The organism is Azohydromonas sp., from assembly GCF_035325925.1.
Lineage (GTDB): Bacteria > Pseudomonadota > Gammaproteobacteria > Burkholderiales > Burkholderiaceae_C > Calidifontimicrobium.
The window spans coordinates 23,964-81,446 of record NZ_DAOKZA010000008.1; the positions used below are offsets into that span (position 1 = coordinate 23,964).

Below are 57,483 nucleotides of genomic sequence, written 5' to 3' on the forward strand. Positions count from 1 at the left end.
CGACGCGCCCGCGTGGGGGTCAGGCCGCCGCGCGGTAGCCGCGCGGGATGGCCGCCAGCAGCCGCCGCGTGTAGTCCTGCTTCGGCGCGGCCAGGATCTCGGCCGCGCTGGCCTGCTCGACGACGACGCCGTCCTTCATCACCAGCACCTCGTCGCTGATGAAACGCACCACCGCGAGGTCGTGGCTGATGAAGATGTAGGCCAGCCCCAGTTCGTCCTGCAGGTCCTTCAGCAGGTTCAGCACCTGCGCCTGCACGCTGACGTCGAGCGCGCTCACGGCCTCGTCGAGCACCAGCACCTCGGGGTTCAGCGTCAGGCAGCGCGCGATCGCGATGCGCTGGCGCTGGCCGCCGCTGAACTCGTGCGGGTACTTGTGGAAGGTGCGCCCCGACAGCCCGACCTTGTCGAGCAGCGCGCGCGCGCGCTGCTCGCGCTCGGCGGTGTCGCGGCCGATGCCGTGGATCGCCATCGGCTCGACCAGCGTCTGGCCGATCGTGAAGCGCGGGTTCAGGCTGGCGTACGGGTTCTGGAACACGATCTGGATGCGCCGGCGCATCGCCTGGCGCTCGCGGTCGGACAGCTCGAGCAGGTTCCTGCCGTCGAAGATCACCTCGCCGCCCGTGGGCTCGTGCAGCCGCAGCAGCGTCAGTCCCATCGTCGTCTTGCCCGACCCGGACTCGCCGACCACACCCAGCGTGTGGCCGCGGCGCAGCCGGAAGTTCACGTCCTGCACGGCCTTGAACTCACGCCTGCCGAACAGGCCCTCGCGCAGGAAGAAGCTCTTGGCCAGCGAGCGCACCTCGAGCACCACCGGCGCATGCGGGTCCTTCGGTGCGGCCGCGGGCGACGCGGGCCCGACCGTCTCGCTGCCGCCTTGGGCGGCCATGTGGTCGTCGATCACCATCAGCCGTGCCGGGTTGCCCTCGAGGCTGGGCCGGCAGGCGAGCAGCGCCTTCGTGTAGCCGTCGCGCGGTGCCTCGAAGATGCGCGCCACCGGCCCCTGCTCGCGCACCTGGCCGTGGCGCATCACGACGACGTGGTCGGCGATCTCGCCGACCACGCCGAGGTCGTGGCTGATGAACAGCACGCTCATGCGGTGCTTGTCCTTCAGTCTGGCCAGCAGTTCGAGGATCTGGCGCTGGATCGTCACGTCGAGCGCCGTCGTCGGCTCGTCGGCGATCAGCAGCCTGGGCTCGCAGGCCAGCGCCATCGCGATCATCACGCGCTGCTGCTGGCCACCCGACAGCTCGTGCGGGTAGGCGCCCAGCCGGCGCTTCGGCTCGGGGATGCCGACCTCGGCGAGCAGGCTCTCGGCGCGGGCCAGCGCGTCGCGGCGGCGCAGCCCCAGGTGCCTGACCAGCGGCTCGGTGAGCTGCTGGCCCACCGTGAACACCGGGTTCAGCGAGGTCATCGGGTCCTGGAACACGCAGGCGATCTCGCGCCCGCGGATCGACTGCAGTTCGCCCAGCGACGCGCGCAGCAGGTCGCGACCCTGCCAGTCGATGCGGCCCTCGCGGCGCGCGTTGTCGGGCAGCAGGTTGACGATCGACATCGCGGTCACGCTCTTGCCCGAGCCCGACTCGCCGACCAGCGCGACGGTGGTGTTCTCCGGCACGTCGAAGCTCACGCCGCGCACCGCGTCGGCCCACACCGGCTCGCCGGCGTGCTGGCCCATGCGGAACGACACCTTCAGGCCCTGGATCGATAGCAGCATGGGGTTCACTCCAGGCCCCGCAGCTTCGGATCGAGCGCGTCGCGCAGCGCGTCGGTCATCAGCGAGAACGCGGTGACGAACACCGCCATGAACAGCGTCGCGGCGGCGAGCTGCCACCAGTAGCCGAGGATCAGCTCGCTCTGCGCCTCGGCGAGCATCGTGCCCCAGCTCACCTGGTCGATCGGCACGCCCAGGCCGAGGTAGCTCAGGATCACCTCGGCCTTGATGAAGCCCACCGTGAGGATCGACAGCTGCACCAGGATCACGTGGCTGATGTTCGGCAGGATGTGGCGGAACATGCGGCTCGTCGCGCTGGCGCCGATGGCCTGCGCGGCGCGCACGTACTCGCGCACCGCGTGCTTCATGAACTCGGCGCGCACCAGGCGGTAGATGCCGGTCCAGCCGGTCAGCCCGAGGATCAGCACCACGGTGCCGATGCCGCGGCCGAACACCGCGGCGAAGGCGAAGATCAGCAGGATGCCCGGGATCGACGTGAACACGTTGTAGACCCACTCGAGCAGGTCGCCGACCTTGCCGCCGAAGAAGCCGGCGCAGGCGCCGAGCACGGTGCCGATCAGCGTGGCCACCACCGCGGCGGCGACGCCGACGAACACCGAGATCTCGGTGCCCTTGACCGCCTTGGCCAGCACGTCGCGGCCGAGCCGGTCGGCGCCGAAGGGCAGGGTCTCGCGCTTGGGGGCCTCCTCGGTGCGGTACTTGCGCGCGCGCTCCTCCCACTCGGCGTAGCGCGGCGCGAGCGGGTCGATGTCCGACAGGTCGACGTTCGGGCCCTCGGGCACGACGATCTCGCCCACCGCCTCGGGCGGGCGCGGCCCCAGCAGCGTCGGCGGCGCGCTGGGCACGCCGACCTCGCGCTGCCACTGCGACGCGACGAGCCCGGTGGCGGCCGCGACGATCAGCAGCAGGAACGCCGCGACGATCGCGAGCGAGACCATGCCCACGCGGTCGGCCCTGAAGCGCCGCCACGCCGCGTGCCAGACGCCTTCGGAGCGTTCCGCCTCGGGCGCGGCCGCGTAGGGAGCGACGATGCTGCTCATCGCAGCACCACGCGCGGGTCGACCAGCTTGTACAGCACGTCGGTCAGGAGGTTGATGAACATCGTCAGCACCGCCACGTACACCGTCACCGCCTGGATCACCGGGTAGTCGCTGCGGTTGACCGCCAGCAGCACCTCGCGACCCAGGCCGGGAATCGAGAAGAACACCTCGATCAGGAACGAGCCGACGAAGATGCCCGGCAGCGCCAGCGCGACGTTGGTCAGGATCGGGATCATCGCGTTGCGCAGCACGTGCTTGAGCAGCACGCTGCGCTCGGTCAGGCCCTTGGCGCGCGCGGTGCGCACGTAGTCCTGGCCGATCTCGTCGAGGAAGAAGGTGCGGTACAGCCGCGTCTGCGGCGCCAGCCCCACGGCCACCGCCAGCAGCACCGGCAGCGGCGTGTACACGCTCAGGTTGGTCCAGAAGCTGTCGCTCCAGCCCTGCACCGGGAACCAGCCGAGCTGGAAGCCGAACAGGTACTGGCCGACGATGATGTAGACGAGGAAGCTGATCGACAGCGCCACCGTGGTGACGACCATCACTGCGCGATCGGTCAGCGAGCCGCGCACGTAGGCCACCGCCATCGCGATCGGGATCGCCAGTGCGGTGTCGAGGATCAGGATCGGCACCATCACGGTCAGCGTCGCCGGCAGCCGCGTCGCGAACAGGTTGGCCACCGACTCGTTGGTGGCCCAGCTCTTGCCCCAGTCGAAGGTGACGATCTGCTTGACGAAGATGCCCAGCTGCACCCACCAGGGCTCGTTCAGGCCCAGTTGCTGGCGGATCGCGTTGACCTGCTCCTCGCTGGCGTTGAGGCCGCCGAGGATCTCGGCGGGGTCGCCGCCGAAGAACTTGAACAGCACGAACACCAGCAGCACGACGCCGGCCAGCGTCGGGATCATCTGCCACAGGCGCCGGATCAGGTAGGCCGCCATCGATGCACCACTCCATGTGGGCGCGCCGGCTCGTGGCCGGCGCGCCCCGTTCTCGGGATGCGCGAGTGTAGGGCCGCCGCCGCCCGGCCCCGGTGCGCGTTTGCCCGGCCATGCCGCCCGGCGGCGCAGCGGGCAATTCCGGGTGCGGGGGCGGCGCGCGCGCCGCTAGACTGCGCGCTTTTCGGCAGGCGACGCCGGCGATCCCGGCGCGTCGTGGGCGATGAGGCACGGGTTCGCAATACTGCTGGCGCTGATCACGAGTTGCGCGCTGGCGATGTCCGCAGCGTGGGCGCAGCCGGTCAAGGTGCTGCGCTACGCGTTTCCGATCGCCGAGACCAGCTTCGACCCGGCGCAGATCACCGACCTGTACTCGCGCACCGTCGTCTCGAGCATCTTCGAAGCGCCGCTGGAGTTCGAATTCCTCGCCAGCCCGGCGCGCATGCGGGCGAACACGCTGGCGACGATGCCCGAGGTCTCGGACGACTGGCGCACCTTCACCTTCCGCGTCAGGCCCGGCATCTTCTTCGCCGACGACCCGGCGTTCAGCGGCCGCCCGCGCGAGCTGACCGCGGCCGACTACGTCTACTCGCTCAAGCGCCACTACGACCCGCGCTGGAAGAGCGGCAACCTGTACCTGCTCGAGAACGACAGGATCCTCGGCCTGTCGGAGCTGCGCCGCGAGGCGCTCGACCAGCGGCAGCCGTTCGACTACGACCGCGAGGTCGAGGGCCTGCGCACGCTCGACCGTTACACCTTCCAGGTGCGGCTGGCCGAGCCCAAGCCGCGCTTCCTGTACCACTTCACCGACCCGTCGTTCACGGGCGCGCTGGCGCGCGAGGTGGTCGAGCACTACGGCGAGCGCATCGGCGAGCACCCGGTGGGCACCGGGCCGTTCCGCCTCGCGCAGTGGCGGCGCAGCTCGCTGATGGTGCTCGAGCGCAACCCCGGCTACCGCGAGGTGCGCTACGACGAACATCCCGGCGCCGACCAGCCGCGGCTCGTCGCGGTCGCGCGCGCGTTCGCCGGACGGCGGCTGCCGATGATCGACCGCGTCGAGATCTCGGTCATCGAGGAACCGCAGCCGCGCTGGCTGTCGTTCCTCAACGAGGAGCAGGACCTGCAGGAGCAGGTGCCGGCCGAGTTCGCGCACATCGCGCTGCCGAACAACCAGCTCGCGCCGAACCTGGCCAAGCGCGACATCACGATGGTGCGTTACCCGCGCGCCGACGTCGCGGTGTCGTACTTCGCGATGGAGCACCCGCTGGTCGGCGGCTACGAGCCGCGCCAGGTCGCGCTGCGCCGCGCGATCGCGCTGGCGGTCGACGTCGAGCGCGAGATCCGGCTGGTGCGCCGCGGTCAGGCGATTCCGGCGCAGTCGCCGATCGCGCCGCAGACCTGGGGCTACGACCCGGCGTTCAAGTCGGAGATGAGCGAGTACAACGTGGCGCGCGCGAAGGCGCTGCTCGATCTGCACGGGTACGTCGACCGCGACGGCGACGGCTGGCGCGAACAGCCCGACGGGCGGCCGCTCGTGCTCGAGTACGCGACGCAGCCCGACCAGCAGTCGCGCCAGCTGATCGAGCAGTGGCGGCGCAACATGAGCGCGATCGGCATCCGCATCGAGTTCGTCACCGCCAAGTGGCCCGAGAACCTGAAGGCCAGCCGCGCCGGCCAGCTGATGATGTGGGGCGTCGGCTGGAGCGCCGGCGCCCCCGACGGCGACACCTTCCTCGCGCTGGGCTACGGCCCGAACAAGGGCCAGGCCAACCACGCGCGCTTCGACCTGCGCGCGTTCAACGCGCTGTACGAGAAGCAGCGCGCGTTGCCCGACGGGCCCGAGCGGCTGGCGCTGATGAACGAGGCGAAGAAGCTGATGATCGCGTACATGCCGTACAAGGTGCACGCGCACCGCATCTTCACCGACCTGGCTCACCCGTGGGTCAAGGGCTACCACCGCAACATCTTCGTGCGCGACTTCTGGAAGTACGTCGACGTCGACATGGACGAGCGCGCGCGCAGGATGGGCCGGTGAAGATCCCCCCGAAGCGTCCTTCGGGCGCCTCCCCCCGGGGGGCGGCGCCGGCGGACCGGCGAAGCCGGATCCGCGGCGTCCGCCGCAGGGGGTTGCGGTCGGTCGGCCGAAATGGCTCGCTGGCGGAAGGGGTGTGATGGCGATGGCAGGGCGGGCGTGGGGTCGATGGTGCCGGGCGGCGGGCGTCGCGCTGCTGGCGCTGGCCATGGTGCTGGACGCGCAGGCGCAGGACGGCGCGCGGCCGAAGGTGCTGCGCGTCGCGTTCCCGGTGGCCGAGACCGGGTTCGACCCGGCGCGCATCGTCGACCTGTACTCGCGCACCGTCACGCCGCACATCTTCGAGGCGCTGTACGCCTACGACCACCTCGCGCGCCCGTTCCGCATCGTGCCGCTGACCGCCGCGGGCATGCCCGAGCACTCGCCCGACTTCCGCACCTGGACCGTGCGGCTGAGGCCCGGCATCTTCTTTGCCGATGACCCGGCGTTCAAGGGCCAGCGCCGCGAGCTGGTCGCCGCCGACTACGTCTACAGCTTCAAGCGCATCGTCGACCCGGCCAACAAGAGCCCGGTGGTGGCCGGCATCCTCGACCAGAAGTTCGTCGGCCTCAACGCGCTGCGCGACGACGCCGTGAAGCACAACAGGCCGTTCGACTACGACCGCCCGATCGAGGGCCTGAAGGCGCTCGACCGCTACACGATCCGCTTCGAGCTCGAGGAGCCGCGCCCGCGTTTCATCGAGGTGCTCGCCACCGGTGACCTGTTCGGCGCCGTCGCGCGCGAGGTCGTCGAGCACTACGGCGACGACATCCCGGCGCACCCGGTGGGCACCGGGCCGTTCCGGCTGGCGCAGTGGCGGCGCTCGTCGCTGATCGTGCTCGAGCGCAACCCGCAGTTCCGCGAGATGGTCTACGACGCCCGGCCCGCGCCCGACGACGCTGCGGGCCAGGCGCTGCTGGCGCGCTTCAAGGGCCGGCGCCTGCCGATGGTCGACCGCGTCGAGATCTCGATCATCGAGGAATCGCAGCCGCGCTGGCTGGCGTTCCTCAACGGCCAGATCGACCTGATCAGCGTGCCCGCCGAGTTCATCAACCAGGCGATGCCCGGCGGCCAGGTGGCGCCGAACCTGGCCAGGCAGGGCATCCGCGGGTACCGCACGGTCAACGCCGACAGCGCGTTCACCTACTTCAACATGGACGACCCGGTGCTCGGCGGCTACACGCCCGACCGCATCGCGCTGCGCCGCGCGATCGCGCTGGCGATCGACGTCGAGCGCGAGATCCGCCAGGTGCGCCGCGGCCAGGCGGTCGTCGCGCAGTCGCCGGTGGTGCCGCACACCAGCGGCTACGACCCGAAGTTCAAGAGCGAGAACGGCGACCACGACCCGGCGCGCGCCAAGGCGCTGCTCGACCTGTACGGCTACGTCGACCGCGACGGCGACGGCTGGCGCGACCTGCCCGACGGCCGGCCGCTGGTGCTCGAGATCGCGACGCAGCCCGACCAGCTCAGCCGCCAGTTCGACGAGCTGTGGAAGAAGAACATGGAGGCCGTGGGCATCCGCGTGAAGTTCTTCCCCGGCAAGTGGCCCGAGCAGCTGCGCGCCGCGCGCGCCGGCAAGCTGCAGCTGTGGACGCTGGGCAGCTCGGCCGCCGCGCCCGACGGCCAGGGCTCGCTGGCGCGGCTGTACGGGCCGCAGGCCGGTTCGCAGAACCTGGCACGTTTCAAGAACGACGCCTTCGATGCGATCTACGACCGCATGCAGGTGCTGCCCGACGGCCCCGAGCGAGACGCGCTGTTCCTCGAGGCCAAGCGCATCGCGGTGGCCTACATGCCGATGAAGTACACGGTGCACCGCATCAGCAACGACCTGACGCAGCCGCGCCTGGTCGGCTACCGCCGCCCGCTGTTCTGGCAGGAGTGGTGGCACATGGTCGACATCGACGAGGCGGCCGGCGCCGACCGCTGAGCCGCCGCACCGTGCGCGTGCCGGTTGAGGGTCCGCCACGGTGTGCGGCTTCGCGCGTCGCGGGCACACTGCGGGCATGACCCTGCCCGAACCCCGCATCCACACCTACCTGCGCTGGCTGCGCGAGCAGCGCGGCCTGCACTTCTCGGCCGACGACCCGGCGGCCTACGACACGCTGTGGCGCTGGTCGACGACCGACCTCGAGGCCTTTTGGCGCTCGATCTGGGACTACTTCGACCTGCGATCGGCCACCCCGTTCGAGCGCGTGCTCGCCGACGCGACGATGCCCGGCGCGCGCTGGTTCCCGGGCGCGACGCTCAACTACGCCGCGCAGGTGATGCGCCACGCCGACGCCGCGCACGCTGCCGGCCACCCGGCGATCGTGCACGCCGACGAGCACATGCTCGCCCGCGGCGAGATCGGCCACGTGCCGTGGCCCGGGCTGCGGCGGCAGGTCGCGTCGCTGGCCGGCCGCCTGCGCGCGATGGGCGTCGCCCCCGGCGACCGCGTCGTCGCCGTGCTGCCGAACGTGCCTGAGACGGTGGTCGCGTTCCTCGCGTGCGCCAGCATCGGCGCGGTGTGGTCGGTGTGCTCGCCCGACATGGGCCCGGTGGCGGTGCTCGACCGCTTCCGTCAGATCGAGCCCAAGGTGCTGATCGCCGGCGACGGCTACGTCTTCGGCGGCGTCGCGCACGACCGCCGCGCGCTGCTGCACCAGCTGCTGGCCGAGCTGCCCGGCGTCGCCGACGTGATCGTCTGGCCGCGGCTCGACGCCGGCACCGACCCCGCCGACTTCGCCGCCGCGCACCGTCGCGCGCACGACCTGCGCGCGCTGCTGGCCGACGACGCCGCCTTCGCCGCGCTGCCGCTGCCCTTCGACCACCCGCTGTGGATCGTCTACTCGAGCGGCACCACCGGGCTGCCGAAGGCCATCGTGCACGGCCACGGCGGCGTGGTGCTCGAGGCGCTCAAGCTGGGCGTGCTGCACAACGACCTCGGGTCGTCGGTCGACACCGGCGAGCGCTTCCACTGGTACAGCTCGACCGGCTGGATCATGTGGAACTGCCAGGTCGGCGGGCTGCTCGGCGGCAGCACGATCTGCCTGTTCGACGGCAGCCCGGCCGGCCCGGCGGGCCGCCCCGACTGGACCACGCTGTGGCGCTTCGCCGGGCTGGCCGGTGCGACCTTCTTCGGCGCCGGGGCGGCGTTCTACGCGTCGTGCCTGAAGGCCGACGTGCGCCCGCAGGACGTGGCCGACCTGCGCGCGCTGCGCGCGGTCGGCAGCACCGGCTCGCCGCTGGCCGTCGAGGGCTACCGCTGGATCTGGGACCGGCTGCCGAAGGTCGACGGCGAGCGCATCTGGCTGACGCCGATCTCCGGCGGCACCGACTTCGCCGGTGCCTTCATCGCCGGGCTGCGCACGCTGCCGGTGGTCGAGGGCGAGATGCAGTGCCGCTGCCTCGGCGCCGCGGTCGAGGCCTGGGACGAGCAAGGCCGCGCGCTGGTCGACGAGGTCGGCGAGCTGGTGTGCACGCGGCCGATGCCGTCGATGCCGCTGTACCTGTGGGGCGATGCCGACGGCGCGCGGCTGCGCGACAGCTACTTCGACGTGTACCCGGGCGTGTGGCGGCACGGCGACTGGATCCGCATCACGCCGCGCGGCGGCGCGGTCATCTACGGGCGCAGCGACGCGACGATCAACCGCCACGGCATCCGCATGGGCACCGCCGAGCTGTACCGCGCCGTCGAGGCGCTGCCCGAGGTCGTCGACAGCCTGGTCGTCGACCTCGAGTACCTCGGCCGCGAGAGCTACATGCCGCTGTTCGTCGTGCTGCGCGACGGCCTGGTGCTCGACGACGCGCTCGCGCAGCGCGTCAAGGCGGTGATCCGCGAGGCGCTGTCGCCGCGCCACGTGCCCAACGAGGTGTGGCAGGTGCGGGCCGTGCCGCGCACGCTGTCGGGCAAGAAGATGGAGCTGCCGGTGAAGAAGCTGCTGCTCGGCGCCGACGCGGCGCAGGTGATGAACCGCGACGCGATGGCCAACGCCGACTGCGTCGACTGGTTCGTCGAGTTCGCGCGGCGGCGCGCGCAGGCCGGCGGCTGAGCCGCCGGCGGCGCGCCGCTCAGCGATGCGCCAGCGCGACGATCGCCGCCGCCGGCACCGCGCCCGACTGGCGCGCCACCTCGCGTCCGCGCTGCAGCTTCACCAGCGTCGGGATGCTGCGGATGCCGAAGCGCGCCGCGGTGCGCTGCGCCTCGTCGCTGTTGACCTTCACCAGCAGCGCGCGGCCCTTGAGCTGGCGCGCGGCCTGTTCGAACTGCGGCGCCATCGTGCGGCACGGGCCGCACCAGGGGGCCCAGAAGTCGACCAGCACCGGCAGATCGGTGGCTCCGACGAACGCGTCGAAGCCGCGGTCGTCGAGCTCGACCGGGCGGCCGTCGAGCAGGGCGTGGCCGCATTTGCCGCACACCGGGTCTTCGCCCAGGCGCGGCGTGGGGATGCGGTTGGTCGCGCCGCAGCGGGCGCAGGCGACGTGGGCGGTGGGCTGGTCCATGCGAGGGCACATGGCGCCGGCGGTGGCGTTTGCAACCCCTCGCCTGCCTGGCGCCGCCGCGCGCGGCGGCGTGCATTCGTGCCTCGCCGCCCGGGCCGCGGCGGCGTAGGCTGCCGCGCGTTCGCGCCGATAGCCCGACATGCCGTTCACCGACACCGAACCCCAGCCGCTCGCACCGCCGGCGCCCCTTGCGCCCCTTGCGCCCCTTGCGCCGCCCGCGCCCGCCACGGCGCATCGCCCCGAGGCCGCCGCGGCGCCTGCCGCCGAGCTGCCGAGCACGCTCGACGCACTGTGGCAGCGGCTCAACGAACACCCGCTGCACCGCGCTCCGCACCTGGGGGAGGCGCTGGTCGAGCGCGGGCTGATCGGCCGCGACACGCTGGCTCGCGCGCTGCGCGAGCAGGCGCGCACGCGCCCGCACCGGCTGCTCGGCCAGTTGCTGGTCGACGCCGGCGCGCTGTCACCGTCGGCGCTGCACCTCGTGCTGGCGCAGTGGCTGGGCGTGCCGGTGGTCGACCCGCGGCGCCTCGCGCCGCAGCCCGAGGCGCTGGCGCGCATCCCCGCCGCCGAGGCCGAGCGCGAGGGGGTGCTGCCGCTGCTGCTGCGCGAGGACACGCTGGTCGTCGCGGTGCCCGACCCCTGGGACTCCCGGCTGCTCGACGAGCTGCGCTTCATCAGCCAGCTGCGCGTGCTGCCGGTGGTGGCGCTGCCCGGCACGCTGGCGCCGGCGGTCGCGCAGGCCTACCTCGAGGTGGTGCGGCCGCGCGCCGCGACCGCGGCGCCGCCGCGCAGCACGCACGAACTGGCCGCCGAGCTGGCGCAGGCGGCCGCCGGCGAGGCCGACGCCGACGGCGGTGTCGTCTCGGAGGCCGACAACACGCTGGTGCGCCTGGTCAACCGGCTGATCGCCGACGCGATCGAGCAGCGCGCCTCGGACATCCACATCGAGACCGCCGACGCGCCGCGCCCGGTGCGCGTGCGCCTGCGCATCGACGGCGACCTCACGCGCGTGCTCGAGCTGCCGGCGCGCTACCGCTATGCGCTGGTGGCGCGGCTGAAGATCATGGCCAACCTCGACATCTCGGAGCACCGCAAGCCGCAGGACGGCAAGATCGACTTCGCGCGCTTCGGCGGCGCACGCGTCGAGCTGCGCATGGTCACCGTGCCCACGGTGCACGGGCTCGAGGACGTGGTGCTGCGGCTGCTGTCGGGGCTCAAGCCGATGCCGCTCGACGAGATCGGGCTGGCCGAGCGCAACCTCGCGGCGCTGCGCTCGGTGATGGCCAAGCCGTACGGGCTGATCCTGATCTGCGGGCCCACCGGCTGCGGCAAGACGACCACGCTGCACTCGGTGATGCGCGAACTGAACACCGAGCAGCGCAAGATCTGGACCGCCGAGGACCCGGTGGAGATCACGCAGGAGGGGCTGCGCCAGGTGCAGATGAACGCGCGCATCGGCTGGACCTTCGCCGCCGCGATGCGCACCTTCCTGCGCGCCGACCCCGACGTGATCATGATCGGCGAGATGCGCGACGAGGAGACGGCACGCATCGCCGTCGAGGCGTCGCTGACCGGGCACCTGGTGATGAGCACGCTGCACACCAACTCGGCGCCCGAGAGCATCACGCGGCTGCTCGAGATCGGGCTGGACCCGTTCACCTTCTCGGACTCGCTGCTGGCGATCCTCGCGCAGCGGCTGGTGCGCCGGCTGTGCACCGCGTGCCGCGCGCGCGAGCTCTACGACGACACGTCGCTCGCGTCGCTGGCGCAGCAGTACCTGGCCAGCGGCAGCGCGCAGGGGCTGGACGAGGCGGCGCTGGTGGCGCGCTGGCGCCGCAGCCACGGCGACGCGCACGGCCGGCTGTACCGCTACCACGGCGCCGGCTGCGCCGCCTGCGACGGCAGCGGTTACCGTGGCCGCATGGGCCTGCACGAGCTGATGCTCGCCGACGACCAGGCGCGCGAGCTGATCCGCCACCGCGCGCCGGCCGCGCAGCTTCAGGCGGCGGCGCTGGCCGCCGGCATGGTCACGCTGCGCCAGGACGGCATCGAGAAGATGCTCGCCGGCCTGACCGACCTGCGCGAGGTCATCGCGGCGAGCAATCAGTGAGCCGGTGCGGTGCCGGCGCGCGTGGGGTCTGCGCCACCGCCGTCGGCGCCGGCCCCGCGGCGAGGTGCGCGGGCGACGGCGCCGGCACCTCGCCCGCGGTCCGACTCACGCCACCGGCGCCTCGCGGGTCTGTGCACTGAGCGCCTCGGCGAACGCCGCCGCCGGCACCGCACGGCCGTACAGCCAGCCCTGGTGCAGCCGGCAGCCCATCGCGCGCAGGCAGTCGCGCTGTGCGGGGGTTTCGACGCCTTCGGCGATCACCTCGATGTCCAGCGCGTGCGCCATCGCGACGATGGCCTGCACCAGCGCGAGGTCGTCGTCGTCGCCGGGCAGGTCGCGCACGAAGGCGCGGTCGACCTTGAGCACGTCGGGCTTGAGGCGCTTGAGGTGCGACAGCGACGAGTAGCCGGTGCCGAAGTCGTCGAGCGAAATGCCCACGCCGAGCGCGCGCAGCGGCGCCAGCCGCTGCAGCGCGGTGTCGATGTCGCCGTCGTGCGCGCCGATCAACCCGCTCTCGGTGAGCTCGAGCACCAGCTCGCACGGCTCGACGCCGTGGCGCCGCAGCGCCGCGCGCACCGCGTCGGCGAGGCGGCCGTCGCGCAGCTGCACCGGTGACACGTTGACCGAGATCGCCCCCGGCGCCAGCCCGGCGGCGCGCCAGGCGGCGATCTGCGCGCAGGCCGCCTCGAGCGTCCAGCGCCCGAGCGCGCCGATCAGCCCGCCCTGCTCGGCGGCGGCGATGAACTGGTCCGGCGGCACCAGCCCGCGCCGCGGGTGCTGCCAGCGCACCAGCGCCTCGGCGCCGATGCGCTCGCCGCTGGCGGCGTCGAACTGCGGCTGGTAGTGCAGCACCAGCTGGTCCTGCTCGATGGCCTGCGCCAGCTCGCGCTCGAGCGCGATGCGCAGCAGGTGCGCGCCGTCGCGCTCGGCCTGGTAGAAGCCGCGCCCCGCGCGCCCGCCCTGCTTGATGCGGAACATCGCGACGTCGGCGTGCTGCACCAGGCTGTCGAAGTCCTCGCCGTCGGCGGGGAACATCGCGATGCCGATGCTCGCAGACACCTGCGCCGGCGCGCCCGCCGGCGGCAGGCGCAGCGGCTCGCCGATCGCGGCGAGCAGCCGGTCGACGGTGGCCAGCGCGGCGTCGCGGCCGTCGACCTGCGTGAGCAGCGCCAGGAACTCGTCGCCGCCCAGGCGGCCGACCAGGTCCGACTCGCGCAGCGTCGCGCTCATGCGCCGGCTCAGCGCGAGCAGCAGCTCGTCGCCGGCGGAGTGCCCGAGCGTGTCGTTGACCTGCTTGAAGCGGTCGAGGTCGATGAACAGCAGCGCCATCGGCTGGCCGTCGCGGCGCGCCGACGCCAGCCGGTGCTGGAACAGCTCGCGGAACAGCGAGCGGTTGGGCAGCCCGGTGAGGTCGTCGAACATCGCGCGCATGTGCAGCTCGGCGTTCTTGCCCTCGAGCTCGCCGAACAGCGCCAGCAACTGCGCGCGCACCTCGTTGAGGTGCTGGCCGAGCTGGCCCAGCTCGTCGCGCTGGCGCCACTCGATCGGCGGCGTCGGCTCGCGCGACACCAGCGCGCTGGCCTGCGCCTTCAGCCGGCGGATCGGGCGCAGCAGCCGCCACGACAGCACCGCGAACAGCACCGCGACGCCGGCGGCCACCTGCGCCGGCACCAGCCACCACATGATCGCGCGCCGCTCGGCGAGCAGCCGGTCGATCTCGGTGTCGTCGAACGCTAGCCGCAGCCGCGCCACCGCCTGGCCTTCGTGCAGCACCGGGACCTCCTCGACGACCACCGGCACGCCGGCGTCGCAGCGGCGCGCCTCGACGACCATTGGCGTGGCCGCCGGTTGCAGGTCGAGCACCTCGACGGCGCACACCGACGGTTCGTCGAGCAGCTGACGCGCCGCGGCGTGCAGCCCGGGCTCGCTGAGCGTCCACGCCGGCTCGGTCATCACCGCGGCACCGAGCACCTGCACCGCCGCGCGGTTGCGCTGCACCAGCGGCTCGTGCGCGGCGCGCGACAGCCGCACGTCCAGCGCCATCACGATCATCGCCGGCAGCAGCACGCCCAGCACGATGGCGACGACCACCGTGGCGCGGATCGACAGCGTGGGCCAGTGCGTAGGCAACGCGGGCCTCGTTATCCGCTCGTCGCGCCCGCGGCGCTGCGCGCCGGCGCCGGCGGCGCCTCGAGCGCGCGGTCGATGCGCTCGATCCAGGCGGCGGGCACGGCGCGGTTGCAGTACAGGTGCCGCGTCGCTCCGGGCGGCGCGTCGACCAGCGTCAGCAGCCGCGGCGGCGCCGCGCCCGCGCCGAGCGCGGCGTGCATCGCCGGCGCCTCTTCCGGGCTGGCGAGCATCCAGTCGGCACGGCCGGCGGCGACCATGCGCGCCAGCGCGTCGACTTCGGCCGTCGAGCGGGCGACCGGCGCCGCGGCCTGCGCGATCAGCCCGTCGAAGTGCGCGCCGTACGAGTAGCCCTCCTTGACGAGCAGGCGCGGCCCGCCCTCGCGCAGCAGGTCGGCGGCGCGCACCGCGCGGCCCGCCTCGGGCAGTGCGCCGGCGCGCACCAGCGCCGCGAGCGGCTGGTCGCGGTACAGCGGCGCGCTGAAGCGGCCCAGGGCCTCGCGTTCGGGCGTGCGGAACCAGCCGATGCCGCAGTGCAGCCCCTCGCCGTGCTGGATCAGCGCGAGCTGGCGCTGCGCCGGCGTCGACTGCCAGACGTGGGCGACGCCGGCGCGTTCGAGCGCGCGCGCGGCGGGGGTCGCGACGATGCCGGTGACGCGTCCGTCGGCGTCGAGCGCCGAGTGCGGCACGCGCGGCTGGTAGTGCAGCGTCAGCACCGGCGGCTCGGCGGCCAGCGCGCAGGCGAGCGCCAGCGTGCCGAACCCGGCCGCCGCCGCCCGCCCCGCTGCCCGCCGTACCGCACGCACCATGGCGGGTTTTCGGCACGCCGCGCCGCCGCGTTAGGCTCGCGGGGTGGACTTCCTGCTCAGCGGCGACTTCGACCCCGCCGAACGTGAACGATGGCGCGCCGCGCTGACCGCGGCGACCGGTGCCCGCCCGTGGTGTGATGGCGAGGCGTTCGACCCGGCGGCGATCGAGGTCGCGCTGGTCGCCAACCCGCCGCCGGGCCGGCTGGCCGGGCTGCCGGCGCTGAGGCTGGTGCACTCGCTGTGGGCCGGCGTCGACCGGCTGCTCGCCGACCCCACGCTGCCCGCCGGCGTGCCGCTGCTGCGCATGGTCGACCCGGCGATGAGCGCGGCGATGGCCGAGACTGCGCTGTGGGCGGTGCTCGCGCTGCACCGCGGCTTCTTCGCCTACGCGCGGCGGCAGCGCGAGCGCCGCTGGCAGCCGCACGCGCAGCGCCGCGCCGACGAGGTGCGCGTGACCGTGCTCGGCCTCGGCCAGATGGGCCATGCGGCGGCGCGGCGGCTGGTCGCGCAGGGCTACCGCGTCGCCGGCTGGACGCTGCGGGCGCCCCCGCCGGCCGACGACGGCATCGGGCGCCACGCCGGCGCCGCGGCGCTGGCGCCGCTGCTGGGTGCGAGCGACATCGTCGTCAACCTGTTGCCGCTGACCCCGGCGACGCGCGGGCTGATCGACTCGCGCTTCCTCGCCGCGCTGCCGCCCGGCGCCGGGCTGGTGAACCTGGCGCGCGGCGCGCACGTCGTCGAGGCCGACCTGCTCGCCGCGCTCGACGCCGGCCGGCTGCGCGACGCGGTGCTCGACGTGTTCGCCGCCGAGCCGCTGCCCGCCGACCACCCGTTCTGGCGCGATCCGCGCGTGACGGTGCTGCCGCACGTCGCCGCGCTGACCGACGAGCGCAGTGCGGCCACGGTGGTGGCGGCCAGCCTCGCCGCGTGGCGCGCCGGCACGCCGGCCGGCGCGCTGACCGGCTGGGTCGACCGCCAGCGCGGGTACTGACGACCCCCGGCGCGCCGGGATCGTGCGCGACGGCGCTCAGGCCGGGAGGGTCCCGAGCGCGAGGCGCGCGGCAGCGGCCGGGCGCAGCGCCTGCATCGTCAGCAGCGCGAGGCGGCGCAGCGCGTCCCAGGCGTCGAGCGGCCAGCCGGGGTGGCGCAGGCCCTTGACGATGCCGTCGCATACGCTGGCCGCGCGCACCAGCTCGCCCAGCGCCGCGGCGTCGGCGCGCGCGATCGCGCGCTCGACCAGCCGCTCCCTGGGCCCCCACACGCGCGCCTCGCGCAGCGCCAGCGGCAGCGGCCGGCCCTGCGCGACGGCGCGCTGCACCTGGTGCAGCGCGACGATGTCGGCGGCCAGCGTCCAGTGCACCAGCACCGCTGCCTCGCCCTCGGCACGCAGGCCGTCGAGCATGCGCAGCGCGCGCGGCACCTGGGCCGCGAGCACGGCCTCGCCGAGCTTGAACACGTCGTAGCGCGCCACGTTGAGCACCGCCTGCTCGACCTGCTCGAAGCCGAGCACGCCCTCGGGGTGCAGCAGCGCGAGCTTGCCCAGCTCCTGGTGCGCGGCCAGCAGGTTGCCCTCGACGCGGTCGGCGAAGAAGGCCAGCGTGCGCTCGCCCTCGTCGCCGTCGGCCACGCGCTGGCCCTGCGCGGCCAGGCGCTGCGCGATCCAGCGCGGCAGGTCGCGCCGCTCGACGGGGTCGACGCGCACCACGACGCCGGCCGCGTCGAGCGCGGCGAACCAGCCGCTCTTGAGCTGCTGGAAGTCCAGCTTCGGCAGCTGCACCAGGGTCAGCACGTCGTCGCCCAGCGTCTCGCAGTAGCGCTGCAGCGCCTGCGCGCCGTCCTTGCCCGGCTTGCCCGACGGGATGCGGATCTCGATCAGCTGACGCTCGGCGAACAGGCTCATCGCCTGCGCGGCACCGAGCACGCCGCTCCAGTCGAAGTGCGCCCCGCTGACGGTGAACACCTTGCGCTCGCCGAAGCCCGCCGCACGCGCGGCCGCGCGGATCGTGTCGGCGGCTTCCTGCGCGAGCAGCGGCTCGTCGCCGTGCACCGTGTACAGGTGGCGCAGCGAGCGCAGCTGCGCGGCGAGCTGGTCGGCGCGAACCTGCACGGCGCGTGCGCTACGGCGCCGGGCTGGCCGCCAGGCGGCGCAGCACCTGCAGCGCGATGTCGGCCTCCATCGCGCGCCACAGCGACTGCTCCTCCTGCGCCTTGCCCAGTGCCGCGGTCTCGCTGTAGCTCAGGTCGCGGCCGAGGGCGATCTCGGCCGGCGGCAGCAGCGGCTTGCCGGCGCGCGTGCTCAGCCGGTACACCAGCCGCGAGTGCAACTGCAGCTCGCGCACCTGGCCGGCGGCGGTGGTCGCGGACACGCTGCGCCGGCGCTCGTCGGCCAGCGCCTCGAGCACGACCTCGGCGTCGCGCGGGTGCGCGACGAGCGTGACGCCGTCGGGCAGCGCGTGGCGCAGCGCGTCGGCGGTGCCGGTGGCCGGCGAGAAGCCGGTCAGCGCGAGCCGGCGGAACGGCAGCGCCGGGGCGCGCCGCAGCTCGAAGCCGCAGCCGGCGAGCAGCGCGGTCGACGCCAGCAACCAGCGGCGGCGCGACGCCATCACACGACGACGTTGACCAGCCGCCCCGGCACGATCACGACCTTCTTCGGCGCGCGGCCCTCGGCGAAGCGCACGCACTCGGGGCTGGCCACCGCCGCCGCCTCGATCGCGGCGCGGTCGGCCTGCGCACCCACGCGGATCGACCCGCGGTGCTTGCCGTTGACCTGCAGCACCAGCTCGACCTCGTCGAGCGCGAGCGCCGTCTCGTCGACCTGCGGCCACGGCGCGTCGATCAGCTCGCCCAGCCGCGCGGCGAAGCCCAGCTCGGCCCACAGTGCGTGCGTGACATGCGGGCACGCCGGGTACAGCGCGCGCAGCAGCACCGACAGGCCCTCGCACAGCACGGCGGCGTCGCCGTCGCTGCCGTCTGCGGCGAAGCCCTCGAGCGCGTTGAGCAGCTTCATGCAGCCCGACACGACGGTGTTGTACTGCAGCCGCTCGTAGTCGTAGCTCACCTGGCGCAGCACGACGTGCACCTCGCGGCGCAGCGCCCTGGCCTCGGCGCGCAGCGGCGCGGCGCCGAGGTCGCCCGCGGTGGCGCGGCGGATCGCGGCGGCGTGGCGCGCGGCGAAGGCCCACAGGCGCTTGAGGAAGCGGTGCGCGCCTTCCACGCCGGCGTCGTTCCACTCGAGCGTCTGCTCCGGCGGGCTGGCGAACATCACGAACAGCCGCGCGGTGTCGGCGCCGTAGCGGTCGATCAGCTCCTGCGGGTCGACGCCGTTGTTCTTCGACTTCGACATCGTGCCCACGCCCTCGTAGTCGACGGCCGAGCCGTCGCTCTTCAGGCGGGCGCCCGTGATCTTGCCGCTGACGTCGTAGGTGTTCTCGACCTCGTGCGGCCAGAAGTACTCGATGCCCCCCTTGTCGCCGCGTCGCGAGTAGATGTGGTTGAGCACCATGCCCTGCGTGAGCAGCCGGGTGAACGGCTCGTCGACCTGCACCAGGCCGAGGTCGCGCATCACCTTGGTCCAGAAGCGCGCGTACAGCAGGTGCAGGATGGCGTGCTCGATGCCGCCGATGTACTGGTCCATCGGCATCCAGTGACGCGTGCCCTCGGCGACCATCGCGCGCTCGTTGGTCGGGTCGCAGTAGCGCATGAAGTACCACGACGAGTCGACGAAGGTGTCCATCGTGTCGGTCTCGCGCCGTGCCGGCTGGCCGCAGCGCGGGCAGGCGACGTTCAGGAACGAGGCGCACTTGTTCAGCGGGTTGCCGCTGCCGTCGGGGATCAGGTCCTCGGGCAGCACGACGGGCAGGTCGGCGTCTGGCACCGGCACCACGCCGCAGCCGTCGCAGTGGACGATCGGGATCGGCGTGCCCCAGTAGCGCTGGCGGCTGATGCCCCAGTCGCGCAGGCGCCACGTGACCTTCTTCTCGCCCAGGTCCTTCGCGGCAAGCAGCTCGGCGACCTTGTCGACCGCCGCCTTGTGCGGCAGGCCGTCGAGCACCCCCGAGTTCACGCAGCGCGCACGCGGCTTGTCGGCGTACCACTCGGCCCAGGCGTCGGTCGTGAACGTCTCGCCGTCGACGGCAATGACCTGGCGGATCGGCAGGCCGTACTTCTTCGCGAACGCGAAGTCGCGCTCGTCGTGCGCCGGCACGCCCATCACGGCGCCGTCGCCGTAGCCCATCAGCACGTAGTTGCCCACCCACAGCGGCACCGCTTCGCCGGTCAGCGGGTGCGTCACCGCCAGCCCGGTGGGCAGGCCGACCTTGTCCCTGGTCGCCAGCTCGGCCTCGGTGGTGCCGCCGTGGCGGCACTCGTCGATGAACGCCGCCAGCGCCGCGTCCGACTTCGCGGCGTGCAGCGCCAGCGGGTGTTCGGGCGCCACGGCGCAGAACGTGACGCCCATGATCGTGTCGGCGCGCGTCGTGAACACGTACATCCGCCCGCCGCCGATGGGCCGGCCGTCGTCGCCGCGGACGTCGTGCGGGAAGGCGAAGCGCACGCCCTCGCTCTTGCCGATCCAGTGCTCCTGCATCAGGCGCACGCGCTCGGGCCAGCCGGCGAGGTAGTTCCTGTCGGCGGGGTCGGCCACCGCCGACAGCAGCTCGTCGGCGTAGTCGGTGATCTTCAGGTAGTAGCCGGGGATCTCGCGCTTCTCGACCAGCGCGCCGCTGCGCCAGCCGCGCCCGTCGATGACCTGCTCGTTGGCGAGCACGGTCTGGTCGACCGGGTCCCAGTTGACGACCTGCGTGCGCCGCTCGGCGATGCCCTTCTCGAGCATGCGCAGGAACAGCCACTGGTTCCACCGGTAGTAGTCGGGGCTGCAGGTGGCGACCTCGCGGCTCCAGTCGATGGCCAGCCCCATCGCCTGCATCTGCGCCTTCATGTGCGCGATGTTCGAGTAGGTCCACGCCGCCGGCGGGACCTTGTTCTTCATCGCCGCGTTCTCGGCCGGCAGGCCGAACGCGTCCCAGCCCATCGGCATCAGCACGTTGTGGCCGCGCATGCGCAGCTGGCGCGCCAGCATGTCGTTGATCGTGTAGTTGCGCACGTGCCCCATGTGCAGCTTGCCGCTGGGGTACGGCAGCATCGAGCAGGCGTAGTACTTCGGCCTGGCGGCGTCCTCGCGCACGCGGTAGGCGTCGCGCTCGGCCCAGTGGCGCTGCGCCGCGGCCTCGACCTCGGCGGGGGCGTATTTCTCGTTCATGCAGCGGATTGTAGGGAGCGGGGTCAGCGCGGCGCTTCGGTGACGAAGCCCACGCGGCTCAGCCCGGCGCGCTGCACCAGCGCGATCAGCGCGGCGACCTCGCCGTAGGGCACCGCGCGGTCGGCGCGCAGCTGCACCTCGGTGAGCGGGTCGCGCCGCGCCGCGTCGGCCAGGCGCGCGGCGAGCGTGTCGGCGTCGACCGGTTCGTCGCCCAGGTGCAGACGGCCGCCGCGGTCGATCGCGACGGCGACGAACGCCGCGGGCGCGTCGCCCGCGACGGCGTCGGCGCGCGGCAGGTCGAGCTTCAGCGCCGGCGCGATCAGTGGCGCGGTGATGATGAAGATCACCAGCAGCACCAGCATCACGTCGATCAGCGGTGTCATGTTGATGTCGCTGAGCGGGCGCTCGCCGCCGCCGCGACCGAGGCGGCCGAAGCTCATCGCCGCTGGTCGTTGCCGGTGCCGAGCAGCTCGCGCAGGTCGTGCGCGAAGCCCTCGAGCTCGGCCTCGCACGCGGCCACGCGGCGACCGTGCACGTTGTAGGCGAGCACCGCCGGAATCGCCACCGCGAGGCCGGCCGCGGTCATCAGCAGTGCCTCGCCGACCGGGCCGGCAACCTTGTCGATCGTCACGGTGCCCGACGCGGCGATCGCCAGCAGCGCGTGGTAGATGCCCCACACGGTGCCGAACAGCCCGACGAACGGCGCGGTCGCACCGATCGACGCCAGCACCACCTGACCGTGCTGCAGCGTCGCCACGGCGCGGTGCAGCGCGCCGCGCAGGCGGCGCGTGAGCCGGGCCGCCTGCGCGGCGCGTGCTTCGAGCGCATCGTCATCCGGCGCGGCGAGCGCGGCGTCGACCAGCGGCAGCAGCAACTGCTCGCGATCGGCCGTGGCTAGCCGCTGGCGCGCCACGTCGAGCGACGGCGCGGCCCAGAACAGCGCGACGCCTCGGCCGAGGTCGCGCCGCACGCGGCGCAGCAGCCACGACTTCCAGACGATCAGCGCCCAGGTGGCGATCGACATCGCCAGCAGCACCAGGGCGACGGCGCGGCCGACGCCGTCGCTCGACGGCCACCACGCGGCCACGGCGTCCATCGCGGTGGCGGCGGCGGGCTCAGCGCAGGCCGAGCACGGCGTCCATGCCGTACAGCCCGTTCGCCTTGTCGGCCAGGAAGCGCGCGGCGCGCAGGCTGCCCTGCGCGTAGGTCGCGCGGCTGGCGCTCTTGTGCGTGATCTCGATGCGTTCGCCGGTGCCGGCGAACAGCACCGTGTGGTCGCCGACGATGTCGCCGCCGCGGATCGTCGCGAAGCCGATCGTCGACGGGTCGCGCTCGCCGGTGACGCCCTCGCGGCCGTAGACGGCGCAGGTCTTCAGGTCGCGGCCGAGCGCGGCGGCGACGACCTCGCCCATCTTCAGCGCGGTGCCGCTCGGCGCGTCGACCTTGTGCCGGTGGTGCGCCTCGACGATCTCGATGTCGTAGCCCTCGGCCAGCGCGCGCGCCGCGACATCCAGCAAGCGCAGCACGACGTTGACGCCGACGCTCATGTTCGGCGCCATCACCACCGCGACCTCGCGCGCGTGCGCGGCCACCAGCGCCTTCTGTTCGTCGGTGAACCCGGTGGTGCCGACCACCGCCTTGACGCCGAGCTCGCGGCACAGCGTCAGGTGCGCCAGCGTGCCCTCGGGTCGCGTGAAGTCGATCATCACGTCGGCGCCGTCCAGCGCCGCGCGCACGTCGTCGGTGACCACGACGCCGCTGCCTCGGCCGAGGAAGGCCGCCGCGTCGTGACCCAGCGCAGGGCTGCCGGTGCGGTCGAACGCGCCGGCGAGCGCGCAGTCGTCGGCGCCGAGCACGGCTTCGATCAGCATCTGGCCCATGCGCCCGGACGCGCCGGCCACCGCGATGCGCAGCGCCCCTGCCATCAGCGCTCCAGCGGGGGGTAGTCGCGCGCCGGACCCAGCGGTTCGCCCGGTGGCGCGGCGGCCGCGGTGCGCGCCGGCGCCGGCAGCGCGGCGCGTTCGGCCTCGCTGAGTTCGAGCTTGGGCACCGTGCGCGGCCGCACGTTGCTGATCGTCGCGACGAACTCGACCTCGCTCGGCAGCTCGGGCACCTCGGTGCGCTGCAGACGGTCGCCGTCGAACCACACGACGATGCTGCGTCGCTGCGGGTCGGCGCCCTGGCGGCGGATCGTGAACACGTAGTCCCAGCGGTCGGCGTGGAACACGCTGGCCAGCAGCGGCGAGCCGAGCACGTCGATCACCTGCTGGCGCGTCATGCCGGGACGCAGCCGCGCCGCCTGCTCGCGGGTCACGACGTTGCCCTGCACGACCTCGATGCGGTACGGCGCGATCAGGCCGAACAGGCGCGGCTCGTTCGGCGTGCTCGTGCAGCCGGCGAGCAGCACCGCGACGGCGAGCAGCGGGCCCGGGCGCAGCCGGGACAGGACGGTCGGGGGGGAAACGCTCATGCGAGGGCGCGGACCCGGCAGGGTCGAGCCGCGTCGTTATGATGGGAAATTCTAGCGGTGCCGGGCACCCTCCATCGGTCCGACTGTCCATGACGCACGCCGACGAACTCAAGAGCAGCGGCCTGAAGGCCACGCTGCCGCGCATCAAGATCCTCGAGGTGTTCCAGCGCAGCGCGCAGCGGCACATGACCGCCGAGGACGTGTTCAAGGCCCTGCTCGCCGAGGGCTCGGACATCGGGCTGGCCACCGTGTACCGGGTGCTGATGCAGTTCGAGCAGGCCGGGCTGCTCACGCGCAGCCACTTCGAGAGCGGCAAGTCGGTGTTCGAGCTCAACGAGGGCCAGCACCACGACCACCTGGTGTGCCTGACCTGCGGCCGCGTCGAGGAGTTCTACGACGCCGAGATCGAGGCGCGCCAGCGCGCGGTGGCCGAGGCGCGCGGCTTCGCGCTGCAGGAGCACACGCTGGCGCTGTACGCGACCTGCACGAAGACCGGCTGTCCGCACCGGCCGAAGTAGCGCGCGCCCGGGTCGCCGCGGCCGACGCCGCGAGCGCTGCGCGTCACCCGGCGCCGCGTTCCATCGCGCGCTGGTGGCGCTCGATGAACTCCTGGTAGGTGTCGATGCCGCGCAGCTGCAGCACCGTGTTGCGCACCGCGGCCTCGACGAGCACCGCGAGGTTGCGCCCGGCGTCGACCGCGATCACCGCCTTGCGCACCGGCACACCGAGCACCTCCTCGTACATCGGCTCGTGCGGCAGGCGCTCGAACTCGCGCTCGAGCGTCTCCTTGCGCACCAGGTGCACGATCAGCTTCAGACGCATCTTGCGGCGCACCGCGGTCTCGCCGAAGATGGCCTTGATGTCGAGCAGGCCGATGCCGCGTACCTCGAGCAGGTTCATCAGCAGCTCGGGACAGCGCCCGTCGATCGCCGTCTGCGAGACGCGGTACAGGTCGACCGCGTCGTCGGCCACCAGCCCGTGGCCGCGCGAGATCAGCTCCAGCCCCAGCTCGCTCTTGCCCAACCCCGACTCGCCGGTCAGCAGCACGCCGAGGCCGAGGATGTCCATGAACACGCCGTGGCGCGTGGTGCGCTCGGCGAACAGCTGCGACAGGTAGGCGCGCAGCACGTCGATCACGTGGCCGGCGGGCTCCTGCGTGACGAACAGCGGGATCTCGGCGCGGTCGCACAGCGCGACCAGTTTCTCGGGCGGCACCTGGTCGTCGGCGACGACGATCACCGGCGGCTCGAGCGTGACGATGCGCTGGATGCGCCGTTCCTGCACCTCGGCGCTGGCGTCGGCCAAGTAGGCCACCTCGCGGCGGCCGACCAGCTGCACGCGATACGGGTGGATGTAGTTGAGGTAGCCGATCAGGTCGGCCGGCGAGCCGGCCTCGCGGATCGCCACTTCGGCGAAGGGGCGCTCGGGATGCGCGTGCCCGGCGATCCACTGCCAGCGCAGCGCCGCGCGGTGTTCCTCGAACAGCGCCTCGGCGCTGAGGGTGGTCGGCTTCACGCGGGTCGGGTCGCCACGTGGCCGGGCGCCGCGCGACTCGCGCGCTGCGGCGCGCGTGCGGCGCTCAAGCCACCGATTTCAGCGGCTCCCAGGTCGAGATCAGCCGGTGCAGCGTCTCGGCCTCGGCCTCGGTCTTCAGCCGCTCGCGCAGTTCGCGGTCGCTGAGCATCTCGGCGATCTCCGACAGGATCTCCAGGTGCCGCTGCGTCGCCGCCTCGGGCACGAGCAGGAAGATCAGCAGCGTCACCGGTTCGTCGTCGGGCGCGTCGAACGGGACCGGCTGCTGCACGCGCAGCACCGCCGCCAGCGGGTTCTTCAGCCCCTTGATGCGGCCGTGCGGGATCGCCACGCCGTGGCCGAGCCCGGTCGAGCCGAGCCGCTCGCGCGCGAACAGGTTGTCGGTGACGGTGGCCCGCGCGATCGCGTGCTGGTTCTCGAACAGCAGGCCCGCCTGCTCGAAGACCCGCTTCTTGCTGGTGGCGTCCACGTTCACCAGCACGTTGCTGGCGGGCAGGATGGCGGCGAGACGGTTCATGTCGGGGCGCCGGACCGTCCTGCTGACGACGACCGCCCGGCCAATGTGACAGAGCGACGAATTATAGGAAGACCCCCACGAAGCGGGCGGCCGGCAAGCCCCCGCGCGCAGGGGTGTTGTGCAAATGTCGTAGGTCCACCGCGCCCGGCGCGCGGCCCGCCGCGGCAAGTGCACGCTCACTCGCCGTGGCAGGTCGTCGCCGTGGCGTCACCGGAGGATCGGGCCTCCCGGCCACGCGGGCCGCGTGCACGCCGTCGCCGGGGATGGATCAGAGGTTCGCATCGATGCGCTTGGCGGGCAGGTGGTGGTGGTCCTGGGCCTTGTCCTTGTAGCGCATGACCTGGCGGTCCAGCTTGTCCATCAGCTGGTCGATCGCCGCGTACAGATCCTCGTGCGACTGCTCGACGAAGATGTCGCGGCCCTTGACGTGCAGCGTCACCTCGGCCTTCTGCCGCCGCTCCTTCTCCTTGAGCTTCTCGACGGTCAGCAGCACGTTGATGTCGACCACCTGGTCGAAGTGCCGGGTCACGCGATCGAGCTTGTTCGTGACGTACTCGCGCAGGGCCGGGGTGACCTCGAGGTGGTGTCCGCTGATCGTCAGATTCATCTGCTGCTCCTTTCTGGGGGTGGTGTGGCCGCCTGCGCGGCGGTCACGGAGCCCTCCCGGGCCGAACCAGTGTGCCCGCGAACCGGGGCGGTGACAAGCCGACGACGGGCCGCCGCGCACGGCCTCGTGGCGAGCCGCGATGCCATAATTGACAGTCGTTTTCCGGAGCCATCACGTTGGACCAGAGTCACCCTCGGTGACCGTCCACTCCGGTCCGCCGCGTTGGCGGCGGACCCGGCCCCACCGGGGCCCGCGGGGTGAGACGGTCGTCACGGATCACCCCGCCTGCGGCGGCCGGCCATCCGGCGTTGCCTGGCGCCACAGAGTCTGCCCATGCTCAACGTCTTCACGCTGGCCAACGGTCGGCTGGTTCAGCAAGAGATCGACAACGCCGCGTCGCTGGCCGACCTGCAGCCGGTGTGGGTCGACCTGGAGTCGCCGACACCCGAGGAGAAGGGTTGGATCGCCGGGCGCTTCGGACTGGTGATCCCCGACGACGTCGCCGACGAGGACATCGAGGAGTCCGCCCGCTTCTACGAGGAGGACAACGGCGAGTTGCACATCCGCTCGGACTTCCTGCTCGAGGGCGACGACGACGCCGAGGGCATGACCGCGCGCAACGTGCGCGTGGCCTTCATCCTGCGCGACAACGTGCTGTTCTCGGTGCACGCCGAGGACCTGCCGGTGTTCCGGCTGCTGCGCCTGCGCGCGCGGCGCACGCCGGCGCTGATCGAGGACGCGAAGGACGTGCTGCTCAAGCTGTTCGACACCGACGCCGAGTACTCGGCCGACATGCTCGAAGGCATCTACGACAGCCTGGAGGAGGTCAGCACCAGCGTGCTGCGGCTCAACGCCAACGTCACCGACGCGGTGGCCGCCGAGGCGCTGGCGGCGATCGCGCGCGAGGAGGACCTCAACGGCCGCATCCGCCGCAACGTGATGGACACGCGCCGCGCGCTGAGCTTCATGATGCGCAGCCGCATGCTCAACGCCGAGCAGTTCGAGGATGCGCGCCAGATCCTGCGCGACATCGACTCGCTCGACAGCCACACGGTGTTCCTGTTCGACAAGATCAACTTCCTGATGGACGCCACGGTCGGTTTCATCAACCTGAACCAGAGCCGCATCATCAAGATCTTCTCGGTCGCCGCGGTCGCGCTGCTGCCACCGACGCTGATCGCCAGCATCTACGGCATGAACTTCGAGCACATGCCCGAGTTGTCGTGGCGCTTCGGCTATCCGTTCTCGCTGGCGCTGATGGCGCTGAGCGTGGTCACGCCGTTCTGGTACTTCAAGCGCAAGGGCTGGCTGTAGCCGGCGCCTCGCTCACGAGCGCGCGCGGCGCTGCAGCCAGCGCATCAGCGCGCCGACGAGCGGCAGCTTCGCGTACAGCTCCTCGGCGGCGTCCCAGTAGTCGCGGTGCACCGCGATGCGCCCGTCGGCGGCCAGCCGCAGGTGCGAGCCGCCGTGGATCGTCTGCTCGCCGCGCGCGAAGCGGCGCATGCCGAACACGAAGTCCCAGGTGAGAAAACACTGGTTCGCCTGCACGACGATGTCGCGCACGACGAAACGCGGCGCGTCGAGCGTGTCGAACATGTGCGCGAACACCGCGGCGATCGACGCGACGCCGCGCACGTCGTGGAACGGGTCCTTGAACTGCGCGTCGGCGGCGTACAGCTCGCCCAGGCGAGGCAGGTCGGCGCGCGACAGCGATTCGAAGCGCTCGACGATGCGCGCCACGCGGGCGTCGGGGTGGCGCGGCGTGCTCACAGCCCGGTGGCGCGGCGGATCGCCGCGAAGTACAGCCCGTCGCTGAGCACGCTCAGCGCCTTGAGCAGGTGGGTGAAGCGCTTCGGGAAGTGGATCTCGAACGCGCCGCGCTGCCAGCCCTCGACGATGCGCTGCGCCGCCTCGTCGGAGCTGATCAGCGCCGGCATGCGGAAGTCGTTGTCCGCCGTCAGCGGCGTGTCGACGAACCCGGGGTTGATCACCGACACGCCGATGCCGCGCTCGTGCAGGTCCAGGTACAGAGACTCGCCGAGGTTGATCAGCGCGGCCTTGGTCGGCCCGTAGGCCAGCGATTTCGGCAGGCCGCGGTAGCCGGCCACGCTGGACACCAGGCTCAGGTGCGCCGGCGCGCCGGCGTCGGCCTGGCGCTGCAGCTGTGGCAGCACCGCGTCGAGCAGGTGCAGCGCGCCGACGTAGTTGACCTGCTGGTGGCGCAGCGCGTCGTCGAGGTCGAACGCGGTCGCGCGCATCGGCCGGTAGTGGCCGGCGCAGTACACCGCCAGGTCGATGCGGCCGTGGCGCTCGACGACGCGCCCCACCGCGTCGCGCATCGCGCCGCGGTCGGTGGCGTCGAGCGCGATCGCCATGCTGCCCGCATGCCGCGCGGTGAAGGCGTCGAGCGCGGCGGCGCTGCGCGCCGAGACGACGACACGCGCGCCGAGCGCGTGCAGGTGCTCGGCGGTGGCGCGACCGATGCCGCTGGAGGCGCCGACGAGCCACACCACCTGGTCACGCCAGTCGCGGATCGGCGGGTTCAGCGGCATGGGTGTCCCGTCACCGTCAGGGCCTGGTGAAGACCAGCGTGACCTCGCCGAGGCGGACGCCGAACTTGCTCATCACCGCCTTGTTGAGCATCACGCGTTCGTCGACGAGGAACATCCAGTCGTCGAACTGGACGTGCCAGACGCGGCCGTCGACCGGCAGCGCCAGCGTGTAGCGCCACTGGAACGCGTTGCCCGCGGCCTGTCCTGCGGCCTCGCCGACCACGTCGTCGGCGCTGCCGGTGTAGCGTCCGTCGGCGTGGCGCTTGAGCCGCCACACGCGGCGCTGCGTCGTGCCGTCGCTGTAGCTGAAGTGCTCGTCGAGCACGCCTTCGTCGCCCTGCCAGCGGCAGTCCATGCGCACGGTGAAGCGTCGCACGACCTTGCCGCTGCGGTCGGTGAAGATGCCGTACGCGTGCAGCGTGCCGTCGAAGTACTCGCGCAGGTCCAGGCGCGGGCGCTCGGCGGCGTAGTCGGCCGGCGTCGGCGACGCGCAGCCGGTGATCAGCCAAGGCGTCGAAGCGGCGGCGAGCAGCCAGTGGCGTCGGTTCATTCGGGGGCTCCACCGGCGCCGCGGCGCATCCGTGTGGCCAGCAGCGCCGCGGCCGCCAGCTTCAGCACGCATGGCAGCGCACAGTACGCCAGCGTCAGCGCGGCGAGCGCGTCGGCGTCGCGGCTGCCCGGCGTGTAGCCGAAGGCCTGCAGCAATGGCAGCGCGAGCCCGGCGGCCAGCGCGAGGTTGAGCTTGGTGGCGAAGTTCCACCAGCCGAAGTAGGCGCCCTCGGCCTGGCCACCGCGACCCGAGCGCTGGATCACGCCGGCCAGCAGCGCGCCGGGCAGCGCCAGGTCCGCGCCCAGCGCCAGCCCGCTGGCCACGCACACCGCGGCGAAACCGGCCACGTCGCCCGTGCCGAGCGCGGCGGCCCAGGCGAAGGCGGCGACGGCCAGCAGCATGCCGGCCAGCCAGGTGCGCACCAGCCCGAAGCGACGCACCAGCCGCACCCACAGCGGCATCGACAGTGCGCCGGCGGCGAAGTAGCTGGCGAGGAACAGCGGCTCGAACGCCGGTGCCTGCAGCCGATCGCGGATGAAGAACAGCACCAGCGTCGCCGGCACCGCGCTGGCGATGCCGTTGACGAGGAACACCGCGAGCAGGCGGCGGAACGCCGCATCGGCCAGCGGCAGCGTCATCGGCATCACCCCGCCCGGCGCGGTGGTGCCGAGCGCCCGCGGCGCACGGGACAGCAGCGCGACGCCGAGCGCCAACACGACCGCGAAGGTGGCCGTGGCCGCACCCATGCCGGCCAGCGCGGGCAGCACGCTGGCCACCAGCACGCCGGTCAGCGCGAAGCCTTCGCGCCAGGCGACGACGCGGGCACGCTGCGTCGCGTCGCCGCCGAGTCTTGCACCCCAGGCCTGGTGCAGCACCGCCAGCACGCTGTATGCGACGTAGGTCCACAGCAGCCAGGCGCCGCACCATGCGAGCAGCGACGCCGTGCCCTGCATCGGCGGGAAGAACAGCGCATGGAACCCGACCGCGGCCGCCACGGCGGCAAGCGCTGCGGCGCCCAGCACCCGCGCGGCGGAACGGGCGAACCAGCGGTCGACCAGGCGCCCGATCCACGGGTCGGTGACGGCGTCGAACAGCCGTGCGCCGAGCAGCAGGGCGCCCAGCGCCGCCAGCGGAACGCCGAACGTCGTCGCATAGTGGTTCGGCAGCATCACGTACAGCGGCAGCGCGACGAAGGCCAGCGGCAGTCCCAGCGCGCCGTAGGCGACGCCATCGCGCCAGCCGGTGGCGGCCAGCGGCGCGCGCACGAGCGGTGCCGCCACCGCGCGGGTCATCGCCGGCGCGGCGATCGGAGTGGCGCCGCAGGCGCCTCGCAACGGTTCCATCAACGTCCCAGCAGCGCGTCGCGCAGCTGCGGCTGCGACGTCTGCGGCGCCAGCCAGATGCCGAAGAACAGCCGCGTGAACTCGGGGTCGGGCAGCTCGCCGGCGTCGCGCCCGTTGACGAAGAACCGCACCGCCTCGCGCGGGCGCTGCACCCCCGTGATGCGGTCGCCGGCGCCGACGTCGGGGAAGATCGCGGCCATGCGCGACAACCACTGTCGCGCCTGCGCGTCGTCGAACTCGCCGACGCGGCGCATCTCGTCGACCGAACGTTCGGCGATCAGCCGTCCGACCAAGCGGCGTGCGTACTGCAGTTCGAGCGCCAGCGGCACGTCGGCGTAGTCTGCCCCGGGGCCGAACGGCACGGCGGCCCACAGCCGCGCGTCGTAGATCACCATGCCCAGGAAGCGCAGGCGGCCGCTGCCCACCAGCACCGCGCCGGGCAGTGCCGCGGTGACCTCGGGCGGGGCGGGCGATGCGTGCGCGCGACCGGCGGCGGCCGCCAGCGTCGCGAGCAGCAGCGTGCGGCGCCTCAGCAGGCCGGGCACGCGTGGCCTTCGTCCCGTGCCGCCGCGAGTCGGGTTCATGGCTTGCGCAGCGTGAACTGCACGACGTCGGTATTGCCGGTGGCGAACGCCGCCTCGCAGTACGCCAGGTAGAACTCCCAGGTGCGCACGAAGCGCGTGTCGAAGCCGAGCCGGCGCACCTGCGGCTCGCGCCGCAGGAAGGCGCTGCGCCAGCGTGCCAGCGTCTCGGCGTAGTCGTGCCCGAAGGCGAGCTCGTTGACGACCTCCAGCCCGGCCTTCGCCGCCTCGGCGCGGAACGCCGAGGCACTGGGCAGCAGCCCGCCGGGGAAGATGTACTGCTGGATGAAGTCGGTCGAGCGCGCGTAGCGCTCGAACAGATCGTCGCGGATCGTGATCGACTGGATGCACGCGCGCCCGCCCGGCCGCAGCTTGTCGTGCACGGTGCGGAAGAAGCCCGGCCAGTACGCGCGACCGACCGCCTCGAACATCTCGATCGAGCAGATCGCGTCGAACGGCGCGTCGGCGACGTCGCGATAGTCCTGCAGCCGCAGGTCGGCGCGGTCGGCGAGCCCGGCATGCTGCAACCGCTGGCGCGCGTGCGCGAGCTGCTCGGTCGACAGCGTCAGCCCGGTCACGTGTGCGCCGAAGTCGCGCGCCGCCGCTTCCGCCAGCGCGCCCCAGCCGCAGCCGATCTCGAGCACCCGCGCGCCCGGCGCGACGCCGCACTCGGCGAGCGCGCGCCGCACCTTGGCCTGCTGCGCGTCGGGCATCGATCGCGAGCGGTCACCTTCGAACCACGCACTCGAGTAGTTCATCGTCTCGTCGAGCCACAGCGCGTAGAACGCGTTGCCGAGGTCGTAGTGCGCGTGGATGTTGCGGCGGCTGCCACGGCGCGAGTTGCGGTTCAGCAGGTGCCGCAGGCGGTACGCGAGCGAGCCCCACCACGAGCCGTAGATCAGCCGTTCGGCGGCGTCGCGGTTGGCGATGAACAGCTCGAGCAGCGCGACCAGGTCGGGGCTGGTCCAACCGCCGGTGATGTAGCTCTCGGCAAAGCCGATGTCGCCCGACTTCAGCGTCGCCGCGCAGGCGTCCCAGTTGCGCAGGCGCAGCGCGGCGCGCGGACCGGGGATCGTGCCGGCGAACTGCAGCGCGCTGCCGTCGGGCAGCTGCAGGTCGAGCGTGCCGCGTCGCAGGTGGCGCAGCGCGCGCAGCACCGCGCGCGCCGCGGGCGGCGCCGACGCGGGCAGGGTGAACCAGGCGGTGGTCGTCGTCGTGCTCATCGGGGGGACTTCGGGCGATGCGTTCAGCGGGTCACGAAGGCGTCGGGCGGCGCCGGCTTGGAGAAGAACGGCACGCGCTTGAGCGCCAGCCGCAGCGCCTGCCAGTGGATGCGCGCGATCACGCCCAGCGTCATCAGCGGCGTGCCGAAGAACGCGCGGCGCAGCGCGGCGCCGGTCACCGGGCTCAGCGTGCCGCTGACGCTGGTCAGCAGCAGCGGCCCGTTGGCGTCGTGGTGATCGACGCGCGCCACGGTGCGCGGCGCGTGCGTGGGCGCGCCGAGGTCGGTGCGCATGAAGCGGAAGCGGTAGTCGCCCTCGACGCGGCAGAACGGCGAGACGTGGAACACCTTGCGTGCGCGCAGCTCGCGTCCGAAACGCAGGTCGTCGCCGTGCAGCAGGTAGCAGTGGCGCTCGCCGAAGGTGTTGTTGACCTCGGCGACGATCGCGGCGAGCGAGCCGTCGCGCCGGTGGCAGTACCAGAAGCTCACCGGCTTGAACACGTAGCCGAGCACGCGCGGGTAGCAGTGCAGCCAGACCTCGCCGTCGGCGTCGGCGATGCCTTCGCGCGCGAGCAGGTCGTCGATCCACGCGAGGCAGTCGCCGCCGCCGTCGCCGTGGTCGCGGTCGTGGAATGCGATCAGGCCGATGCGGTTGCGCGGCAGCGCGGGGTCGGGCGTGCGGCGCAGCGTCCGCAACGGCAGCAGCAGGAAATACGTCGGGTACTCGAAACCGTGCCGCGCCGGGCGCAGGCGCAGGTGGCGCACGACGCCGGTGCCGAGCAGCGCGCGCGTCGCGGTCACGCGGCCTCCGCCGGCGCCACGTCGCGCGCCCAGGCCTGGCGCAGGGCGTCGACCACGGCGAGCCCCGACGTCAGCCCGTCCTCGTGGAAGCCGTAGCGCGTCCACGCGCCGCAGTACCAGGTGTGCGCCCGGCCCTGGATGCGGTCGAGCCGGCGCTGCGCGTCGATCGCCGCCTGGTCGAACACCGGGTGCGCGTAGTTGAACGCCGCGAGCACGGCGCCGTCGCGTGGTTCGCGCGCCGGGTTCAGCGAGACGAGCACCGGCGTGTCGAACGGCAGCGGCTGCAGGCGGTTCAGCAGGTAGTGAAGGCACACGCGCGAGCGCTCTCGGTCGTCGCCGGCGGCGCGCTCGTAGTTCCACGCGGCCCAGGCCTTGCGGCGCCGCGGCAGCACCGCGGTGTCGGTGTGCAGCACCGCGCGGTTGGGCTGGTAGCGGATCGCGCCGAGCAGCGCACGCTCGTCGGCGCTGGCGTCGGCGAGCAGCGCCAAGCTCTGGTCGCTGTGGCAGGCGAGCACCAGTTCGTCGAAACGCTCGCTGCCGTGATCGGTGGACACGATCACGCCGTACTCCCCGCTGCCCGGCGGCACGCGGCGCACGCTGCGCACCGGCGTGGCCAGGCGCGCGTCGTCGATGCGCTCGAGCATGCGCTGCACGTAGCGGCGAGCGCCGCTGCGCACCGTGAACCACTGCGGCCGGTCGCTCACCTGGATCAGCCCGTGGTTGTGGCAGAAACGGATCATCGTCGCGACCGGGAAGCGCAGCATCTGGTCGGTCGGGCACGACCAGATGCAGCCGATCATCGGCAGGAAGTACCAGTCGCGGAACTCGTCGCCGAAGCGGTGTTCGCGCAGGAAATCGCCGATCGACTGGCGCAGCTCGGCGTCGGCGCCGCGCCGGGCGATCGTGGTGGCCAGCCGGTTGAAGCGCAGCAGGTCGGCGAGCATGCGCCAGAAACGCGGACGCAGCAGGTTGGCGCGCTGCGCGAAGACGGTGTCCATGGACGCGCCGCTCCACTCGAGCGGCAGGTCGGGCACCTGCACCGAGAACGACATGTCCGACGGCGCCAGATCGATGCCCAGCTCGCCGAACAGCCGCAACAGGTTCGGGTAGGTGCGCTCGTTGAGCACCAGGAAACCGGTGTCGACGCCGTGTGTCACGCCGTCGAGCGTGACGTCGACGGTGTTCGTGTGCCCGCCGAAGTGGGCTCCGGCTTCGAACAGCGTGACGCGCGACTCGCCGGCCAAATGCCAGGCGACCGACAGACCCGAGATGCCCGAGCCGACGACGGCGACGCGGCGCATCGTTCAGGCCCCCGGACGCGAGAACGGGGCACCGCCAGCGGTGCCCCGTGGAAGAAAGGCTGCTGTGGGCCGCCCCGGAGCGAAGGAGGGAGGGAGGAGGGAGGAGGAGAGGCGCTCCGGGATTCCGGTCGGCGAAGCCGACGGGCTGCACAGCAGGAAAAACTTGGTGCCGCCGCCACCCACCTCGGGAGCCGCCGGCGAACTGATGCTATGACCGGCATCCCCGCGCGGAGTTCCGCGCCGATGCGTCGGCCGGGTCGTCGCGTTCGAAGGCACTTGGTGCGTGAAGTGAACCATAAGGTATAAAAGAATACCAAACAGTTCAAGAGTGCACCAGCATGCGTTCGATTTCCCTGGTGATCCGTCGGGATTGCGGTTCGGTCGCGCTGTCGAAGCTCACCACCTCGCGCGCGTCGCGCGAGACCAGGTACTTGTGGAAGTTCCACTGCGGCACCTCGCCGCTGCGCTCGGCGAGCCCGCGGTACAACGCGATCGCTCCGGCCCCGCGCACGGTCGACTTCGCGAACATCGGGAAACGCACACCGAAAGTGCTCTCGCAGAAGTCGGCGATCTGCGCGTTGTTACCCGGCTCCTGCTCGCCGAAGTCGTTCGACGGAAACCCGAGCACGCTGAATCCGCGCGCCGCGTAGCGTGCGTGCAATGCCTCGAGCCCCTCGTACTGTCCGGTGTAGCCGCAGCGGCTGGCGGTGTTGACGATCAGCAGCACGCGCCCGGCGAAGTCGCACAGGTCGATCGGGCGCTCGTCCTGCAGTCGCGGCAGGCGGTGCTGCAGCAACGCAGGGCAGCCGGTGGTCGACACGGCCGGGCCGGCAGCGAGCGCGCCGAGTGTCGCGACGAAGCCTCGCCGCGACAGCTTCCCGAGTGGAGTCGATCCGGTGGGCATCATGTTTGTCCTGCGCAAATGCAGCTCCTGAACTTATATTATCGGCGTTTTTGAGATCACCTCCTTGATTGTCCTGGACAAAAAGACTCATCACCGACCCTGTTCACCGCGGGGGTGGCGTGCCTGAGCAAGGTGCAGTCGGGCCGTTGACGCTGACGATCGCCGCGGTCGAGCGCGACACCGGGCTCAGCAAGGACACGCTGCGCGTGTGGGAGCGCCGCTATGGCTTTCCGCGCCCCGCGCGCGACGGCGTCGGCGAGCGCGTCTACCCGCTCGACCAGGTCGAAAAGCTGCGCACCGTCAAGCGCCTGCTCGACGCCGGCCACCGGCCCGGGCGCATCGTCGCGCTCAGCGCCGAGCACCTGCAGCAGCTGTGTGCGTCGACGATCGACCAGCCGGGCGCCGCGGCACGCGCCGGCGCGCCGCGCGACGACCTGCAGTCGCTGCTCGACCTCGCACGCAGGCACGACGTGCCCGGCCTGCGGCGGCAGCTCGCGCAGGCGCTGGCGCGCGCCGGGCTGGCGCGCTTCGTCGCCGACCTCGCCGCGCCGCTGATGACGCTGGTCGGCGACGCCTGGCTGCGCGGCCGACTCGACGTCCACGAGGAGCACATGGTCACCGAGTCGGTCCAGCTGCTGCTGCGCCACGCGCTGGCATCGCTGCCCGAGTCGGCGCCCGACGCCACGCCGCGCGTGCTGCTGACCACGCTGCCCGGCGAGCCTCATGGGCTCGGGCTGCTGATGGCCGAGGCGCTGCTCGCGGTCGACGGCGCGGTCTGCGTGTCGCTGGGCGTTCAGACGCCGCTCTGGGACGTCGTGCTCGCCACGCGCGCGTACCGTGCCGACGTCGTCGCGATCGGCTTCAGCGGCAGCGTGAACCCCAACCACGTGGTCGACGCGCTCGTCGAATTGCGCGCCAAGCTGCCGGGCGACGTTGCGCTGTGGGCCGGCGGCTCGGCGCCGGTGCTGCGCCGGCGTGCGGTCGACGGCGTGCTGCCGTTGCCGACGCTTGAGGCGATGCAGCAGGCGCTGCAGCACTGGCGCGACGCGCGGCGCTGAGCCGCGATGCGAGGGCATCGGCGCGGCCGGTGGTGCCGCGCAAGGGGCCCGCCTAGAATCGGCGCGCCCCGCAAGGACCCGACGATGCTCTACCCCGAACTGTTCAGGCAACTCGAGGCCGTGCGCTGGAACATGGACACGGACATTCCATGGCAGCGCTTCGACACGTCGCGCCTGAGCGACGAGCAGGCGCGCACGGTGAAGATGAACGCGATCACCGAGTGGGCCGCGCTGCCGGCCACCGAGATGTTCCTGCGCGACAACCGCGACGACAGCGACTTCTCGGCGTTCATGAGCGTGTGGTTCTTCGAGGAGCAGAAGCACTCGCTGGTGCTGATGGAGTACCTGCGCCGCTTCCGCCCCGACCTGGTGCCCACCGAGGACGAACTGCACGCGGTGCGCTTCGAGTTCGACCCGGCGCCGCCGCTGGAGACGCTGATGCTGCACTTCTGCGGCGAGGTGCGGCTGAACCACTGGTACCGGCGAGCCGCCGAGTGGCACACCGAGCCGGTCATCAAGCACATCTACGAGACGCTGGCGCGCGACGAGGCGCGCCACGGCGGCGCCTACCTGCGCTACATGAAGCGTGCGCTGACGCGCTGCGGCGACGAGGCGCGAGCCGCCTTCGCCAAGGTCGGGGTGCTGATGGCCAGTGCGCGGCGCACCGCGCAGGCGCTGCACCCGACCAACCTGCACGTCAACGAGAAGCTGTTCCCGCGCGACACGGTGCAAAGCCGCCTGCCCGACCCGCAGTGGCTCGAGCGCTGGCTCGACCGGCAGATCCAGTTCGACGCCGCCTGGGAGAGCAAGGTCGTCGATCGCATCCTGCACAACCTGTCGCTGCTGATGGAGCGCAGCTTCGCCAGCGTGCAGGAGCTCAACCGCTTCCGCAAGGAAGTGGCGGCGCGTGTCGCCGCCACCGTGCCGCAGGCGGGCTGATCGGCGGCGTGCCGGGCCTCAGGCCTTCCTGGCTGCCGCGAGCTTCTCCTGGTCGGCCTTGCGGTCGGCGTCGACCCGTTGCGCACTGGGCCGCTGCCCGACCAGCTTGCCGTAGCCCTTCCAGTCGACGCCGTGTTCGGCGAGCAGGTCGGTGCCCAGCACCAGACGCGTGCTCAGCGCGACCAGCGGCAGGTTCACGTAGGCCGCGCAGTCGGCCATCGTGAACTGCTCGCCGGCCGCGTAGGGCGCGAACTTCGCCAGCCGCTTGAACGCCGGGATGTTCTTGTCGAGCTGCTTGCGCACGCGCGCCTGCGTGTTCTCGCTGACCGTGCCGCCGAAGAACGCCTGCGCGTACAGCTCGCGCGCCACCAGCTCGACGTGCAGGTTCGTGAAGATCATCAGCTCGCGCACCTTCGCCGCGGCGTACGGGTCGGCGGGCAGCAGCGGCGGTGTCGGGTGCGCCGCCTCGAGGTACTCGAGGATCGCCACGCTCTCGCACAGCGGGCCGTGCGGCGTGCGGACGAACGGGATCTTCGCCAGCGGCGACGCCGACAGCACCTCGTCGTCGCTGCGCCCGGTGCGCACGACCTCCTCCTGGAACGGCACGCCCTTCTCGAGCAGGGCCATCTTGACCTTGTTGTAGTAGTTCGACAGCGGCATGCCGCACAGCGTGATCATCGCGGGGTCTCCTGTGGGGGGGTGGGCGAAAGGGGGGCGGTCGCCGCCGCGCGCGGGCGCGGCGCGCGGCCGACGACGGCGATGCCGACGCTGACGGTGGCCAGCGCGACCAGCAGCCGCGCGGTCACCGGCTCGGCCAGCAGCAGCGCGCCGGCGAGCAGGCCGAACACCGGGGTCAGCAGCACGAACGACGAGATCTGCGTCGCCGGGTAGTGGCGCACGAGCCAGAACCACAGCAGGTAGCTGGCGAAGGTGACGACCACGGTCTGGAACGCGAGCATCGACAGCGCCAGCGTGCTGGGCGCGGCCGGCCACTGCTCGCCGACCGCGAGGCCGGCCGCGGTCAGCAGCACGCCCGACACCGCGAGCTGGTACAGCAGCGTCTTCTCGGGCGGCGCGCTGGTCAGCGCCGTGGCTCGGATGACCAGCGTCGTCGCGCCCCACAGCACGGCCGCGACCACGCCCAGCGCGTCGCCCAGCCACTGGCGCTCGCCGACGGCCTTGCTGCCGAAGCCGTCGGCGAAGGCCAGCGCGACGCCGGCGAACGCCGCGAGCAGCCCGCCGAGCTGCAGCGCCGACAGGCGCTCGGCGCGAGCGATGTACGGCATGCCCAGCGCGACGACGAACGGCGACAGGTACAGGAACACGACCATGCGCGAGGCGGTCGTGTACTGCAGCCCGACGAAGATGCAGCCGAACTCGGCGGCGAACAGCGCGCCGGCCAGCCAGCCGGCGCGCCAGGTCGGCGCGCTGCCGCCGGCGCCGCGCAGCGGCAGGCCGCGCCAAGCCACCCAGGCGAGCACCAGCAGCGTGGCGCCCAGCGAGCGCACCCCGGCCTGCAGCAGCGGCGGGATCTCGGCCAGCGCGACCTTCGCCGCGACCTGGTTGACGCCCCACAGCAGGCAGCACAGCACCAGCGACGCCACCGCGATGCCGTCGAGCCGGGACTTGCGGTCGCTCATGGCCGGGATGCTATCGGCTTCGCGGTGCACGCCATGTCGCGCACGCGCCGAGCACGGTGCCGGCGACGGCACCGGCCGCGTGCGCCAGCGGCGCGAGGGCGAAGTCCCAGGCTGCCGACGCCTGCAGCGCCCCGCGCCACGGGGCCTCGAGCAAGATCTTTGCCGCGAGCCCGGCAAGCACCGCCGCGGCGATGCCGCGCCGCGTGCCGCGCGCGTGACGCAGCAGGTGCACCGCGACGACGGCCACGCCGGCGTGCAGGATCCCCGACAGCCCGCCGTAGTGCGCGATCTGCGGCTGCAGCGCCAGCGCCGCGTGGGTCAGTGGCCAGGCCAGCGCCCAAGCCAGCGCAGCGGCGCGCGGCACGCGCGCGACCCAGCCCCAGGCGACGACGACCGCGGTGCCCAGCAGGTTCACCGCCAGGTGCGGCGTGCTCCAGTGCACGAAGGCCGCGCTGAACAGCCGCCACGGCTCGCGCCACGCCAGCTGCGGCTGCCAGTCGAGCGCCGCGCTCGGCGCCAGCGCGCCGGCGGCGGCGCCGCCGGCCAGCAGCGCGCCGAGCGCGAGCCAGGCCGTCGCGCCCGTGTTCGTGCTCAGCCGAACACCGCGTGCCACAGCGCGACGACGGCCGCGCGCTGCGCCGCGAGCGTGTCGGGGGGGAACTGTGTCGGCTGCTCGTCGAGGCGCGCGCGGTGCTGGGCGCGGCGCAGTTCGCGGTACGCGTCGGCGGCGGCGGCACCGACGCCCGCCGGCAGCAGCCCCGCCGCCTCGGCGCGCTGCAGCAGCGCGATGTTGCCGGCGTTGTCGAGCAGCGGCGCGTGCGCCGCGCCGTGGGCCAGCACCAGGTACTGCACCGCGAACTCGGCGTCCATCATGCCGCCGGTGCCGTGCTTGACATCGAACAGGCCCTCGCGCCCAGGATGCGCGGCGCGCACCTTGTCGCGCATCGCGTGGATCTCGTCGCGCAGCGCGGCGGCGTCGCGAGGCGCGCACAGCACCTGCCGTCGCACCGCCTCGAATCGCGCGGCCAGGTCGCTCGCGCCGGCGCACCAGCGCGCGCGCGTGATCGCCTGGTGCTCCCAGGTCCACGCGGTGTTGCTGCCGCGGCCCTGCTGATAGGCCTCGAACGAGCGCAGCGAAGTCACGAGCAGCCCCGAGTTGCCGTTCGGCCGAAGCGCGGTGTCGATCTCGAACAGCTCCCCGGCGGCGGTGCGCAGCGTCAGCCAGGTGATCAGCCGGCGCGCGAAAGCGCCGTAGACCTCGGCCGCGCGCTCGTCGTCGTCGTCGTAGAGGAACACCACGTCGAGGTCGCCGCCGTAGCCGAGCTCCTTGCCGCCGAGCTTGCCGTAGGCGATCACTGCCAGCCGCGGGTCGTCGCGGTGGCGCTGCTTCAGTCCGGCCCAGGCCCAGTCGATGGTGCAGGCGACGACGGTGTCGGCCAGCGCCGACAGGTCGTCGGCGACCTGCTCGACGGTGATGCGACCCTCGACGTCGCGCACCAGCGTGCGGAACACCTCGGCGTGGTGCGCGCGGCGCAGCGTGTCGAGCAGCGCTTCCTCCGATGCTTCGCCGGCGCGTTGCCAGGCGGCGTGGCGCTCCTCGAGCTCGCGCCGGAACGCCACCGCGTCAAAGCGCCCGCCGAGCAGCCGCGCGTCGGCGAGCTCGTCGATCACGCCCGGGTGGCGCATCAGGTAGCGCATCGGCCAGCGCGCCAGGCCGAGCAGGCGCAACAGCCGGCCGAGCACCTCGGGGCGCTCGACGAGCAGCGCGAGGTAGCTCTCGCGGCGCAGCAGCGGCTCGACCCAGTCGACGAAGCGCAGCGCCGCCTCGGGCGTGGCCTCGTCGCGCTGCACCGCGGTGGCCACACGCTGCACCAGCCTGCCCAGGCGCAGCTTGCCCTCGTCGCGCAGCGCCTGCACGCGCGGCTGTTGCGTCCACGCGCGCACGCGTTCGGCCAGCGCCGGCGGCAGCGTGTCGAGCAGGCGCTCGCTGTCGATCGACATCGGCGTCGTGCCGCAGCTGCGGCAGCCGTTGCGCGCGCTGCCCGACGAGGGCTGGCCGTCGTGCAGCAGCGCGTCGAACTCGGTGGCGACGAACTCGCGCGTCGCGCACAGCCGGTCGAGCAGCTCGCAGGCGTCGGCGCTGCACGCCAGCCCCAGGCTGCCGGCGATCCAGCGCAGGTCGCCGTCGGCGCCGGGCAGCAGGTGCGTCTGCTGGTCGTCGAGGTACTGGATGCGGTGCTCGATGCGGCGCAGGAACTCGTAGGCCTCGGCCAGCCGCGCCGCGGTCTCGGGCTTCATCAGCCCGTGCGCGACGAGTCGCTGCAGCCCGCGCAGCGTCGAGCGCGTGCGGATCTCGGGGAACTGGCCGCCGCGCACGACCAGCAGCAGCTGCACGATGAACTCGATCTCGCGAATGCCGCCGCGCGACAGCTTGACGTCGTTGGCGCGCTCGGGGCGTCCGGCGGCGCGACGCTGCGCCTCGTCGCGGATCTTCGCGTGCAGCTGGCGCAGCCCCTCGAACACGCCGTAGTCGAGGTAGCGCCGGTAGACGAAGGGCGTGACCAGCGAACGCAGCTGGCCGGCGCGCCCGGTCACCACCGCGGCCGGCGGCGCGACGACGCGGCTCTTCAGCCACGCGAAGCGCTCCCACTCGCGACCCTGCACCAGGAAGTACTCCTCGAGCATGCCCAGGCTGACCACCGGCGGACCCGACATGCCGTTGGGCCGCAGCGCCAGGTCGACGCGGAACACGAAGCCGTCCTCGGTGGTCTCGCCGATCAGCGTGTACAGCCTGCGCGCCACCTTCGAGAAGTACTCGTGCGCGCTGATCGGCTGCTCGCCGTCGGTGTGCCCCTCGTCCTCGTAGACGTAGACCAGGTCGACGTCCGACGACACGTTGAGCTCGCGCGCGCCGAGCTTGCCCATGCCGACGATCCAGAACTCGATCGGACCGCCGGCGGCGTCGCGCGGCCGGCCGTGGCGCAGGCCTTCGTCGGCATGCGCCTGCGCCAGCGCGCGGCCGAGCGTGACTTCGGCGAGCGCGGTCATCGCCGCCGTGACCGCGTCGAGCGACGCACCGTGCTCGACGTCGAGCACCGCGAGCCGTTCGAGCACCAGCTGGCGTGCCACGCGCATCGCCGCCGGCAGCATGCGGCCGCCGGCGATCAGCGCGTCGATCAGCGCGTCGATCGCCTCGGCGTCGGGCACACCGGCGCGCAGCAGCGGCAGTTCGCCGGCGTAGCGGCGGCGCACGCGCTGCACGAAACGGCTGTGGTCGGCGGGCACGCCGGGCACGGCAGCGCCCGGGACCGGCGCAGGGGGGCTGGAACGCGTCGACACCGCGGGGGTCTGTGCTAGATTGCCCCGCGCCAGGCGGGATCGAGGCCCGAGCGACCGCTCACGATCGGATCCAACCCGCGCGTGCGCGGCTGGCGTGTCGACATGCCGAAGCCTCCGTCCCGTCCCGATGCCGATGACGACCTGCTGCCACCGCCGCGGGCGTCGCTGCTGCGCATCGCCGGCCGTGTCGCGCTGGTCGCGGTGTTTGGACTGTGGAGCTTATTGCTCTTCGCTTGGCTGACGCTGCACTGGGGGATTTTGCCCAACGCGCGCGCCTGGCTGCCGCAGATCGAACAGCAGGCCAGCCGCGCGCTCGGCATGCCGGTGCGCATCGGCGACATCCGTGTGCGCTCCAGCGGCTGGGTACCGGCGCTCGAGCTCGACGACGTCGTGCTGTTGGACGCCGAGGGGCGCGAGGCGCTGCGGTTGCCGCGCGTGGCCGCGGCCCCGGCGGCGCGCTCGCTGCTGGCGCTCGAACTGCAACTGCAGCAACTGCACGTCGAGGGCGCGCAGGTCGAACTGCGCCGCGACGCGCACGGCCGCCTGCACCTGGCCGGCTTCGACCTCGCCGCCGACGCCGCGGCCGGCGCCGACGGCGCATTCGCGGCCTGGCTGCTGCGCCAGCGCGAGGTGGTGCTGCGCGGCGCGCGGCTGCGCTGGGTCGACGAGCTGCGGCTGGCCCCGCCGCTGGCGCTCGAGGCGGTCGACCTGGTGCTGCGCAACCGCGGCCGGCGCCACGAGCTGCGCGTCGACGCCACGCCGCCGCACGACTGGGGCCAGCGCTTCACGCTGCGCGCGAAGCTCGCGTCGCCGCTGCTCGGCCGGCGCGACGACTGGCAGCGCCTGGGCGGCGAGGTCTACGCCGAACTGCCGCGCATCGATGCCGGCGCGCTGCGGCGTTACGTCGACCTGCCGTTCGAGTGGCGCGGGGGCCAGGGCGCCCTGCGCGGCTGGGCGCAGTTCGCGCAGGGCGAGCCGGTGTCGGCGACCGTCGACCTGGCGTTCGAATCGGTCGCGCTGCGGCTGGCGCCGACCGTCGAGCCGCTGCAGCTCCAGCGCATCTTCGGCCGCCTGACGGCGCGGCGCGACGACGACGCGCTGACGCTCGCGGCGAGCGACTTCGGCTTCACCGACGCCGCGGGTCGCGAGTGGCCCGCGGGCCGTCTGCACCTGGCGCTGCGCCAGCGCCGCGGCGACGCGCCGACCGGCGGGGAGTTCCGCGCCGACCGTCTCGACCTCGCGCTGATGGCGGCGGTGGCGGCGCACCTGCCGCTGGGCGACGCCGTCGGCGCGCTGCTCGCCGAACTGCAACCGGGCGGGCGCGTCGAGCAGCTCGACGCGCGCTGGGACGGCCCGCTCGACGCGCCGCGGCAGTACCGCGTGAGGGCCGAGCTGCACGACCTGTCGCTCGCCGCGCGGCCGGCGCCCGACATCGACGGTCGGCCCACGCCCGGGCGACCGGGCTGGCGCGGCGCGCGCATCGAGCTCGACGCGAACGAACAGGGCGGCCAGGCCCAGATCGCGTTCGACCGCGGCGCGCTGCTGCTGCCGGGCGTGTTCGCCGACCCCGAGCTGCCGCTGCGCCGGCTCGCGGCGCGGCTCGACTGGCAGATCGAGCCGCGCCGCGACGCCGCGCCGCAGCTGACGCTGCGCGTGCGCGACGCGCGCTTCGCCAACGCCGACGCACGCGGCGGTTTCGATGCGGTCTGGCGCAGCGGCGACGGCGAAGGCTTCGGTCGCGGCGCGCGCTTCCCGGGCCGGCTCGAGCTGGCCGGGCGCATCGACGAGGGCCGCGCCGACGCGGTGGCGCGCTACCTGCCGCTGGGCCTGCCGGCGGTGGCGCGCGACTACGTCTCGGGCGCGGTGCGTGGCGGCACGATCGGTGCCGCGCGCTTCGAGGTGCGCGGCGACCTGTGGGACTTCCCGTTCCACAACGGCAGCGACGGCGAGTTCCGCATCGCCGGCCGCGCGCAGGGGCTGACGCTGGCGTACGTGCCCGACGTGCCCGGGTTTGCTTCCGAGTGGCCGGCGTTCACCGAGGTGTCGGGCGAGATCGAGTTCCGCCGCGCGTCGATGGCGGTGCGCAACGCCGGCGCGCGGGTGTTCGGTCTGGCGATGAGCGGCGTGCACGCCTCGATCGCCGACCTCACCCACCACCCGGTGCTGCTGGTCGAGGGCACCGCGCGCGGGCCGGCGTCGGGCCTGCTGCGCTACCTCGACGCGTCGCCGGTGGGTGGCTGGATCGACGACACGCTCGCCGGTGCCAGCGTCGCCGGTGACGGCGAGCTGCAGCTGGCGATCCGCCTGCCGCTCGACGACCTGCACGCCAGCGGCGTGCGCGGCTCGCTGCGCCTGGAAGGCAACGACCTGCGGCTGGCGCCGTCGCTGCCGCTGCTGGCCGCGGCACGCGGGCACATCGACTTCACGCACGAAGGTTTCCGGCTGCGCGACGCGAGTGCGCGCGTGTTCGGCGGCGAGGCCACGTTCGACGGCGGCCGCGGCGCCGACGGCCTGCTGCAGCTGCTGGTGCAGGGGCGCGCGCGCGCCGACGCGATGCGCCAGTCGCGCGAGCTGCCGGCGCTGGCGCAGCTCGCGACGCGCCTGGACGGCGAGGCGGCGTACCGGCTGCAGCTCGACTGGCGGCGCGACGACGCCGAGCCGGCGCTCGTGCTGTCGAGCGATCTGGTCGGCCTGGCGCTGCGGCTGCCGGCGCCGCTGGACAAGGCGGCCGCGGCGTCGCTGCCGTTGCGCTACAGCGTCGCACCGCAGCAGCTTGCAGGGCGCGACGAGTTGCGCGTCGACCTCGGCACGGTGCTGCAGGCGCGTTTCGAGCGCGAGTTCGATGCCGGGGGGCGGGTCACCGTGCGCCGCGGCGGCATCGGCGTCGGCGCGCCGGCACCGTGGCCGGCGTCGGGCGTCGCCGCGGTGGCGACGCTTGCGCAACTCGACGTGCCGGCGTGGCAGGCGGTGCTCGCCGCGGTCGGCGGCGCGCAAGGCGGGGGTGGCTATGCGCCGCGGCAGGTGGCGCTGCGCGCCGACGAACTGCGCGCCGACGGCCGCCGCCTGAGCGGCGTCGTCGCCGGGCTGTCGCAGGCCCCGGGCGGCACCTGGCGTGCCAGCGTCGAGGCCGACCAGCTGGCCGGCTACCTGGAGTGGCAGCCGCCTTCGCCGGCCGCGCCCGGCGGCCTGCGCGCGCGGCTGTCGCGCCTGGCGCTGCCGCGCAGCGACGAGGCACAGGTCGAGACGCTGCTCGACCGCGCGCCGCAGCGCGTGCCGGCGCTCGACGTCGTCGTCGACCGCTTCGAGTTGCGCGGCCGGCAGCTCGGCCGCCTCGAGGTGGAGGCCGTGACCGGCGGGTTGCCGGGCGGCGCCCACGAGTGGGGGCTGTCGACGTTGCGGCTGGCAAAGGCCGACGCCGCGTTCAGCGCCGCCGGCCACTGGCGCCCCGCCGGTCCACGCGAACCGGCGCGCATGGTCGCCGACTTCGGCCTCGACCTGGCCGACGCCGGTGCGCTGCTCGCGCGGCTGGGCCTGCCCGACGCGCTGCAAGGCGGCGCCGGCAGGCTCGAGGGTCAGGTCTCGTGGCAGGGCTCGCCGCTGGCGCCGCACCCGCCGTCGATGGACGGGCGCATGCAGCTGGCCCTCGAGAAGGGGCGCTTCCTGAAGGCCGAGCCGGGCGCCGCGCGGCTGCTGTCGGTGCTCAGCCTGCAGGCGCTGCCGCGCCGGCTGGTGCTCGACTTCCGCGACCTGTTCCAGGAAGGCTTCGCGTTCGACGACGTCGCCGGCGACGTCACCGTGCGCGCCGGGGTCGCGCGCACCGAGAACCTGCGCATGCGCGGTCTGCAGGCCGCGGTGCTGATGCAAGGCGAGGCCGACCTCGCGCGCGAGACGCAGGACCTGCGCGTGATCGTCGTGCCCGAGATCAACGCCGGCACCGCGTCGCTCGTGTACTCGCTGATCAATCCGGCCGTCGGGCTGGGCAGCTTCGTCGCGCAGCTGTTCCTGCGCCAGCCGCTGATGGCCGCGGGCACGCGAGAATTCCACGTGCACGGCAGCTGGGCCGACCCGAAGGTCGACCGCGTCGAGCGCACCGCCGAGGCGCCGCCGCGCGTCGACGAACCCGCCGCCGCGACCACCCCCGCGCAATGACACCGAGGACCGCCCGATGAAGATCGCCGCCCTGCAGATGGTCTCGACGCCCGGCGTCGAGCGCAACCTCGCCGATGCCGCCGCGCTGATCGCCGATGCCGCCGCGCAGGGCGCCGCACTGGTCGCGCTGCCCGAGTACTTCTGCCTGATGGGCGCCGAGGAGGACAAGCTGCGCCACGCCGAGGACGACGCCGGCGAACGGCCGCTCGACACCGGCGGCGCCGGCCCGATCCAGGCTTTCCTCGCCGCGCAGGCCAAGGCGCACGCGCTGTGGGTGATCGGCGGCACGCTGCCGATGCGCAGCCCCGGCAGCGCGCGCGTGCGCAACGCCTGCTGCGTCTACGGCCCCGACGGCACGCGCGCCGCGCGCTACGACAAGCTGCACCTGTTCGCGTTCGACAACGGCCGCGAGAGCTACGACGAAGCGCGTGTGCTCGAACCCGGCGCCGAGCCGGTGACGCTGCGCGCTGCCGGGCTGCGCGTCGGGCTGAGCGTGTGTTACGACCTGCGTTTCCCCGAGCTGTACCGCGCGATGACCTACGGCGACGCGCAGCCGCTGGACCTGATCAGCGTGCCGGCCGCGTTCACCTACACCACCGGCCGCGCGCACTGGGAGTTGCTGCTGCGCGCGCGTGCGGTGGAGAACCAGTGCCACGTAATCGCGGCCGCGCAGGGCGGGGTGCACGAGAACGGCCGCCGCACCTGGGGCCACAGCATGGTCGTCGACCCCTGGGGCGAGGTGCTGGCGGTGCGCGACGAGGGCCCCGGCGTGGTGATCGCCGACGTCGACGCGGCGCGCCAGCGCGAAGTGCGGCTGCAGCTGCCCGCGCTGGCCCACCGGCGGTTGTAGCGCGGCGCCCGCTGCGGGCTCGCACCGTGGCGGTCGGCCGTCGGCGCCGGTTCCGCTGCGCCGGCCGGTGCACTCGGGCAGGTCCGCGAGGTCGGGCGTCGAGGCCCTGCCGCCGGCGGTGGACGAGGGACATCGACCGATTGCGACGACGCGTCGCGGGCGGTCCCTAGAATGCCCGGCTCCGCCCCGCCCGAGGCCCTGCCGAGCCATGTCCGCACCCGTCGGTCCCGACACGTCCGCCGTCGCCCCCGAAGCGACCGTGCCCGACGCGGCGCCCGCGACCGAGCGTGGCCGGATCCGCATCCGCGGCGCGCGCCAGCACAACCTGAAGGGCCTCGACCTCGACATCCGCACCGGCGAGATGACGGTGGTCACCGGCCCCAGCGGCTCGGGCAAGTCGAGCCTGGTGTTCGACACGCTGTACGCCGAGGGCCAGCGCCGCTACGTCGAGACCTTCAGCGCCTACGCGCGCCAGTTCCTCGACCGCATGGACCGCCCGGCGGTCGACCGCGTCGACGGCGTGCCGCCGGCGATCGCCATCGACCAGACCAACCCGGTGCGCACCAGCCGCAGCACGGTCGGCACGATGACCGAGCTGAACGACCATCTGAAGCTGCTGTTCGCGCGCGCCGGCCAGCTGTTCGACCGCGTCACCGCGCTGCCGGTGCGTCACGACACGCCGGCGACGATCCAGGCCGACCTGCGCGCGCGCGCCGCCTCCGCCGGCGACCCGCGGCTGACGGTGACGTTCCCGGTCGAGCTGCCGGCGAACACCACGGCCGCGGAAGTCGAGCAGTGGCTGGCGGCGAGCGGCTTCGCGCGCGTGCACGGCGAGCGCCTGGTTGACGGCCGCAAGGTGCTCGACGTCGTCGCCGATCGGTTCCGGGCGTCGAACGCCGAGTCGGTGCGCCTCAACGAGGCGATCGAGACCGCGCTCAAGCGCGGCGGGGGCCGCGTCGACGTGCAGGTGCAGCACGAGGACGGCCGCACCGACCTGTGGCGCTGGTCGACCGGCCTGCACTGCCCCGAGTCGGACCTGCGCTACGCCGACCCGCAGCCGTCGCTGTTCAGCTTCAACTCGGCCTACGGCGCGTGCGAGACCTGCCGCGGCTTCGGCCGCGTGATCGGCGTCGACCTCGGCCTCGTGATCCCCGACGGGCGCAAGACGCTGCGCAACGGCGCGATCAAGCCGCTGCAGACCCCGGCGTGGGCCGAGTGCCAGGACGACCTGCTGAAGTACGCGGGCGAGGCCGGCATCCCGCGCGACACGGCGTGGAACCAGCTCACGCCGGCGCAGCGCGACTGGGTCGTCCACGGTTCGCCGCACTGGGCCGGCGACTGGAACAAGCAGTGGTACGGGGTGCTGCGCTTCTTCGACTACCTCGAGAGCAAGGCGTACAAGATGCACATCCGCGTGCTCTTGTCGAAGTACCGCAGCTACACGCCGTGCACCGCGTGTGGCGGCGCGCGGCTGAAGCGCGAGGCGCTGCTGTGGCGCATCGGCTCGAAGTCGGACGCCGACGCGGCGCTGGCCGGCGACGCGCCGGGGCACCCGCGGTATCGGCGCTTCCTGCCGGTCGGCGTCGACTGGACGCAGGCGCAGCTCGAGGCGCTGCCGGGCCTCGCGCTGCACGACCTGATGCTGCTGCCGATCGAACGCCTGAGGCGCTTCTTCGACGACCTGCACCTCGACGACACCGTGCTCGACGAGGCGCTCAAGCTGCTGCAGGGCGAGGTGCGCACGCGGCTGAAGTACCTGTGCGACGTCGGCCTGGGCTACCTGACGCTCGACCGCCAGAGCCGCACGCTGTCGGGCGGCGAGGTCCAGCGCATCAACCTGACCACCGCGCTGGGCACCTCGCTGGTCAACACGATGTTCGTGCTCGACGAACCCAGCATCGGCCTGCACCCGCGCGACATGAACCGCATCGTCGAGGCGATGCACCGCCTGCGCGACGCCGGCAACACGCTCGTCGTCGTCGAGCACGACCCGGCGGTGATGCTCGCCGCCGACCGCCTGATCGACATGGGCCCCGGCCCCGGCGAGCGCGGCGGGCGCATCGTCTTCGACGGCACGCCCGACGAGGCGCGTCACGCGGCCACGCTGACCGGTGCGTACCTCGGCGGGCGCAAGCAGGTGGGGCTGGGCCTCGTCCGCACGGTCGACGCGGCGACGCCGAAGCTGATCGTCGAGGGCGCGCGCGAGCACAACCTGAAGGGCGTCGACGTCGAGTTGCCGCTGCAGCGGCTGGCCGTCGTCACCGGCGTGTCGGGCTCGGGCAAGAGCACGCTGGTCCAGGACGTGCTGTACCCGGCGCTGGCGCGCCACTTCGGCCGGGCCACCGAAGCCCCCGGCGCGCACGACCGCCTGCTCGGCGCCGACTGGCTCGCCGACGCGGTGTTCGTCGACCAGAGCCCGATCGGCAAGACCGCGCGTTCCAACCCGGCGAGCTACGTCGGCGCGTTCGACGCGATCCGCCAGTTGTTCTCCGACGCGCCGCTGGCGCGCGAGCGCGGCTACGGCGCCGGCATGTTCAGCTTCAACGCCGGCGACGGGCGCTGCCCGACCTGCGGCGGCTCGGGCTTCGAGCACGTCGAGATGCAGTTCCTGTCCGACGTCTACCTGCGCTGCCCCGACTGCGACGGCAAGCGCTTCCGCGCCGAAATCCTCGAGGTCAAGCTGGTGCGCGGACCGCTGCAGCTGTCGGTGGCCGACGTGCTCGAGCTGACGGTGGCCGAGGCGGCGCACTGGTTCCAGGCCGATCGCGACGTCGTCACGCGGCTCCAGCCCATCGTCGACGTCGGCCTCGACTACGTGCGCCTAGGCCAGCCGGTGCCGACGCTGTCGGGCGGCGAGGCGCAGCGCCTGAAGCTCGCCGGCTTCCTCGCCGACGCCGCAGCACGGCCGGCTTCGCAGCCGCTGGCGAAGAAGGGCACGCTGTTCCTGTTCGACGAACCGACCACCGGCCTGCACTTCGACGACATCGCCAAGCTGATGCGCGCGCTGCGCAAGCTGCTCGACGCCGGGCACTCGCTGCTGGTCATCGAGCACAACCTCGACGTGATCCGCAGCGCCGACTGGATCGTCGACCTCGGCCCCGAGGGCGGCGACGGCGGCGGCGAGGTGGTGGCCACCGGCACGCCCGACGACCTGAAGGCGCACCCGACGTCGCACACCGGCGCGGCGCTGCGCGAGTACGAACGCGCCCTCGGGCTCGGCGGGCACCGGGTGGAGGAGGGTCGCGCGCTGCAGGCCGTCGTGAAGGCGCGGCGCGACGCCGCGCGCGTCGCCGCCGACGAGGCGATCCGCATCGTCAACGCGCGCGAGCACAACCTGAAGGGCCTGAGCGTCGACATCCCGCGCGGCAAGTTCAACGTCGTCACCGGCGTGTCGGGCTCGGGCAAGAGCACACTGGCATTCGACATCCTGTTCAACGAAGGGCAGCGGCGCTACCTCGAGTCGCTCAACGCCTACGCGCGCAGCATCGTGCAGCCGGCGGGCCGGCCCGAGGTCGACGCGGTCTACGGCATCCCGCCGACGGTGGCGATCGAGCAGCGCCTGAGCCGCGGCGGGCGCAAGAGCACGGTGGCGACGACCACCGAGGTGTGGCACTTCCTGCGCCTGCTGTGGGTCAAGCTCGGCCTGCAGCACTGCGTGCACGACGGCGCCGAGGTGCGCCCGCAGAGCGTCGAGAGCATCGCCGCGCAGTTGCTGCGCGACCACCGCGGGCAGCACGTCGGCCTGCTCGCGCCGCTGGTCGTCCACCGCAAGGGCGTCTACACCGACCTCGCGAAGTGGGCCAAGGCGCGCGGCCACACGCACCTCAGGGTGGACGGCGAGTTCCTGAAGGTCGACCCGTGGCCGCGCATCGACCGCTTCAGGGAGCACACGATCGAACTGCCGGTGGCCGACTTCGTCGTCGACCTGGCGCGCGAGGCCGAGCTGCGCGACGCGCTGGCGAAGGCGCTCGACCTCGGCCGCGGCGTGCTGCACCTGCTGCACCCGCTCGACGGGCTCGCGGCGGCGATGGACGACGGCCAGTCGACGGCCGGCATCGGTGCGCTGAAGGTGTTCTCGACCAAGCGCGCCTGTCCGGTGTGCGGTACCAGCTACCCCGAGCCCGACCCGCGCCTGTTCAGCTACAACAGCAAGCACGGCTGGTGCACGACCTGCGTCGGCACCGGCCTGGCGCTGACGCGCGAGCAGCGCCGCGCCTTCGACGACTCGAGGCGTGACGACGACGACAAGGGCCGCGAGCAGGCGTTCCCGAGCGAGGAGCCCGAGGTCGAGGGCGTCGTCGATGCGCCGTGCCTCGACTGCGGCGGTGCGCGGCTGAACCCGACGGCGCGGGCGGTGACGTTCGACGGCCGTGCGATCAGCGAGGTGGCGGCGTGGTCGGTGTCGGATGCGCGGCGCTGGGTCGACGGCCTCGCGCTCGCAGGACGCGATGCGCAGATCGCGCGCGACGTCGTCGCCGAGATCGCGAGCCGGCTGCGCTTCCTCGAGGAGGTCGGGCTGGGCTACCTGACGCTCGACCGCGCGGCGCCGACGCTGTCGGGCGGCGAGGCGCAACGCATCCGGCTGGCGGCGCAGCTCGGCAGCCACCTGCAGGGCGTGTGCTACGTGCTCGACGAGCCGACGATCGGGCTGCACGCGCGCGACAACGCGCTGCTGCTCGACGCGCTGCAGCGCCTGGGCGCGATGGGCAACACGCTGGTCGTCGTCGAGCACGACGAGGACACGATCCGCCGCGCCGAGCACCTGATCGACGTCGGCCCCGGCGCCGGCAAGCGCGGCGGGCGCGTCGTCGCGCAGGGCTCACCGAACGACCTCGTCGGCGCCCCCGAATCGGTCACCGGGCGTTTCCTCGAGCGGCCGATGCGCCACCCGCTGCAGCCGCGCCGGCCGGCGGCCGAAGGCACACCCCGCCTCGTGGTGCGCGGCGCGTCGCTGCACAACCTGCAGCGCCTCGACGCCGGCGTGCCGCTGCAGCGGCTGGTGGCGGTGACGGGGGTCAGCGGCTCGGGCAAGAGCACGCTGGCGCGCGACGTGCTGCTGGCCAACCTGCAGTTCCGCAACCAGCGCGGCGGCAAGCCCTCATGGTCAGGCTGCGAGCGCATCGACGGCTTCGAGGCCATCGACCGCGTGCTCGAGGTCGACCAGACGCCGATCGGCAAGACGCCGCGCTCGTGCCCGGCGACCTACATCGGCTTCTGGGACACGATCCGCAGGCTGTTCGCCGAGACGCTCGAGGCCAAGGCGCGCGGGTACGGCCCCGGGCGCTTCAGCTTCAACACCGGTGGATCGGGCGGTGGCCGCTGCCCCGCCTGCGAAGGGCAGGGCGTGCGCACCGTCGCGATGAGCTTCCTGCCCGACGTGAAGGTGCCGTGCGAGGTCTGCCACGGCCAGCGCTTCAACGCCGAGACGCTGGCGGTGAGCTGGCGCGGCCGCAGCATCGGCGAGGTGCTGCAGATGGAAGTCGACGAGGCGGTCGAGTTCTTCGCCAGCATGCCGGCCATCGCGTACCCGCTGCGGCTGCTGCACGACGTCGGCCTCGGGTACCTGACGCTGGGCCAGCCGAGCCCGACGCTGTCGGGCGGCGAGGCGCAGCGCATCAAGCTCGTCACCGAACTCAGCAAGGTGCGCGACGACGTCACGCGCCGGGGACAGAAGCCGCGGCACACGCTGTACGTGCTCGACGAGCCGACCGTGGGGCTGCACATGGCCGACGTCGAGCGGCTGATCCGCGTGCTGCACCGGCTGGTCGACGGCGGCCACAGCGTGGTCGTCATCGAGCACGACCTCGACGTGATCGCCGAGGCCGACTGGGTGATCGACCTCGGCCCCGAGGGCGGCAGCGGCGGCGGGCGTGTCGCCGCCGCGGGCACGCCCGAGCAGGTGGTGGCCGCCGGCACGCACACCGGGCGGGCGTTGGCGGGGGTGCTGGCGCGGCGCTGAACGCGTCGCCGCCGTTCACCCGGCCGCCGACTCGAGTTCCTGGGCCAGCAGCCGCGCCGCTGCCGAGGTGTGCGCCCGCGCACGCGTCAGCACGACGAACTGCCTTTCGGCCCACGGTTCGGCCAGCGGCACCAGCGCCAGCCGCCCGGGGGCGGCGTGCGGCACGGCCACCTCGCGCGGCAGCACCGCCAGCCCGAGCCCGGCGGCGACGATGCGGCAGGCCGCGTCCATGCTGGACACCTGGATGCGGTGCGTCAGTTCGGCCCCCGCGCGCGCGGCTTCGCGGCGCAGCAGCCGGTCCATCAACCCGCCGGGGGCGACGCCGACCGACGGCTGCGCGAGGATGTCGGGCAGCCGCAGCGACGGACGCCGCGCCAGCGGGTGTCCGGGCGCCATCACCACACAAAGGCGGTCGCGCCGGTAGGGGCGCGCGACCAGGTCGGCCACGTCGACCTGATCCCACAGCACGCCCAGGTCGGCTGCCCCGTCGAGCAGGGCGCGCACGATGTCGGCGCTGACGCGCTCGTCGAGGCTCACTCGCAGCCGCGGGTGTCGGGCGAGGAAGCGGCCGATGTCGTCGGGCAGCTTCTCGGCGAGCACCGACGGGCTGGCCATCACGCGCACGCTGCCCTGCACGCCGTCGGCGAACTCACCCAGTTCGGCGCGGGCGCGCTGCATCGCGGCCAGCACCTCGCGTGCGCGCGCCAGCAGCGCCTCGCCGGCCGGCGTCGGCGCGACGCCGCGCGCGTGGCGCACCAGCAGCGCGGTGCCCAACTCGGCCTCCAGCGCGCCCAGCCGCTTGCTCAACGCCGAGGCCACCATCGCCTCGCGCACGGCGGCGCGCGCGACGCTGCCTTCCTCGCACACGGCGATGAACAGGTGCAGCGACACCGGGTCGAGCGGGCGCGAAGCGTGAAACGGGTGGCTCATTGCGTTCCGTATTGGAACGGCTGGGGTGAACATTCGCCATTCGCATCTTCCATGGGGAACGCCTACATTGCGTTCGATGGCGATCAACCCCACGACCTGCACCTCGGTGTCGGTGCGCGAAGTCGGCTTGCGCGACGGGCTGCAGAGCCTCGCGCGCACGCTGCCCACGGCACAGAAGATCGAATGGCTGCGCGCGCTGCACGCCGCCGGCGTGCGCGAGGCCGAGGTCGGCTCGTTCGTGCCGGCGCGGCTGCTGCCGCAACTGGCCGACACCGCCGAGGTGGTGGCCTTCGCGCGTACGCTGCCGGGGCTCGTGACCTCGGCGCTGGTGCCGAACCTGAAGGGCGCGCGGGCAGCGCTGGACAGCGGCGCCGACGCGATGCTGCTGCCGCTGTCGGCCAGCCACGCGCACAGCCTGGCCAACCTGCGCAAGACGCCGGACGAGGTGGTGGCCGAGATCGGCCGCATCCGCGCCCTGCGCGACGCCGCCGGCGCACGCTGCCTGCTCGAGGTCGGCATCAGCACCGCCTTCGGCTGCACGATCCAGGGCCGGGTCGACGAGGCCGAGGTGCTGCGCCTGGTGCAGGCGGTGCTGGACGCCGGCGCCGAGCGCGTCGGCCTGGCCGACACCGTCGGCTACGCCGACCCGCTGCAGGTCGCGCGCCTGTTCGAGAAGGCCTTCGTGGTGGCCGGCGATCGGTTGGCCTGCGGCCACTTCCACGACACGCGCGGGCTCGGCCTGGCCAACGTCTACGCCGCCTGGCAGGCGGGGGTGCGCCGCTTCGATGCCTGCCTCGGCGGCATCGGCGGCTGCCCGCACGCGCCGGGCGCCAGCGGCAACGTCGCCACCGAGGACCTGGCCTACCTGTTCGCCAGCATGGGCGTGCCGACCGGTCTGGACTTCGACGCGCTGATCGCGCTGCGCGCCCGGCTCGCGGGCTGGCTGGAAGGCGAGCCGCTGCACGGCCACGTCTGGCGCGCCGGACTGCCGAAGACGCTGCGCCCGCCGGCTCGGGCATGACTGCTGCGCCGTCACCGGACTGCGCACCCCAGCCGCTGGCCGGGCTGCGTGTCGTCGAGTTCACCCACATGGTGATGGGCCCGACCTGCGGCATGGTGTTGGCCGACCTCGGCGCCGAGGTGATCAAGGTCGAGCCGGTCGACGGCGAGGGCACGCGCCGACTGCTCGGCGCCGGCGCCGGCTTCTTCCCGATGTTCAACCGCAACAAGAAGAGCATCGGCGTCGACCTGCGCAAGACCGAGGGCGCCGAGGTCGCGCGGCGGCTGGCCGCCAGCGCCGACGTGGTGGCCGAGAACTTCAAGCCCGGCGCGCTGGTGAAGTACGGCCTCGACTACGCGAGCCTGTCGGCCGTCAACGACCGGCTGATCTACGTCAGCCACAAGGGCTTCCTGCCCGGCCCGTACGAGCACCGCACGGCGCTCGACGAGGTGGTGCAGATGATGGGCGGGCTGGCCTACATGACCGGTCGTCCGGGCGACCCGCTGCGCGCCGGCACCAGCGTCAACGACATCATGGGCGGCCTGTTCGGCGCCATCGGCGCGCTCGGGGCGCTGATCCAGCGCGGCGTCACCGGCCGCGGCATGGAGGTGCAGAGCGCGCTGTACGAGAACAACGTGTTCCTGATGGGGCAGCACATGCTCCAGTACGCGATGACCGGCCAGCACCCCAGGCCGATGCCGGCGCGCGACAACCCGTGGGCCGTCTACGACGTCTTCACCGTCCAGGACGGCGAGCAGATCTTCCTGGCCGCCGTCAGCGACGCGCAGTGGGAGACCTTCTGCGACGCGCTGGGCTTCCCGGACCTCAAGGCCGACCCGGCGCTCAGGACCAACAACGACCGCGTGCGCGCCCGCCCGCAGCTGCTGGCGACGCTGCGCGAGCGCCTGGCGTCGCGCACGGCCGCCGAGCTGGCGGCGATCTTCGAGCGCGCCGGGCTGCCGTTCGCGCCCATCCGCCGCCCCGAGGACCTGCTGGACGACCCGCACCTGCGGGCCACCGGTGGCCTGGCCGACGTCGAGCTGCCCGACGGGCCCGACGCCGGCCGCAAGGTCAAGACCACGCTGTTCCCGATCACGCTGGCCGGCCAGCGGCTGCCGGTGCGGCTGCAGCCGCCGCGCTTCGGCGCCCACACGCGCGAGCTGCTCGCCGGGCTCGGCTACGACGCGGCGCAGATCGACGATTTCAAGACGCGGGCCGTGGTGGCCTGAAATCCCGAGGAGACGACGACGATGAACCCGATCCGACGTGCCCTGATCGCCGCGGCCGGCCTGGCCCTGGCCGTGCCGGCGTTCGCGCAGGACAAGACCATCCGCTTCATCCTGCCCAACGCGACCGGCTCGGGCGTGGACGCGATCACGCGCGCGGCGCAGCCGGCGCTGGCCAAGGCGCTCGGCCACCCGATCGTGGTCGACAACCAGCCCGGGGCCGGCGGCATCGTGGGCCTGCAGGCGCTGGCGCGCTCGCCGGCCGACGGCTTCGCGCTCAGTGTGGTGTCGAACAACGTCGTCATCTTCCCGAGCGTGCTCAAGAGCCTGCCGTTCGCGATGCCCGACGACTTCACGCCGATCGCGGTGGTCGGCTACACGCCCATCGTGCTGGTGGTCAACGCCAAGGTGCCGGCGAACAACGCCAAGGAGCTGGCGGCGCTGCTCAAGCAGTCCAACGGCGAGCTGAACTACGCCTCGGGCGGCAACGGCACCATCCTGCACCTGGCCACGGAGATGTTCCTCGACGCCAGCGGCACCAAGGCGCGCCACATCCCGTACAAGGGCGTGGGCCCGATGCTGACCGACCTGATCGGCGGCCAGGTGCAGTTCGCCACCGCGGCGCTGCCCAGCGTCCAGCAGCACCTGAAGTCCGGCGCGCTCAAGGCCATCGGCGTGGCCACCGCCCAGCGCGTGGCGGCCGCGCCGGAGATCCCGACCTTCGTCGAGCAGGGCGTGGACTACCAGGTCGAGGCCTGGTTCGCCGTCGTCGGGCCCAAGGGGCTGCCGGCGGCCGAGGTGCAGCGCGTGCACGCGGCCGTGGTCAGCGCCTTCGCCGACCCGGCCGTCAAGGAGACCATGGCCAAGCAGGGCAACGTGATCAACGTGCAGCCGGCCGACCAGGCCATGCCCTTCTTCCGCAGCGAGATGGCCAAGTACGCCGCGCTCGTCAAGAAGGCCGGCGTCGAGGCCCAGTGACCGCCGCGGGCCCGGCGGCGCCGAGGGTGGCGGCGTCGGCGGCGTCGCCCCCGGACCCCGTCGCGGCGGTGCCGGGCGGGCGGCCCGGTGCTGCGCGCATCCTGTACCTGACGGCCGACCCGGCGCTCGTGCGCGCGCAGCTGGCCGGCCGGCGCCTGACGCGGGCCGCGGCCGGGCGGCTGCGCGACGACGTCTCGACCGACGAGATCTCGCCGCTGGCGGCGATGGTGCACTTCGACGCCACGCTGGGCCGCCACGCGCACACCGGCTTCACCGCCGGCGGCGAGCGCCCGATCGGCGTCGACGCACTGCGCGTGGCCGGCGTCGAGGTGCTGGTCGGCGGCCGACGCTACGGCAAGGGCAGCTCGCGCGAGCACAGCCCGCTGGCGGAGCTCAGCGCCGGGGTGCGGCTGGTGTTCGCCGAGAGCTTCGAGCGCATCTACCGCCAGAACGCCGACAACCTGGGGCTGTGGA

46 protein-coding genes (1 of these 46 cut by a window edge) are annotated in these 57,483 nt (G+C 73.2%); 16 read left to right on the top strand and 30 right to left on the bottom strand.

Annotated elements, in window-relative coordinates; all coding sequences use genetic code 11:
- Positions 1-19 precede the first annotated feature (19 nt).
- The 3 genes from PKC53_RS04555 to PKC53_RS04565 are packed head-to-tail and all read right to left on the bottom strand — an operon-like array spanning position 20 to position 3,707.
- Positions 20-1,714: a dipeptide ABC transporter ATP-binding protein gene (locus PKC53_RS04555; RefSeq protein ID WP_324426768.1), complete on the bottom strand. Its 1,695-nt coding sequence runs from the start codon at positions 1,712-1,714 to the stop codon at positions 20-22.
- 5 nt (positions 1,715-1,719) lie between these two features.
- Complete coding sequence (locus PKC53_RS04560; RefSeq protein ID WP_324426770.1) at positions 1,720-2,772, bottom strand: ABC transporter permease; 1,053 nt, start codon at positions 2,770-2,772, stop codon at positions 1,720-1,722.
- Positions 2,769-3,707, bottom strand: a complete 939-nt coding sequence (locus tag PKC53_RS04565; protein WP_324426772.1) for an ABC transporter permease — start codon at positions 3,705-3,707, stop codon at positions 2,769-2,771. The genes PKC53_RS04560 and PKC53_RS04565 overlap by 4 nt, the downstream gene beginning before the upstream one ends.
- Before the next feature lie 220 nt (positions 3,708-3,927).
- Between PKC53_RS04565 and PKC53_RS04570 the strand changes: the two genes are divergently transcribed.
- The 3 genes from PKC53_RS04570 (at position 3,928) to PKC53_RS04580 (ending at position 9,806) form a co-directional block, all read left to right on the top strand.
- Positions 3,928-5,739 carry an ABC transporter substrate-binding protein gene (locus tag PKC53_RS04570; protein ID WP_324426774.1) on the top strand — a complete coding sequence of 604 codons (1,812 nt, stop codon included), beginning with the start codon at positions 3,928-3,930 and terminating at the stop codon, positions 5,737-5,739.
- 136 nt (positions 5,740-5,875) lie between these two features.
- Complete coding sequence (locus tag PKC53_RS04575; RefSeq protein WP_324426776.1) at positions 5,876-7,702, top strand: ABC transporter substrate-binding protein; 1,827 nt, start codon at positions 5,876-5,878, stop codon at positions 7,700-7,702.
- Between the two features lie 76 nt (positions 7,703-7,778).
- On the top strand, positions 7,779-9,806 hold the full coding sequence (locus tag PKC53_RS04580) for an acetoacetate--CoA ligase (RefSeq protein WP_324426778.1): 2,028 nt from the start codon (positions 7,779-7,781) through the stop codon (positions 9,804-9,806).
- A gap of 19 nt (positions 9,807-9,825) precedes the next feature.
- Here the strand turns inward: PKC53_RS04580 and trxC are convergent, their stop codons facing one another.
- Positions 9,826-10,257 carry a thioredoxin TrxC gene (trxC, locus tag PKC53_RS04585; protein WP_324426780.1) on the bottom strand — a complete coding sequence of 144 codons (432 nt, stop codon included), beginning with the start codon at positions 10,255-10,257 and terminating at the stop codon, positions 9,826-9,828.
- 139 nt (positions 10,258-10,396) lie between these two features.
- Between trxC and PKC53_RS04590 the strand changes: the two genes are divergently transcribed.
- The gene (locus PKC53_RS04590; protein ID WP_324426782.1) at positions 10,397-12,367 is read left to right on the top strand and encodes a GspE/PulE family protein; all 1,971 of its coding nucleotides are present in this window, start codon (positions 10,397-10,399) and stop codon (positions 12,365-12,367) included.
- A 105-nt stretch (positions 12,368-12,472) separates the two neighbouring features.
- Here PKC53_RS04590 and PKC53_RS04595 read toward each other — a convergent pair whose 3' ends face one another.
- Together PKC53_RS04595 and PKC53_RS04600 are read right to left on the bottom strand one after the other, a co-directional pair.
- Positions 12,473-14,497, bottom strand: a complete 2,025-nt coding sequence (locus PKC53_RS04595; protein WP_324426784.1) for an EAL domain-containing protein — start codon at positions 14,495-14,497, stop codon at positions 12,473-12,475.
- Between the two features lie 11 nt (positions 14,498-14,508).
- Positions 14,509-15,303 carry a transporter substrate-binding domain-containing protein gene (locus PKC53_RS04600; RefSeq protein WP_324426786.1) on the bottom strand — a complete coding sequence of 265 codons (795 nt, stop codon included), beginning with the start codon at positions 15,301-15,303 and terminating at the stop codon, positions 14,509-14,511.
- 43 nt (positions 15,304-15,346) lie between these two features.
- On the opposite strand from PKC53_RS04600, the gene PKC53_RS04605 reads away from it, so the two are divergent.
- Complete coding sequence (locus PKC53_RS04605; protein WP_324426788.1) at positions 15,347-16,294, top strand: glyoxylate/hydroxypyruvate reductase A; 948 nt, start codon at positions 15,347-15,349, stop codon at positions 16,292-16,294.
- Positions 16,295-16,330: 36 nt separating this feature from the next.
- Here PKC53_RS04605 and holA read toward each other — a convergent pair whose 3' ends face one another.
- From holA to PKC53_RS04640, 7 genes are read right to left on the bottom strand one after another with little or no spacing between them, the layout of a single operon-like run.
- On the bottom strand, positions 16,331-17,410 hold the full coding sequence (gene holA, locus PKC53_RS04610) for a DNA polymerase III subunit delta (protein ID WP_324426790.1): 1,080 nt from the start codon (positions 17,408-17,410) through the stop codon (positions 16,331-16,333).
- 10 nt (positions 17,411-17,420) lie between these two features.
- Positions 17,421-17,906, bottom strand: a complete 486-nt coding sequence (gene lptE, locus PKC53_RS04615) for an LPS assembly lipoprotein LptE (RefSeq protein ID WP_324426793.1) — start codon at positions 17,904-17,906, stop codon at positions 17,421-17,423.
- Positions 17,906-20,560, bottom strand: coding sequence for a leucine--tRNA ligase (gene leuS / locus PKC53_RS04620; protein ID WP_324426795.1), 2,655 nt, complete (start codon positions 20,558-20,560; stop codon positions 17,906-17,908). The genes lptE and leuS overlap by 1 nt, the downstream gene beginning before the upstream one ends.
- 23 nt (positions 20,561-20,583) lie before the next feature.
- Complete coding sequence (locus tag PKC53_RS04625) at positions 20,584-21,000, bottom strand: biopolymer transporter ExbD (protein WP_324426797.1); 417 nt, start codon at positions 20,998-21,000, stop codon at positions 20,584-20,586.
- Positions 20,997-21,656 carry a MotA/TolQ/ExbB proton channel family protein gene (locus PKC53_RS04630; RefSeq protein WP_324426799.1) on the bottom strand — a complete coding sequence of 220 codons (660 nt, stop codon included), beginning with the start codon at positions 21,654-21,656 and terminating at the stop codon, positions 20,997-20,999. The genes PKC53_RS04625 and PKC53_RS04630 overlap by 4 nt, the downstream gene beginning before the upstream one ends.
- Before the next feature lie 19 nt (positions 21,657-21,675).
- The gene (gene dapB, locus PKC53_RS04635) at positions 21,676-22,485 is read right to left on the bottom strand and encodes a 4-hydroxy-tetrahydrodipicolinate reductase (RefSeq protein ID WP_324426801.1); all 810 of its coding nucleotides are present in this window, start codon (positions 22,483-22,485) and stop codon (positions 21,676-21,678) included.
- The gene (locus tag PKC53_RS04640; protein ID WP_324426803.1) at positions 22,485-23,030 is read right to left on the bottom strand and encodes an outer membrane protein assembly factor BamE; all 546 of its coding nucleotides are present in this window, start codon (positions 23,028-23,030) and stop codon (positions 22,485-22,487) included. Before PKC53_RS04640 ends, dapB begins: the two co-directional genes overlap by 1 nt.
- Positions 23,031-23,119: 89 nt before the next feature.
- On the opposite strand from PKC53_RS04640, the gene fur reads away from it, so the two are divergent.
- A complete protein-coding gene (gene fur, locus PKC53_RS04645) occupies positions 23,120-23,548 on the top strand; it encodes a ferric iron uptake transcriptional regulator (RefSeq protein ID WP_324426805.1) in 429 nt (142 codons plus the stop codon).
- 43 nt (positions 23,549-23,591) lie between these two features.
- On the opposite strand, the gene hprK is transcribed toward fur, so the two are convergent.
- The 3 genes from hprK to raiA all read right to left on the bottom strand — a co-directional run bounded on the left by hprK (position 23,592) and on the right by raiA (position 25,687).
- Entirely contained in the window at positions 23,592-24,545 is a 954-nt protein-coding gene (hprK, locus tag PKC53_RS04650; RefSeq protein ID WP_324426807.1) for an HPr(Ser) kinase/phosphatase, read from the bottom strand.
- Between the two features lie 64 nt (positions 24,546-24,609).
- Positions 24,610-25,080 (bottom strand): PTS IIA-like nitrogen regulatory protein PtsN, encoded by a 471-nt coding sequence (gene ptsN / locus PKC53_RS04655; protein ID WP_324426809.1) that lies wholly within the window; start codon positions 25,078-25,080, stop codon positions 24,610-24,612.
- Between the two features lie 268 nt (positions 25,081-25,348).
- Positions 25,349-25,687 carry a ribosome-associated translation inhibitor RaiA gene (gene raiA / locus PKC53_RS04660; protein ID WP_324426812.1) on the bottom strand — a complete coding sequence of 113 codons (339 nt, stop codon included), beginning with the start codon at positions 25,685-25,687 and terminating at the stop codon, positions 25,349-25,351.
- Positions 25,688-26,020: 333 nt separating this feature from the next.
- Here raiA and corA point away from each other — a divergent pair, with 333 nt between their 5' ends.
- Positions 26,021-27,001 (top strand): magnesium/cobalt transporter CorA, encoded by a 981-nt coding sequence (gene corA / locus PKC53_RS04665; RefSeq protein WP_324426814.1) that lies wholly within the window; start codon positions 26,021-26,023, stop codon positions 26,999-27,001.
- A 12-nt stretch (positions 27,002-27,013) separates the two neighbouring features.
- Here the strand turns inward: corA and PKC53_RS04670 are convergent, their stop codons facing one another.
- The 9 genes from PKC53_RS04670 to PKC53_RS04710 all read right to left on the bottom strand — a co-directional run bounded on the left by PKC53_RS04670 (position 27,014) and on the right by PKC53_RS04710 (position 34,941).
- A complete protein-coding gene (locus PKC53_RS04670; protein ID WP_324426816.1) occupies positions 27,014-27,457 on the bottom strand; it encodes a nuclear transport factor 2 family protein in 444 nt (147 codons plus the stop codon).
- On the bottom strand, positions 27,454-28,239 hold the full coding sequence (locus tag PKC53_RS04675; RefSeq protein WP_324426817.1) for an SDR family NAD(P)-dependent oxidoreductase: 786 nt from the start codon (positions 28,237-28,239) through the stop codon (positions 27,454-27,456). The genes PKC53_RS04670 and PKC53_RS04675 overlap by 4 nt, the downstream gene beginning before the upstream one ends.
- Before the next feature lie 16 nt (positions 28,240-28,255).
- Entirely contained in the window at positions 28,256-28,789 is a 534-nt protein-coding gene (locus PKC53_RS04680; RefSeq protein ID WP_324426819.1) for a DUF3833 domain-containing protein, read from the bottom strand.
- Positions 28,786-30,081 (bottom strand): MFS transporter, encoded by a 1,296-nt coding sequence (locus PKC53_RS04685; RefSeq protein ID WP_324426899.1) that lies wholly within the window; start codon positions 30,079-30,081, stop codon positions 28,786-28,788. Before PKC53_RS04685 ends, PKC53_RS04680 begins: the two co-directional genes overlap by 4 nt.
- Positions 30,082-30,131: 50 nt before the next feature.
- On the bottom strand, positions 30,132-30,677 hold the full coding sequence (locus PKC53_RS04690; RefSeq protein ID WP_324426821.1) for a chalcone isomerase family protein: 546 nt from the start codon (positions 30,675-30,677) through the stop codon (positions 30,132-30,134).
- 35 nt (positions 30,678-30,712) lie between these two features.
- A complete protein-coding gene (locus PKC53_RS04695; RefSeq protein ID WP_324426824.1) occupies positions 30,713-31,936 on the bottom strand; it encodes a cyclopropane-fatty-acyl-phospholipid synthase family protein in 1,224 nt (407 codons plus the stop codon).
- Between the two features lie 23 nt (positions 31,937-31,959).
- Complete coding sequence (locus PKC53_RS04700; protein WP_324426826.1) at positions 31,960-32,736, bottom strand: DUF1365 domain-containing protein; 777 nt, start codon at positions 32,734-32,736, stop codon at positions 31,960-31,962.
- Complete coding sequence (locus tag PKC53_RS04705; protein WP_324426829.1) at positions 32,733-34,037, bottom strand: FAD-dependent oxidoreductase; 1,305 nt, start codon at positions 34,035-34,037, stop codon at positions 32,733-32,735. Before PKC53_RS04705 ends, PKC53_RS04700 begins: the two co-directional genes overlap by 4 nt.
- A 322-nt stretch (positions 34,038-34,359) precedes the next feature.
- Positions 34,360-34,941: a glutathione peroxidase gene (locus PKC53_RS04710; protein WP_324426831.1), complete on the bottom strand. Its 582-nt coding sequence runs from the start codon at positions 34,939-34,941 to the stop codon at positions 34,360-34,362.
- 146 nt (positions 34,942-35,087) lie between these two features.
- Between PKC53_RS04710 and PKC53_RS04715 the strand changes: the two genes are divergently transcribed.
- Entirely contained in the window at positions 35,088-35,999 is a 912-nt protein-coding gene (locus tag PKC53_RS04715; protein WP_324426833.1) for a MerR family transcriptional regulator, read from the top strand.
- Between the two features lie 84 nt (positions 36,000-36,083).
- Complete coding sequence (locus tag PKC53_RS04720; RefSeq protein ID WP_324426836.1) at positions 36,084-36,938, top strand: ferritin-like domain-containing protein; 855 nt, start codon at positions 36,084-36,086, stop codon at positions 36,936-36,938.
- 18 nt (positions 36,939-36,956) lie between these two features.
- Here PKC53_RS04720 and PKC53_RS04725 read toward each other — a convergent pair whose 3' ends face one another.
- From PKC53_RS04725 to glnE, 4 genes are read right to left on the bottom strand one after another with little or no spacing between them, the layout of a single operon-like run.
- Entirely contained in the window at positions 36,957-37,616 is a 660-nt protein-coding gene (locus PKC53_RS04725) for a glutathione S-transferase (protein ID WP_324426838.1), read from the bottom strand.
- Entirely contained in the window at positions 37,613-38,578 is a 966-nt protein-coding gene (locus PKC53_RS04730; protein WP_324426839.1) for a DMT family transporter, read from the bottom strand. The genes PKC53_RS04725 and PKC53_RS04730 overlap by 4 nt, the downstream gene beginning before the upstream one ends.
- A 10-nt stretch (positions 38,579-38,588) precedes the next feature.
- Positions 38,589-39,191 (bottom strand): rhombosortase, encoded by a 603-nt coding sequence (gene rrtA, locus PKC53_RS04735; RefSeq protein WP_324426841.1) that lies wholly within the window; start codon positions 39,189-39,191, stop codon positions 38,589-38,591.
- Entirely contained in the window at positions 39,170-41,872 is a 2,703-nt protein-coding gene (glnE, locus tag PKC53_RS04740) for a bifunctional [glutamate--ammonia ligase]-adenylyl-L-tyrosine phosphorylase/[glutamate--ammonia-ligase] adenylyltransferase (protein WP_324426843.1), read from the bottom strand. The genes rrtA and glnE overlap by 22 nt, the downstream gene beginning before the upstream one ends.
- A gap of 147 nt (positions 41,873-42,019) precedes the next feature.
- Here glnE and PKC53_RS04745 point away from each other — a divergent pair, with 147 nt between their 5' ends.
- The 3 genes from PKC53_RS04745 (at position 42,020) to uvrA (ending at position 52,875) form a co-directional block, all read left to right on the top strand.
- A complete protein-coding gene (locus PKC53_RS04745; RefSeq protein WP_324426845.1) occupies positions 42,020-46,066 on the top strand; it encodes a YhdP family protein in 4,047 nt (1,348 codons plus the stop codon).
- Positions 46,067-46,082: 16 nt separating this feature from the next.
- On the top strand, positions 46,083-46,916 hold the full coding sequence (locus PKC53_RS04750) for a carbon-nitrogen hydrolase family protein (protein ID WP_324426847.1): 834 nt from the start codon (positions 46,083-46,085) through the stop codon (positions 46,914-46,916).
- 208 nt (positions 46,917-47,124) lie between these two features.
- The gene (gene uvrA / locus PKC53_RS04755; protein WP_324426849.1) at positions 47,125-52,875 is read left to right on the top strand and encodes an excinuclease ABC subunit UvrA; all 5,751 of its coding nucleotides are present in this window, start codon (positions 47,125-47,127) and stop codon (positions 52,873-52,875) included.
- A 15-nt stretch (positions 52,876-52,890) separates the two neighbouring features.
- Here the strand turns inward: uvrA and PKC53_RS04760 are convergent, their stop codons facing one another.
- Entirely contained in the window at positions 52,891-53,805 is a 915-nt protein-coding gene (locus tag PKC53_RS04760) for a LysR family transcriptional regulator (protein WP_324426851.1), read from the bottom strand.
- 76 nt (positions 53,806-53,881) lie between these two features.
- Between PKC53_RS04760 and PKC53_RS04765 the strand changes: the two genes are divergently transcribed.
- The 4 genes from PKC53_RS04765 to PKC53_RS04780 all read left to right on the top strand — a co-directional run.
- Positions 53,882-54,826, top strand: a complete 945-nt coding sequence (locus PKC53_RS04765) for a hydroxymethylglutaryl-CoA lyase (RefSeq protein ID WP_324426853.1) — start codon at positions 53,882-53,884, stop codon at positions 54,824-54,826.
- Positions 54,823-56,034 carry a CaiB/BaiF CoA-transferase family protein gene (locus PKC53_RS04770; RefSeq protein WP_324426855.1) on the top strand — a complete coding sequence of 404 codons (1,212 nt, stop codon included), beginning with the start codon at positions 54,823-54,825 and terminating at the stop codon, positions 56,032-56,034. The genes PKC53_RS04765 and PKC53_RS04770 overlap by 4 nt, the downstream gene beginning before the upstream one ends.
- Positions 56,035-56,055: 21 nt before the next feature.
- Complete coding sequence (locus PKC53_RS04775) at positions 56,056-57,009, top strand: tripartite tricarboxylate transporter substrate-binding protein (protein WP_324426857.1); 954 nt, start codon at positions 56,056-56,058, stop codon at positions 57,007-57,009.
- Positions 57,010-57,077: 68 nt separating this feature from the next.
- Positions 57,078-57,483, top strand: partial view of an aconitase family protein gene (locus PKC53_RS04780; protein ID WP_324426859.1) — the 5' portion only. It continues 1,496 nt past the right edge of the window; 406 of the gene's 1,902 nt are visible here — the first part of the coding sequence; it begins with the start codon at positions 57,078-57,080; the stop codon falls past the right edge of the window.

Coding starts and splice junctions, on each gene's coding strand:
- PKC53_RS04570 (WP_324426774.1), top strand. CDS start 3,928: ATGAGGCACGGGTTCGCAATACTGCTGGCGCTGATCACGAGTTGCGCG.
- PKC53_RS04555 (WP_324426768.1), bottom strand. CDS start 1,714: ATGCTGCTATCGATCCAGGGCCTGAAGGTGTCGTTCCGCATGGGCCAG.
- PKC53_RS04730 (WP_324426839.1), bottom strand. CDS start 38,578: ATGAGCGACCGCAAGTCCCGGCTCGACGGCATCGCGGTGGCGTCGCTG.
- corA (WP_324426814.1), top strand. CDS start 26,021: ATGCTCAACGTCTTCACGCTGGCCAACGGTCGGCTGGTTCAGCAAGAG.
- PKC53_RS04680 (WP_324426819.1), bottom strand. CDS start 28,789: ATGAACCGACGCCACTGGCTGCTCGCCGCCGCTTCGACGCCTTGGCTG.
- leuS (WP_324426795.1), bottom strand. CDS start 20,560: ATGAACGAGAAATACGCCCCCGCCGAGGTCGAGGCCGCGGCGCAGCGC.
- lptE (WP_324426793.1), bottom strand. CDS start 17,906: ATGGCGTCGCGCCGCCGCTGGTTGCTGGCGTCGACCGCGCTGCTCGCC.
- PKC53_RS04725 (WP_324426838.1), bottom strand. CDS start 37,616: ATGATCACGCTGTGCGGCATGCCGCTGTCGAACTACTACAACAAGGTC.
- PKC53_RS04695 (WP_324426824.1), bottom strand. CDS start 31,936: ATGAGCACGACGACGACCACCGCCTGGTTCACCCTGCCCGCGTCGGCG.
- PKC53_RS04640 (WP_324426803.1), bottom strand. CDS start 23,030: ATGAGCGTTTCCCCCCCGACCGTCCTGTCCCGGCTGCGCCCGGGCCCG.
- PKC53_RS04770 (WP_324426855.1), top strand. CDS start 54,823: ATGACTGCTGCGCCGTCACCGGACTGCGCACCCCAGCCGCTGGCCGGG.
- ptsN (WP_324426809.1), bottom strand. CDS start 25,080: ATGAACCGTCTCGCCGCCATCCTGCCCGCCAGCAACGTGCTGGTGAAC.
- PKC53_RS04750 (WP_324426847.1), top strand. CDS start 46,083: ATGAAGATCGCCGCCCTGCAGATGGTCTCGACGCCCGGCGTCGAGCGC.
- PKC53_RS04590 (WP_324426782.1), top strand. CDS start 10,397: ATGCCGTTCACCGACACCGAACCCCAGCCGCTCGCACCGCCGGCGCCC.
- PKC53_RS04580 (WP_324426778.1), top strand. CDS start 7,779: ATGACCCTGCCCGAACCCCGCATCCACACCTACCTGCGCTGGCTGCGC.
- PKC53_RS04705 (WP_324426829.1), bottom strand. CDS start 34,037: ATGCGCCGCGTCGCCGTCGTCGGCTCGGGCATCTCGGGTCTGTCGGTC.
- PKC53_RS04675 (WP_324426817.1), bottom strand. CDS start 28,239: ATGCCGCTGAACCCGCCGATCCGCGACTGGCGTGACCAGGTGGTGTGG.
- PKC53_RS04560 (WP_324426770.1), bottom strand. CDS start 2,772: ATGAGCAGCATCGTCGCTCCCTACGCGGCCGCGCCCGAGGCGGAACGC.
- PKC53_RS04710 (WP_324426831.1), bottom strand. CDS start 34,941: ATGCCCACCGGATCGACTCCACTCGGGAAGCTGTCGCGGCGAGGCTTC.
- PKC53_RS04765 (WP_324426853.1), top strand. CDS start 53,882: ATGGCGATCAACCCCACGACCTGCACCTCGGTGTCGGTGCGCGAAGTC.
- PKC53_RS04630 (WP_324426799.1), bottom strand. CDS start 21,656: ATGGACGCCGTGGCCGCGTGGTGGCCGTCGAGCGACGGCGTCGGCCGC.
- dapB (WP_324426801.1), bottom strand. CDS start 22,485: ATGGCAGGGGCGCTGCGCATCGCGGTGGCCGGCGCGTCCGGGCGCATG.
- uvrA (WP_324426849.1), top strand. CDS start 47,125: ATGTCCGCACCCGTCGGTCCCGACACGTCCGCCGTCGCCCCCGAAGCG.
- PKC53_RS04600 (WP_324426786.1), bottom strand. CDS start 15,303: ATGGTGCGTGCGGTACGGCGGGCAGCGGGGCGGGCGGCGGCGGCCGGG.
- PKC53_RS04625 (WP_324426797.1), bottom strand. CDS start 21,000: ATGAGCTTCGGCCGCCTCGGTCGCGGCGGCGGCGAGCGCCCGCTCAGC.
- fur (WP_324426805.1), top strand. CDS start 23,120: ATGACGCACGCCGACGAACTCAAGAGCAGCGGCCTGAAGGCCACGCTG.
- PKC53_RS04760 (WP_324426851.1), bottom strand. CDS start 53,805: ATGAGCCACCCGTTTCACGCTTCGCGCCCGCTCGACCCGGTGTCGCTG.
- PKC53_RS04685 (WP_324426899.1), bottom strand. CDS start 30,081: ATGACCCGCGCGGTGGCGGCACCGCTCGTGCGCGCGCCGCTGGCCGCC.
- PKC53_RS04745 (WP_324426845.1), top strand. CDS start 42,020: ATGCCGAAGCCTCCGTCCCGTCCCGATGCCGATGACGACCTGCTGCCA.
- PKC53_RS04720 (WP_324426836.1), top strand. CDS start 36,084: ATGCTCTACCCCGAACTGTTCAGGCAACTCGAGGCCGTGCGCTGGAAC.
- raiA (WP_324426812.1), bottom strand. CDS start 25,687: ATGAATCTGACGATCAGCGGACACCACCTCGAGGTCACCCCGGCCCTG.
- PKC53_RS04775 (WP_324426857.1), top strand. CDS start 56,056: ATGAACCCGATCCGACGTGCCCTGATCGCCGCGGCCGGCCTGGCCCTG.
- PKC53_RS04575 (WP_324426776.1), top strand. CDS start 5,876: ATGGCGATGGCAGGGCGGGCGTGGGGTCGATGGTGCCGGGCGGCGGGC.
- trxC (WP_324426780.1), bottom strand. CDS start 10,257: ATGGACCAGCCCACCGCCCACGTCGCCTGCGCCCGCTGCGGCGCGACC.
- PKC53_RS04565 (WP_324426772.1), bottom strand. CDS start 3,707: ATGGCGGCCTACCTGATCCGGCGCCTGTGGCAGATGATCCCGACGCTG.